Annotated in this window: 34 protein-coding genes, 2 tRNA genes and 1 riboswitch (1 of these 37 cut by a window edge); of the genes, 7 read left to right on the forward strand and 29 right to left on the reverse strand. The window is 59.5% G+C overall.

The window, feature by feature from the left end:
* The 5 genes in view from NMK_RS17060 to purL are tightly spaced (at most 54 nt apart) and all read right to left on the reverse strand, a layout consistent with a single transcriptional unit that may run on beyond the window.
* On the reverse strand, positions 1 to 724 hold the 5' portion of the coding sequence (locus tag NMK_RS17060; RefSeq protein WP_109016980.1) for a PQQ-dependent sugar dehydrogenase. Its footprint begins 500 nt before the window's first position; only the first 724 of its 1,224 coding nucleotides appear in the window; its start codon is at positions 722 to 724; its stop codon lies off the left edge, out of view.
* The gene (locus NMK_RS17065; protein WP_109016981.1) at positions 711 to 1,967 is read right to left on the reverse strand and encodes an NAD(P)/FAD-dependent oxidoreductase; all 1,257 of its coding nucleotides are present in this window, start codon (positions 1,965 to 1,967) and stop codon (positions 711 to 713) included. Before NMK_RS17065 ends, NMK_RS17060 begins: the two co-directional genes overlap by 14 nt.
* Positions 1,967 to 2,314 carry a c-type cytochrome gene (locus NMK_RS17070; RefSeq protein WP_109016982.1) on the reverse strand — a complete coding sequence of 116 codons (348 nt, stop codon included), beginning with the start codon at positions 2,312 to 2,314 and terminating at the stop codon, positions 1,967 to 1,969. The genes NMK_RS17065 and NMK_RS17070 overlap by 1 nt, the downstream gene beginning before the upstream one ends.
* Before the next feature lie 54 nt (positions 2,315 to 2,368).
* Entirely contained in the window at positions 2,369 to 2,851 is a 483-nt protein-coding gene (locus NMK_RS17075; protein WP_109016983.1) for an ankyrin repeat domain-containing protein, read from the reverse strand.
* 27 nt (positions 2,852 to 2,878) lie between these two features.
* Positions 2,879 to 6,763 (reverse strand): phosphoribosylformylglycinamidine synthase, encoded by a 3,885-nt coding sequence (purL, locus tag NMK_RS17080; protein WP_109016984.1) that lies wholly within the window; start codon positions 6,761 to 6,763, stop codon positions 2,879 to 2,881.
* Positions 6,764 to 7,172: 409 nt separating this feature from the next.
* On the opposite strand from purL, the gene NMK_RS17085 reads away from it, so the two are divergent.
* The gene (locus tag NMK_RS17085) at positions 7,173 to 7,946 is read left to right on the forward strand and encodes a Crp/Fnr family transcriptional regulator (protein ID WP_109016985.1); all 774 of its coding nucleotides are present in this window, start codon (positions 7,173 to 7,175) and stop codon (positions 7,944 to 7,946) included.
* A 12-nt stretch (positions 7,947 to 7,958) separates the two neighbouring features.
* On the opposite strand, the gene NMK_RS17090 is transcribed toward NMK_RS17085, so the two are convergent.
* From NMK_RS17090 to NMK_RS17100, 3 genes are all read right to left on the reverse strand, one after another.
* Positions 7,959 to 8,642 (reverse strand): DUF4197 domain-containing protein, encoded by a 684-nt coding sequence (locus NMK_RS17090; RefSeq protein ID WP_109016986.1) that lies wholly within the window; start codon positions 8,640 to 8,642, stop codon positions 7,959 to 7,961.
* Positions 8,643 to 8,723: 81 nt separating this feature from the next.
* On the reverse strand, positions 8,724 to 9,260 hold the full coding sequence (locus tag NMK_RS17095) for a class I SAM-dependent methyltransferase (protein ID WP_109016987.1): 537 nt from the start codon (positions 9,258 to 9,260) through the stop codon (positions 8,724 to 8,726).
* On the reverse strand, positions 9,260 to 10,534 hold the full coding sequence (locus NMK_RS17100; RefSeq protein WP_109016988.1) for a cyclic di-GMP phosphodiesterase: 1,275 nt from the start codon (positions 10,532 to 10,534) through the stop codon (positions 9,260 to 9,262). Before NMK_RS17100 ends, NMK_RS17095 begins: the two co-directional genes overlap by 1 nt.
* Before the next feature lie 182 nt (positions 10,535 to 10,716).
* Positions 10,717 to 10,801, reverse strand: a riboswitch (cyclic di-GMP riboswitch).
* A gap of 181 nt (positions 10,802 to 10,982) precedes the next feature.
* On the opposite strand from NMK_RS17100, the gene NMK_RS17105 reads away from it, so the two are divergent.
* Positions 10,983 to 11,067 (forward strand) — tRNA-Leu (locus NMK_RS17105).
* Between the two features lie 111 nt (positions 11,068 to 11,178).
* Here the strand turns inward: NMK_RS17105 and NMK_RS17110 are convergent.
* Together NMK_RS17110 and NMK_RS17115 are read right to left on the reverse strand one after the other, a co-directional pair.
* Positions 11,179 to 11,544, reverse strand: coding sequence for a c-type cytochrome (locus tag NMK_RS17110; RefSeq protein WP_109016989.1), 366 nt, complete (start codon positions 11,542 to 11,544; stop codon positions 11,179 to 11,181).
* 32 nt (positions 11,545 to 11,576) lie between these two features.
* Positions 11,577 to 13,400 (reverse strand): PQQ-dependent dehydrogenase, methanol/ethanol family, encoded by a 1,824-nt coding sequence (locus tag NMK_RS17115; RefSeq protein ID WP_109016990.1) that lies wholly within the window; start codon positions 13,398 to 13,400, stop codon positions 11,577 to 11,579.
* 483 nt (positions 13,401 to 13,883) lie between these two features.
* Here NMK_RS17115 and NMK_RS18595 point away from each other — a divergent pair, with 483 nt between their 5' ends.
* Positions 13,884 to 14,039, forward strand: a complete 156-nt coding sequence (locus tag NMK_RS18595) for a hypothetical protein (RefSeq protein WP_181376330.1) — start codon at positions 13,884 to 13,886, stop codon at positions 14,037 to 14,039.
* Positions 14,040 to 14,507: 468 nt separating this feature from the next.
* On the opposite strand, the gene fdhE is transcribed toward NMK_RS18595, so the two are convergent.
* The 5 genes from fdhE to NMK_RS19225 are packed head-to-tail and all read right to left on the reverse strand — an operon-like array spanning position 14,508 to position 20,116.
* A complete protein-coding gene (fdhE, locus tag NMK_RS17125; protein ID WP_146187234.1) occupies positions 14,508 to 15,407 on the reverse strand; it encodes a formate dehydrogenase accessory protein FdhE in 900 nt (299 codons plus the stop codon).
* A gap of 16 nt (positions 15,408 to 15,423) precedes the next feature.
* Positions 15,424 to 16,062 (reverse strand): formate dehydrogenase subunit gamma, encoded by a 639-nt coding sequence (locus NMK_RS17130; protein WP_109016993.1) that lies wholly within the window; start codon positions 16,060 to 16,062, stop codon positions 15,424 to 15,426.
* Positions 16,059 to 16,931 carry a formate dehydrogenase subunit beta gene (fdxH, locus tag NMK_RS17135; RefSeq protein WP_109016994.1) on the reverse strand — a complete coding sequence of 291 codons (873 nt, stop codon included), beginning with the start codon at positions 16,929 to 16,931 and terminating at the stop codon, positions 16,059 to 16,061. Before fdxH ends, NMK_RS17130 begins: the two co-directional genes overlap by 4 nt.
* A gap of 2 nt (positions 16,932 to 16,933) precedes the next feature.
* Positions 16,934 to 19,516 carry a formate dehydrogenase-N subunit alpha gene (gene fdnG, locus NMK_RS17140; RefSeq protein WP_109016995.1) on the reverse strand — a complete coding sequence of 861 codons (2,583 nt, stop codon included), beginning with the start codon at positions 19,514 to 19,516 and terminating at the stop codon, positions 16,934 to 16,936.
* A gap of 12 nt (positions 19,517 to 19,528) precedes the next feature.
* A complete protein-coding gene (locus NMK_RS19225; protein WP_109017017.1) occupies positions 19,529 to 20,116 on the reverse strand; it encodes a molybdopterin-binding domain-containing protein in 588 nt (195 codons plus the stop codon).
* Positions 20,117 to 20,284: 168 nt separating this feature from the next.
* Between NMK_RS19225 and NMK_RS17150 the strand changes: the two genes are divergently transcribed.
* The 3 genes from NMK_RS17150 (at position 20,285) to NMK_RS17160 (ending at position 23,572) form a co-directional block, all read left to right on the forward strand.
* Positions 20,285 to 21,427 (forward strand): acyl-CoA dehydrogenase family protein, encoded by a 1,143-nt coding sequence (locus NMK_RS17150; RefSeq protein ID WP_227871549.1) that lies wholly within the window; start codon positions 20,285 to 20,287, stop codon positions 21,425 to 21,427.
* 122 nt (positions 21,428 to 21,549) lie between these two features.
* The gene (locus NMK_RS17155; RefSeq protein WP_109016996.1) at positions 21,550 to 22,407 is read left to right on the forward strand and encodes a phosphate/phosphite/phosphonate ABC transporter substrate-binding protein; all 858 of its coding nucleotides are present in this window, start codon (positions 21,550 to 21,552) and stop codon (positions 22,405 to 22,407) included.
* Complete coding sequence (locus NMK_RS17160; protein ID WP_109016997.1) at positions 22,349 to 23,572, forward strand: diiron oxygenase; 1,224 nt, start codon at positions 22,349 to 22,351, stop codon at positions 23,570 to 23,572. Before NMK_RS17155 ends, NMK_RS17160 begins: the two co-directional genes overlap by 59 nt.
* Here the strand turns inward: NMK_RS17160 and NMK_RS17165 are convergent.
* From NMK_RS17165 to selA, 6 genes are all read right to left on the reverse strand, one after another.
* A complete protein-coding gene (locus NMK_RS17165; RefSeq protein WP_227871550.1) occupies positions 23,565 to 24,452 on the reverse strand; it encodes a transglutaminase-like domain-containing protein in 888 nt (295 codons plus the stop codon). The two genes, NMK_RS17160 and NMK_RS17165, sit on opposite strands and share 8 nt — an antisense overlap.
* Positions 24,453 to 24,742: 290 nt before the next feature.
* Positions 24,743 to 25,786 (reverse strand): selenide, water dikinase SelD, encoded by a 1,044-nt coding sequence (gene selD, locus NMK_RS17170; RefSeq protein ID WP_109016998.1) that lies wholly within the window; start codon positions 25,784 to 25,786, stop codon positions 24,743 to 24,745.
* Positions 25,779 to 26,864, reverse strand: a complete 1,086-nt coding sequence (mnmH, locus tag NMK_RS17175) for a tRNA 2-selenouridine(34) synthase MnmH (protein WP_109016999.1) — start codon at positions 26,862 to 26,864, stop codon at positions 25,779 to 25,781. Before mnmH ends, selD begins: the two co-directional genes overlap by 8 nt.
* Before the next feature lie 7 nt (positions 26,865 to 26,871).
* Positions 26,872 to 26,968: transfer RNA gene (locus tag NMK_RS18600), tRNA-Sec, on the reverse strand.
* Positions 26,969 to 26,989: 21 nt separating this feature from the next.
* Positions 26,990 to 28,894, reverse strand: coding sequence for a selenocysteine-specific translation elongation factor (selB, locus tag NMK_RS17180; protein ID WP_109017000.1), 1,905 nt, complete (start codon positions 28,892 to 28,894; stop codon positions 26,990 to 26,992).
* A 76-nt stretch (positions 28,895 to 28,970) separates the two neighbouring features.
* Entirely contained in the window at positions 28,971 to 30,401 is a 1,431-nt protein-coding gene (gene selA / locus NMK_RS17185) for an L-seryl-tRNA(Sec) selenium transferase (RefSeq protein ID WP_109017001.1), read from the reverse strand.
* Positions 30,402 to 30,602: 201 nt separating this feature from the next.
* On the opposite strand from selA, the gene NMK_RS17190 reads away from it, so the two are divergent.
* Positions 30,603 to 31,127, forward strand: coding sequence for a cytochrome b/b6 domain-containing protein (locus tag NMK_RS17190; protein WP_109017002.1), 525 nt, complete (start codon positions 30,603 to 30,605; stop codon positions 31,125 to 31,127).
* A 33-nt stretch (positions 31,128 to 31,160) separates the two neighbouring features.
* Here NMK_RS17190 and NMK_RS17195 read toward each other — a convergent pair whose 3' ends face one another.
* The 8 genes from NMK_RS17195 to nirB all read right to left on the reverse strand — a co-directional run bounded on the left by NMK_RS17195 (position 31,161) and on the right by nirB (position 43,672).
* Entirely contained in the window at positions 31,161 to 33,110 is a 1,950-nt protein-coding gene (locus NMK_RS17195; protein WP_109017003.1) for a putative bifunctional diguanylate cyclase/phosphodiesterase, read from the reverse strand.
* Between the two features lie 116 nt (positions 33,111 to 33,226).
* Positions 33,227 to 34,396, reverse strand: a complete 1,170-nt coding sequence (locus NMK_RS17200; protein ID WP_109017004.1) for a sensor domain-containing diguanylate cyclase — start codon at positions 34,394 to 34,396, stop codon at positions 33,227 to 33,229.
* 43 nt (positions 34,397 to 34,439) lie between these two features.
* Positions 34,440 to 34,922, reverse strand: coding sequence for a DUF3124 domain-containing protein (locus NMK_RS17205; RefSeq protein ID WP_109017005.1), 483 nt, complete (start codon positions 34,920 to 34,922; stop codon positions 34,440 to 34,442).
* Positions 34,923 to 35,091: 169 nt separating this feature from the next.
* Positions 35,092 to 37,776 (reverse strand): nitrate reductase, encoded by a 2,685-nt coding sequence (locus NMK_RS17210; RefSeq protein WP_109017006.1) that lies wholly within the window; start codon positions 37,774 to 37,776, stop codon positions 35,092 to 35,094.
* Positions 37,777 to 37,790: 14 nt separating this feature from the next.
* Positions 37,791 to 38,102: a nitrite reductase small subunit NirD gene (gene nirD / locus NMK_RS17215; RefSeq protein ID WP_109017007.1), complete on the reverse strand. Its 312-nt coding sequence runs from the start codon at positions 38,100 to 38,102 to the stop codon at positions 37,791 to 37,793.
* A gap of 119 nt (positions 38,103 to 38,221) precedes the next feature.
* Entirely contained in the window at positions 38,222 to 39,907 is a 1,686-nt protein-coding gene (locus NMK_RS17220; RefSeq protein WP_109017008.1) for a bifunctional protein-serine/threonine kinase/phosphatase, read from the reverse strand.
* A gap of 51 nt (positions 39,908 to 39,958) precedes the next feature.
* Positions 39,959 to 41,170, reverse strand: coding sequence for a nitrate/nitrite transporter (locus NMK_RS17225; RefSeq protein WP_109017009.1), 1,212 nt, complete (start codon positions 41,168 to 41,170; stop codon positions 39,959 to 39,961).
* 72 nt (positions 41,171 to 41,242) lie between these two features.
* Positions 41,243 to 43,672, reverse strand: coding sequence for a nitrite reductase large subunit NirB (nirB, locus tag NMK_RS17230; RefSeq protein WP_109017010.1), 2,430 nt, complete (start codon positions 43,670 to 43,672; stop codon positions 41,243 to 41,245).
* Positions 43,673 to 43,950 lie beyond the last annotated feature (278 nt).

Genomic DNA, 43,950 nt, shown 5'->3' on the forward strand with positions numbered 1-43,950 from the left:
TGCCGTTGTTGGTGGCAAACATGGCCTGCGTCCTGGGTTGCCAGTCGAAGCCCTCGGAATTGCGCAAGCCGGTGGCCCAGATGGGCGAGGTTGCATGCATACCTACCGTGGGAAGATATCCAGCAGGTTTTCCGTCGATGGTGTATCTAGCAATGGTTGCCCGCAACGGATTGTCTTCAACGCAAACATTGCAGCTCGAACCGATATTCAAATACAGGAGCCCATCCGGCCCCAGCTTGAGGGTTTTCATGGTGTGGCCACCGCTGGGCAGGCCGGTGATCAAAGGCGTGATTTTCGTAGCCGGCCATTGCCCATCCTTGCGTTCAAGGCGGATCACTTCATCCTGGTCGGCGACCAGCAATTGTCCATTAAGGAAGGCCAGGCCTTGAGGCATATTGAGACCATCTGCCACCAGTACTGTTTCGTCGGCTTTGCCATCATGGTTGGCATCCGGCAGCATGACCACCCGCTTATCGCCGCCCAGCGACACATAAAGATTGCCATCAGGCCCAAAGGCCATAAAGCGGGGTCCACGGAAATAATCGGCTCCGGCGCCGGGGAGCTTGGCGAATACGTTGAGCTTGAATCCCGGAGGAAGAATCAAGGCTTTGGCAGGGTCATCGGGAAGCGGTGTCACTTCCTGCAAACCGGCATCCGCTGGCAGGATTGCGAGCGCCATCAGCAAGGCCGCTACAGCCAAGTAGCGCCGACTAAGATAAGACATCGCTCCAGATATTCTTGGCCCACCACTGCGCATAGTTGCCCTCCATCTCGCTCGGCTTGTCGGAAACACCGCCGCCCTCGGCCGGCAGCATGACTTGTTTGACCGCATCATAGCGATAAACGTTGGCGACATGCATGGCGAGTTTGTCCGTGACGTAGCTATAACAGGTATTGGCGAACACCGGCTGCGGATCAGTCGCTTGGCCCGACAGCAATGCAGCAATGGCACTGGCGCAGACTTTCGCCTGGGAAGTGGCGATATGCGCCGATTTCGGCAACGCCGCGGATACGGAATCACCAAGGATGTGCACGTTAGGCACGCGCTTCGATTCATACGTGAGGAAATCCACCTCGCACCAACGTTCATTGACGTTAGCTGCGCCGATCGACTTGGCGATGCCCCCTGCAGATTGCGGCGGAATGACGTTGAGTACGTCCGCTTTCACGGCCTCAAACTCGGTCTTGGCAATGCGCCTCTGCACATCCACCTCGGTCACTGCACTGTTGGGGCGATATTCGATCATGCCCGGGTAAAGATCGGCCCAAGCCTTGGTGAACAAACCTTTCTTGGAGACAATTTCCGGATTGGCGTCCAGCACCAGCACCTTGGACTTAGGCTTGTGCTGCTTGAGGTAATACGCCACTTGGGAAGCACGCTCGTACGGCCCCGGCGGGCAGCGGTAAGGCGCCAAGGGAATGCTGATCGCGAATACGCCGCCGTCAGGCATGGCTTCGAGCTGCTTGCGTAAATTGACGGTCTGCGGCCCGGCTTTCCAGGCATGGGGAATACGCTCCTGCGCCTCTGGCAAAGCGAGCATGGGCAATTTATCCCAGAGGAAATCTACGCCAGGGGCAAGCACGAGACGGTCATAGGTGAGTTCGTCGCCGCTTTCCACCATGATTTTGCGCCGCTCGGGGTCGATACCCGTGACCATTTCGTGCAGTCGTTTGATGCCGTAAGCGTCGAGGCCGGAGTAGTTGAATGTCAGCTCGCCGATACGCTTGCTGCCGCCCAACACCAGGTTGCTCATGGGGCAGGAAACAAAGGTGGTGTTCTTCTCCACCAGGATGATTTCAAGCGCACTGCCGCCCCACAACCGGAGGTATTTTGCCGTCGTGGCACCCGCGTATCCGCCACCAACGATGACGACTCGGCCCTGTGCTTCGCCAGCCTTGGCAAGTTCGGGGAATAAGCCGAGGGCACTGCCCGCGGCCAAAAGCTTGAGGAAATCGCGCCGCTGCATCACATCAAGTCTCCCAATGGCATGGGTGTGGCCGGCGTCTTGCGCGGCTGGGCGGCAAAGTACTTAGCCAAAAGATCGGTTTCTTCCGGCGTTAGCCCTTTGGCATGATGCTGCATAACCGTCGCTCCCCGCGAGCCGTCGCGAAAAGCTTGCATCTGGGCAATGAAATAATTGGGATCGAGACCGGCCAGCACCGGCGTTCCGCCGACACTGTTGCCGTCGTGACCATGACAGGCGGCGCATGAGGCCGCCAGAATACGAATGTGGCTGCTAACGTTACCGTCGGCAGCCACAGCGAAATTGGCAACACCGAAAAGTGCTGCGACCCCCAGGAAAATGTTCTTCATTATTCTGCGCCGTGTTCCTAAAGTTGCAGCACTCCTTGGTGTAAAGACTTCAGATTAGAAGCACTTCTCTTCCTTGCAGCCGTCGTCCTTGGCGCCGTTTTGCATCAAGAGTTCGGCCATTGCAGTATTGCCTTCGTCACGTACCACGCGCACGACGGAAACGTTGCCACGCAGCTTGATGTTGGGGTCGGCACCCTTGGAAAGCAGATATTTGACGATGTCGGTGTGGCCATCAACGGCAGCCAGAGACAGCGCGGTCATCTTGGTGATCGGATGTTTGTAGTTAAGCTCCGCACCGCGCTCCACCAGCATCTTCACGATTGGCAATTGATTCTTGTTGGAAGCTACCTGAAGCCAGGACCAGGCGAAGACCTTCTCGTTGATATCCACGCCTTCATCCAGCACCTTGGCCACTGTCTTGGCATCGCCCTGTTCGATGGCTTCGGACAAAGCCACTTGCTGGTCGTCGGTCATTGCGTACGAAGCATACGGCAGCGCCAGCACTGCTGCCAAAATCCATGCCTTAAGAAATTTCAATTGCGCTCTCCTAACTTTCTAATTTAATTAACCCACATATTTTCGTGCATTACGGAAAATCCGCATCCACGGCCCATCCTCAGTCCAACCGTCCGGTCGCCATGAATGCTGCACCGCGCGGAAAACCCGCTCCGGGTGCGGCATTGCAATAGTGAACCGTCCGTCCGCCGTGGTCAAACCGGTCACGCCCAGCGGCGACCCGTTCGGGTTGAACGGATAGGTTTCGGTCGGCTTGCCGGTGTTGTCCACGTATCGCATGGCAACGAGTTGTTGCTGCAACGCCGATTCGACCGCGGACTGGTCAGAAAATTCCGCAAAACCCTCACCGTGCGCGACGGCAATCGGCATGCGGCTTCCGGCCATGCCCTGGAAGAAGATGGACGGCGACGGCAGCACTTCGACCATGGCGAAGCGTGCCTCGAACTGTTCCGATTTATTTCGGACAAAATGCGGCCAATGCTCGGCGCCCGGAATGATGCTGTGCAGGTTGCTCATCATCTGGCAGCCGTTACACACGCCCAAGGCAAACGAATCGCCACGCTGGAAGAACGCTGAAAACTCGTCGCGGGCACGGCCGTTGAACAGGATGGATTTGGCCCAGCCTTCGCCCGCACCCAGCACATCGCCGTAGGAGAAGCCGCCGCAGGCCACCAGCCCGGCAAAGTCCTTGAGGCTGACACGGCCAGAGATCACATCGCTCATGTGCACGTCGTGGGCTTCGAAACCGGCGCGGTCGAAGGCCGCTGCCATTTCTACTTGGCCATTGACGCCCTGCTCGCGCAGGACTGCCATCTTGGGACGCTTGCCTGTAGCGATGTAAGGTGCCGCCACGTCTTCATTAATATCGAAGGTCAGCGCGGCATGCATGCCGGGGTCGGCGGCATCGAGAATACGGTCGTATTCCTGCTGGGCACAAGCCGGGTTGTCGCGCAGGCTTTGCATGCGCCAGGTGGTTTCCGACCACCAGCGTTGCAGCGTCACGCGGCGCTCGCCGTAGATTTCCTTGCCGCCCAAGCTGAAGCGAACATGGTCATCGTCGGCAATTCCGCCGATGTCGTGCGTCATGCCTTTGAGACCGGCCTGCTCGAACGCTTGCACGACGGCAGCTGCATCGGTCGCCCGCACTTGCAGCACAGCGCCGAGTTCTTCGTTGAAAAGCGCTGCCGCAGCATTATTGCCGGCGAAACCATCGAGCACGACATTCACGCCACGATGGCCGGCGAACGCCATTTCTGCCAGCGTCGTAAACAGTCCGCCGTCGGAACGGTCGTGGTAGGCCAAAATCTTGCCGTCGCGGTTAAGCTGCTGGACCGCGCTGAAGAAACCCTTGAGTGCATCGGCGCTATCGACATCGGGCGCTGCATTGCCGGTATGCGCGTAAACCTGCGCCAGAGCCGAGCCACCCAAGCGATTTTTCCCGGCGCCCAGATCGACCAGGATCAAGCGCGTCTCGCCCTTGTCGCTACGCAGTTGCGGGGTCAATGTATTGCGGCCATCGGCCACGGGTGCGAATGCGGTCACCACCAGCGAAATCGGTGCCGTCACGGCCTTCTTCTCGCCGTTTTCGTCCCACACTGTCTTCATCGACATTGAATCCTTGCCGACGGGAATGCTGATGCCCAGTTGCGGGCACAACTCCATGCCGACGGCACGTACCGTGTCATACAAGGCGGCGTCTTCACCGGGATGCCCTGCCGGGGCCATCCAGTTGGCCGAGAGCTTCAATTCACTCAATTCGCCGATGTCGGCCGCAGCAATATTGGTGATGGATTCGCCGATCGCCATGCGACCGGAGGCCGGGCCGTCGATGAGTGCCAGCGGCGCTTTTTCGCCGATGGCAAAAGCTTCGCCGCGATAAGTTTGGTAGCTGGTCAGCGTCACCGCCACATCGGCCACGGGAATCTGCCACGGGCCGACCATCTGGTCGCGCGCCACCATGCCGGTCACGGTGCGGTCGCCGATGGTGATGAGGAAAGTCTTGTCGGCCACGCCCGGCAATTGCAGCACACGCTTGGCCGCATCGGCCAGGTCGATATTGGAGGCGTCGAAGGCAGGCAGTTGCTTGGCAACGTGAGCCACGTTGCGCGTCATCTTGGGCGGCTTGCCGAGCAGCACGGAAAGATCCATGTCTACCGGGTTGTTGCCGAAATGTGCGTCTTCCACTGTCAAATGGCGCTCTTCGGTCGCTTCACCAACGATGGCAAATGGGCAGCGCTCACGCTCGCAGATCGCCTTGAAGCGCTCGATGTTTTCTTTGGCCACCGCCAGCACGTAGCGCTCTTGCGCTTCGTTGCACCACAGTTCCTTGGGCGACATGCCCGGCGCTTCGTTATGCACGTCGCGCAGCTTGAACCGGGCACCGCGTTCGGCGTCGTTCACCAGTTCTGGGAAAGCGTTGGAAAGACCACCCGCGCCGACGTCATGGATCGCCAGGATGGGATTCGCCTCGCCAAGTTGCCAGCAGCGGTCGATGACTTCCTGCGCTCGACGTTCCAGCTCCGGGTTGCCGCGCTGCACGGAATCAAAGTCCAGATTCTCGGCATTGGCACCGGTATCCATGCTGGATGCTGCGCCGCCGCCCAGACCGATCAGCATGGCCGGGCCGCCCAGTTGCACCAGGTAAGCGCCAGCGGGAATCGGATGCTTCTTGGAATGCTGCGCGGAGATGTTGCCGATCCCGCCCGCCAGCATGACGGGCTTGTGATAGCCGCGCATTTCACCGGCAGATTCGACTTCCAGCGTGCGGAAGTAACCGGCGATGTTGGGACGGCCGAATTCGTTATTGTAGGCGGCGCCGCCCAGCGGGCCGTCGATCATGATCTGCAGCGCAGAAGCGATGCGGCCCGGCTTGCCGTAATCGCCTTCCCACGGTTGTTTGAAGCCGGGAATGGCAAGGTTGGAGACGGAGAAACCCGTCAAGCCCGCCTTGGGCTTGGAGCCGGAACCGGTCGCACCTTCGTCGCGAATTTCGCCGCCGGCGCCGGTCGCAGCGCCGGGGAAGGGCGAAATGGCGGTCGGGTGGTTATGCGTTTCCACCTTCATGAGGAAATGCATTTCTTCCTCGGTATAGGAGTACTTGCCGTCGCGCGGATAGAAGCGCTGCGTCACGTCGCCCTGCACGATGGAAGCATTATCGGAGTAAGCCACCACGGTCTTGCCCGGATTGAGCTTGTGCGTGTTGCGGATCATGCCGAACAGCGATTGCGCCTGCTCTACACCATCGATGATCCAATCGGCATTGAAAATCTTATGGCGGCAGTGCTCGGAGTTGGCCTGTGCAAACATCATGAGCTCAACATCGGTGGGGTTGCGACCGATGCGGATGAAGTTTTCCACCAGGTAATCGATTTCGTCGGGAGACAACGCCAACCCCATGTCGGCATTGGCCGCTACCAGCGCATTCTTGCCGCCGCCCAGGATATCCACGGTGGAGAGCGGCGCAGGCGCTGCGGTCTGGAACAGACGTGCTGCGTCATCCAGCGAAGGAAACACGGCTTCAGTCATGCGGTCGTGAATCAAGGGCAGCAATGCGCGCTTTTCCACGTCCGTAAGCGGCTGGCCGTCCGCTGCCTGCACGTAGAACGCCACGCCGCGCTCCAACCGGCTGACGGCTTCAAGGCCGCAATGGTTGGCGATATCGGTAGCGCGCGACGACCAGGGCGAAATCGTGCCGGGTCGCGGAATGACCACGAACAGCTCTCCTGCCGGCGCTTCGCCCGCCATCTTGGGGCCATAGGTCAGAATCTGGTGCAGCACGTCGCTTTCCGGCTGAGTGAGATCGCGCGACGTTTGGGCGAAATGCCAGAACTCTGCGTAGACGTGGCTGATACGGGGGGCGGCGCTTTTTAGCGCAGCGATGATTTTGTCGAGGCGAAAGGGAGAGAGAGCGGCGCTGCCACGAATTCGAAGCATGGGGAAAATTCAGTGTGTGTAAAAACCGGAATTTTATCAGAAAGCCGCCTCGCTAGCTTCCCGCCTCCAGCATAACTGTATGACTTCCAAAGACGTTCGCCCGCATTGATCGATGGCTCATCGAACCAATTTGTCCAGGGAATAAACAAGCTTTTCAAACAGTGTATTTATTTGACGACAGTGCCTTTCCTTTAAAAACAATAAGTTGAGCTACAGGACACATGATAAGTCGCTCACGGGCAACATTCGCCACCCCGCAATAAATATATAAGCACTTGAATTTAAATAGAAATTAAAGTTGGCAAGAGTATTGCTGTGTTAGTAACTCAACAGACTAGGTGTTCAACGAGTGATGTTGGGCAGGAGATTTCCTAGAACAAATCGAAACCACTGATCAGGAGTCATGACGATGCAAAACTTAGCTCGCGCTTACCAACCTCAATCTACCACGCAACCCTGGCGCCCGAGACCGGCGTTCATACATTCGCCGAAACAGAATTACCTGCTGTCCTGCCTGCCGGAAGCATTGCAGGATCGCATTTATCCGGAACTCGAACTGGTGGAGTTGCGCCACGGACAAGTACTGCAAGAGCCGGGGGATAAATGGCGTTACGCTTATTTCCCCACCACTTCCATCCTGTCCAAAATCTACCTGCTCGAATCGGGATCGACCGCCGAGATCGCCGTCGTGGGCAACGAAGGCATGGTGAGCATTTGCCTGTTCATGGGCGGCGAATCCATGCCCAACCAGACCGTGGTCAAGAGTGCCGGCCACGCTTATCGCCTCAAGGGCAAGCTGCTCAAGGATGAGTTCTACGGATCCAGCGACATGCAAAGCCTGTTCCTACGTTACACCCAGGCGCTGCTCACGCAAATGGCGCAAACCGCAGTCTGCAACCGGCATCATTCTGTGGAACAGCAGCTGTGCCGTTGGCTGCTGCTCAATCTGGACCGATTGTCGTCCAACGAGATGATCATGACTCAGGAGTTCATCGCCAACATGCTGGGCGTACGTCGCGAAGGCATTACCGAAGCTGCGGGTCATCTGCAATCGGCAGGGTTGATCCAGTATTGCCGGGGCCGCATCCGCGTGATCGATCGTTTGGGCCTGGAAGCTCGCGCTTGCGAGTGCTACGACGTCGTCAAGCGCGAGTTCGACCGCCTGTTGCCGGCGGCCATTTAAAGCAATGAAAAGTTACTGGCCGAGTGCGCCGAAGACCTTTTTAATCAGACTGGTTCCCGCAGAAACGGGATCCTTTCGGATAGCCTTCTCCTCCTCGGCCATCATCAGGTAGAGCCCATCTAAAGCCTTCTGGGTAACGTACTGCTCCAGGTTGGCCTGGTCATCCTTGATCAGGCCGAGCTTGGCGCCGCTCTTGGCGAACTTGTTGTATTGCTTAGCCAAAGAAACATCTTCGGTCGCCTTGGTGACGATAGGCAGGAATTTTTCCGTCAATTGTGCAGAAGTCGTTTTCTTGAAATATTGGGTAGCGGCATCGTCACCACCGGTCAGAATCCCCTTTGCGTCTTGCAAGGACATCTTTTTCACAGAGTCGATCAACAGCGTCTTGGCCTCGGGCACAGCGGCTTCGGCGGCGCGGTTCATGCGCAGCACCAATTCATCCGCCTGTTTGCCCATGCCGAACATGCGCATGGCCTTCTCGGCTTTTTGCAACGATTCCGGCAAGGGAATCTTCACCTTGGGATTACCGAAAAACCCATCGGTCACGCCCAGTTTGCCCACGGCTGCCGAAGCGCCCTGAATCAGGGCATCCTTCAAGCCGCCCGCCGCCTCTTGATTGCTGAGATCGGATACGTTGAGCGCCCATGCAGAAATGCTGAGTGAAAGTGCAGTCAAACCTAGAAGTAAACGACGCATGGTGGTGATCCTTGAGTATTGTTGGATAAGGAATGCTGTATGGCGGCATCATAGCGCCGCCCGCAATAAATCCCAACCAGTTCAGACGCGCACGGCACATATGCGCTGAATGACTGCGGGCTGCGGACGATTGACCACACCTTGTTCGAAAGCGACCACCTGAAGGCGGCCTGAAAAAGCATCAAGCAGTTCGTCGCGCTTCAACAGAAAATCGGGATTGCTGGGGCGGCCGAAACGCTCGTTACCTTCCATAAAGGTTTCATAGATCAGCACGCCTTGGGGACGGAGCACTTCGGGTAATAGCGGCAACAGGGGGCGGTGCAGGTATCGGCTAACGATAACGCCATCGAACAACTGACCCGCATAAGGCCAAGGCTCGGATTCGAGGTCAGCCGTAGTGGTACGGATGCCATGGATGCCGCTTAAGCGAGCCAAGGCCGTCGCATTCCGATCAGCCGCCTCGACGCGATAGCCGAGCCGAGCCAGCAAGAGGGCGTGCCGCCCTGCCCCGCATGCCACATCCAGCACCCGACCGCCCTCGACGATTCTTGGAACGAAGCGGCGTATCCAGAGAGAAGGTTCTTCTTCGTTTAGATCCTGGTTCGTATTTTCATGCATCAAGCGAGTGTTCCGGTCTTCGCCGGCTGTGTATCGTTGGCGGCTGGTGCCGATTCTGGCGCATCGCCTTCTGTCTTTTTAATGAAATAGTAACTGATGCGCTTACGCGGCTTCAGGTACTCGTAAACATCAGCGGGAAGCTCGATGGGGCTGAGACAACGCTTGATGGTGAGTCCAGGTTCCTCGCTCAGATCGACGATCACAGGCGTTTCGCGCGATACCTTGGGCTCGTGGATCAACACGTAGGGCAGCAAGGGCTTGGCCGGATTCACGGTCATGACGATACCATAGGTGCCGTTGGACAACTGCACGATGCTACCCGGTGGATAAACCCCAAGGGATTTGATGAGCAGGCGCAGGATCGTGCCGTCGTAGCGCTGGGACGTGGACACGTACATATACGACAACGCCTCGTAAGGAATCATCGCATCTGCCGGATTGGGCGGATTGCACAGGTTTTCGTAGTCGTTGACGATGACCAGCAGGCGCGCCAGCGGATCGATCTGGGATTCCTTAAGGTGCTTGGGTCGGCCTGAGCCGTCCACGTATTCGTGGTGCTGCAAAATGATCTTGCCGATGCGCTCGGAAAATCCGGCTTGCTGAGCCGCCCGTGCGCCGAGCTCGCAATGCATATCGATGAATGACTTGTTGGTCGGTCCTTCGGCCTTGCCGATATCGTGGAACAGCGCCGCCAGGCCCAGCTCACGCACATCTTCCACTGACATGTCCATGGTTTTCGCCAGCATCAGCGCGAGCACAGTGACATTAAGCGCATGGACGTAGTTTTCGTTCTGCGATTGCTGGCTCCCGATAGCGTGCAGCACGACTTCGCTCTCGGTAATCACCGAATTCAACATCCGATCGACCAGCAACTCAGCATCCTTACGCGTACTGGCCGGATGCGCCATCAGGTTGTGCGTCATGTTACGCACCTTATGGGCATCGCTTGCAAAGTCACGCTCGCAATTCTGCACCAGTTGGTTGAGCGCGAGCATCCGGCGAGAACGCGCTTCAGGATCGACCTGCTTGACCGGTTGCGGAGCAGCGGACTTGGGAACCGGCATCGTGCGCTCGAGCAAGGGCTCGGTGTCGCTACGCAAGGGGTCGTAGCGAATCTGCTTCAAATGCAGCGCACGAATCTTGCGGATCTGGTCTTCGTTCTTGATCTTGAAATTGCTGAAGGTGAATGGATGGTCCATCCACCCCAAATCGAGATGAACATAGAGCCCGACGCAAAGTTGGTCGGGATGAATGTACTGGGACTGGTCTTTCATGGCTGCCCTTCCAAAACGTTATCCGCTTTCTCTCCGAAGCGGAAGGTTCGGCAACGCAAGTCCCCCGGCAGGAGCGGGCTCCGTGAATGGCGGCGTCTAGCCATTGGAACACTGGCATGCGTGAAAATTCCATGCGTGCATTCCATGCACAACTCGGATTGACGGTGCTCGTGTTCGAGCTGGCCGGCGGTCCCGCTATCGTAGAAAAACTTCCTTAGACCGGAGACTTTGCGTCCCCATCTTTCGATGGGTTTGCCCTTATGATTCTTGGCCGGCCGCGAGCAAGGCGCGCAACCGGATTTATTCAACATTATTATCGACATAGCATCCCCAAAATACATTGCTTCCGTGACGAACGGCTGAATACGCCGACAAACGGCTTGCCCGCTCATTCCCATTCCGATGCTTACAGCCTGCGCCGACTCAGGTAGAATTACGCCTCTTTTCCGCCTGGGTGACGGAATTGGTAGACGTAGCGGACTTAAAATCCGCCGGCGAGAGCTGTACGGGTTCGAGTCCCGTCCCAGGCACCACCACCCTCATCTTCCGATGCCACAAGCTCGAAACTCTTTGAGCCGACACACCGCATCGAATACATCACAAAGCCCCGGACATTGCCGAGGCCGTTTCATCGACACCCCGCCTTATTGCGTAGGCACCAGCTCCCACCAGTGCAGGAACATCGGCTCCCCACTGCTGTTGATACTGCGCAAGTAAGTCGCCATGTTGGCGATTTCCGTGCCGTTCACTAAAGTGCCATAGGCCGGCATCCCCTCGCCCTTGCCGTAGGTCACCGCCTCATAGATTTCCTCGCCCTCCCCAGCAATCGCCGGCCCCATGCCACCTCCGGCACGCATGCCGTGACAGCCGTAACAGTTGTACTTGAGCCAGGCACGACGGCCTTCACCGGCAGCATCCAGCGCCAAGGCATTTTGGAAAGCTCCCGCCAACCCCGCCACCAGCAGCCCCAACATTGTCGCCAGCTTTAATTGATGTCTTAGTTGTTTCATGGTTTGCACTCCTGTATGCGTTCGATTCCGGCTCACATCAGCTTGAAGATATGCACAGCGCCGCTTTCATATCCCTTGTTGGCATCGTTCTCGCCCGGGCATGGGCCGCCAACGAAACCGCCAGGCAGCCAGCCGATCCCGGTGTAGACCGCCACGCGCTGCTTGCCGTCGTCCCCCATATATGTGATGGGGTTACCCATCACACCGCATTCCAGATCCTTGGTCCATAAAGGCGCCCCGGTGGTCGCGTCCACCACGTGGAACTTGCGGTCCAGCGTACCGTAGAACACCACATTGCCCGCCGTCGCCAGCGTTCCGCTGAACAAGGGCACGGTTTCCGGGACCGTCCAGGCGATACTGCCGTCCGGCTTCCAGGCGATCAGCTCGCCGAAGGGCCGCATGGTACCCGCTGCCGGATCAAGCCAATCCGGAGAGAATTGGGTATCGGCCCCCATGTACGGCGTACCGGCGATGTAGTTGGCCTTGATGGGATGGAGATTGCTGCAGAAATTGATGCCAGGCACGTAGAACATCCCCGTCTGAGGCGAATATGAAGCAGGCGCGAACTCCTTGCCGCCGAGCGGCGAAGGACAGATGTTGTTGGTCGTCACGCCTTCATGCGCGGCCATTTCCGGGATCACGTCCGGAGCGCCCTGCGCGACGTTGAATCCCGAAGCCCAGGTGATATGCACGAACGGTGTCGCTTGCACCACTTGGCCCGTCCACGCATCCAGCATGTAGGCGAACCCGTTCTTGTTGAAATGCACCAGCGCCTTGTTCTTGCCTGAGGGAACTGGCGTCGTGACGACGATGCTCTCGTTCATCGCATCGTAATCCCAGCCGTCGTGCGGAGTGAGCTGATTAGCCCACTTGGCGACGCCGGTATCGGGATTGCGGGCGAAAATCGAGGCACTCCACTTGTTGGGACCCGGCCGCATGTCCGGATTCCATACGCCAGGGTTAGCCGTGCCGTAGAACACCAGCTTCAGGTCAGGATCGTAGGTGAACCAGGCCCACGTGGTCGATCCGCCCTGCTTCCATGCCGTGCCCGGCCAAGTACTGCTACCGAGGTCAGGACCTTTGTCCTTTGCGTAGAAATTGTTGGCGGCGTTGATCTTCACCTCGGCATCAGGCCCCGTGTTATAGGCCTTCCATACTGGCTTGCCGGTAGTGAGATCGAGCGCTTGAACCCAGCCACGCACCCCCATCTCCCCCCCCGCATTGCCGACGATGACCTTGCTGCCTGCGATGATGGGCGCGCCAGTGAGCGTTTCGCCGGTTTTGAGGCTGCCGATGCGGGTTTGCCATACCAGAGTACCGGTGCTGGCATTGACCGCTATCACGACGCCATCCAATCGGCTATACACCACCTTGCCTGCCGCATACGAAGCTCCGCGGTTCACCACGTCGCAACAGGCCTGTCCTTGGGCATATTCAGAGGAATTAGGGGTATAAGTCCACAGCGTTTTCCCTGTCATGTCCAAAGCCATAAGCCGATTGGGCCAGGGTGTAACGACGAACATCCGCATCTTGCCTCCGACGTTGACCACCAATGGCTGACCTTCGTGACCGCCTTTGGTCTCAGTCTTGATCACTCGCTCCTCTACCAAATGGTTAGCATTGGAAGAAGTGATTTGGGCAAGATTACTGTACCGGGTACCTTGCAAGGTACCCAACGGAGTAGTCCACTCGTTGCCAGTTGCGGCCCCAAGAGGTGCAGCTTCTACAACGGGATAAAATGTGATGGAAAAAAGTGCCAGAAACAGCCCGGTAACCAGCGGCTGTTTATCTGCCCTAGAGATTCTATACAGCGCCCTGGATATCCAGTGCTGCAATGTTTGTATCAGACAATTCATATTGCCTCTCCCTTGATTAATCCTGGTGGAATCCCGACTAATTGTTGATTGGCTATTGCCGAGACGAGCCGCACAGGCTCAGCAGTTCCATTGCATGATGCATGCCAAATTTATTAGTCATTTAATTTCAAATGGTTACGGAATTAATAACTTTTAAAATATGGATAAATGTCGTCGTTTGAAGACAGGTTTTTTACCTATATCAGCAACTCATTGATTAGAAAGGACTGATGCTGTCTTTATAGAGAGACAACTCTCCTACAAAAATTGCAGGGGTGTTATGTGAGACATCCAACCGTGACAAGTGATTTTTATTCGTATATTGCGATTTCCTGCCAACGAATGAAAAAGGAGATAGCAATGCGAAAATTATCATTAATCGCATCTATGATATTGTTATGCATTGGTAATTACGCGTTTGCAGACAACAATACGCGTGATACGACCAACAGTTACAGCCCGGCCAACCAGGAGAGCGAAAAGATGCATCAGAAGCCTGATGCACAGGATGAGCATAACAGCTCCGCCAATACGACCTCCCACAGCCAGGACCGTAGCGGCAAGAAACATTTGTGGAGCCGCAAGAAAGATGAAACAAGCACTACCAGCGGCTCATCCTCGACGGAAACCAACCACTAAACCTTATTAAATTAGGATCGGCTATTGTCCGTTATTTAAATATGGCCGGAAGCCGATTCCTGACGGTACACCTAAATTTTTGCCAGGATCGTCACTCCTACCGGCTCAGCAGCCATCACCCCACTTTGGACAGGTCGTTAAGACACGCGATGCTCGATACACATTCGGCCCGGTTACCTAGCAGAACAGCTAGTTTCCCTGCCTTTTCACATCCCCTAGCATACGCACATTTGTCTTTGCGCCTGGGCCATGATTCCTGTCAAATGTCGCTCTAAACTAGAGGCGCACTGTCCCGTCCTGAACTGTCACGTCACGCTTAGTTACGTGCGAATGCTGACATATCGGACCGCGTCGATCTCGGATAAACAATGCTCTGCAATGTGCGAATGCCAAAAGGAAAGCGGTGACATCGCCCTCATTGAGCGATGTCTGCTAAATACGGTTGAATAGATACAGAAAGTGGCCGACCTAAGTCGACAATAAGAGACAGGAATTCAACCCGTAGCGCTGATAGCCCTCTTCTCCCATCAAGACATCGAGCGCAAGCGAAGCCACGTCATCTGCCACCAATTCCAATCCTGGCGATTTTTCTGCATGGCCGAGCTTGGTATAGGTATGGCAGGCATCGCAGGCCTCGGCCTGTATTGCGCCATTCTCGCCTTCAATGGAAAAATAACCGATCTTCGCACTGTCGCCGCATGCCACGCAATGAATGCGTTCCATATGCCACTGCGTTGCGCAGAGGGAGCACGCCAGGTAACGCAGCCCCTGGGATGCACCGCCGCTACGAACGATACCGCCTACCGGCATCGAACCGCATACCGGGCACGAATCCAGCGCAGCCTGCCCTCGTAAGGGCAAGGCTTGCACTTGCGCCAGTTGCTGCACCAGGACACTCCAATAAACCTGGAGCCCAGCCCCGACGATAGGCATGAGCGCGACGTTATCTTCTATGAATTCGCTGCTGAAATAGGCTCGAGCCAATCCAACCAACGTTGTATCGGATGCGTCTGCTAGCGGCTGAAATTGCGCTTGCAAGGCCGTAGGCGAGGCCGGCAGCACTTGCTCCACTACTGCACGCAAACTCCCTAGCCATGCATTGCTGTCGAATCCGATGGCATCAACCGAAAGCGGAGGCCGTCCATCCTGCAGCGTTGGCAACCAGGGGCGAGCCATTTGCGAGACAGCGGCATGCTGCCCCTTGGCAACGGTGGCCATGAAGCGCAAATAATCCTCGACAGCATGCCCTGGTGCCAGTTGCTCAAAACGCAGGGCACGGTCAAGAAAGAGCGTATTTGCATCGGCCACGTGCAGGAACGGGATTTCAAGCCCGCCCGGCACAAAGTTGATCGGCTGTTCCATAGACATCAGCGATCCAGCCACATTAGTGATCCTGGCCTTGCTCGATGCGCTTGTACCAACCGGGATGATGCTTCTTCACCCAGCCGCGAGTGACCGTACCGCGCACCATGGCACGCATGGTGCCCTTGACCCAGATCGCAGCGTAGATGTGCACGATGATGCCGGTGCCCATAACGAATGCACAGAAGGCGTGCAACAGCACGGCGAATCGGTCGAGATTCCGCGGGAAGAACGGCGTGAACCACGGTTGCCAGATCACGATGCCGGTGAGCAACAACAGGGGGATTGTCGTCACCATGGTCCAGAACAACAACTTCTGGCCCGCGTTGTAACGATCCACTTCCGGCAGCTTGTGCTCGTGGTTCTGCACCACGTCCTGCATCTGCTTCAGCCACTGGATATCGTTCTTACTCAAAATGTTGTGATGCCAGAAACGCAATGCCAGGCTGCTGAACGAGACGAACATCACCACGCCGATGTAGGGGTGGAGGATGCGCGTCCAGGTACCGCCGCCGAACAGGTTGGTCAGCCAGAACAGCGCCGGATGGAACAGCGCGAAGCCGGACAGCATCAACAGGATGAACGTAATGGCCGTCATCCAGTGGTTGAGCCGCTCGACCGCGTTGTAACGCTGGATGTACTTGTCGGAATGGGCGCTCATGCCTTTTCCTCCTCTTCGTCTTCCTCGACCTCATTCGGACCGATGCCGATGTAGTGGAAGAACCCGCCCAGGATCGCCCCGGCCATCGCCATCAAGGCCAGCGGCTTGGTGATGCCCTTCCAGATCGATACCATCGGGTTGATCTGCGGATCCTTGGCGAGACCGTTATACAACTCCGGCTTGTCGGCGTGATGCAGCACGTACATCACATGAGTGCCGCCCACACCTTGCGGGTCGTACAATCCGGCGTTCTCGAAGCCGCGTTCCTTCAGTTCCGCAATACGCTCGGCGGCGTGGTCCTTCATGTCATCCTTGCTGCCGAACACCAGCGCCTGCGTCGGGCAAGCCTTGATGCAGGCGGGCTCCAGGCCGACGGAAACGCGGTCCGAGCACAGGGTACACTTGTAGACCTTGTTGTCCTTCTCGGACAAGCGCGGGATGTTGAACGGGCAGCCCTTGATGCAATAGCCGCAGCCGATGCAGTTTTCCTCGGCGAAATCCACGATGCCGTTCTTGTACTGGATGATCGCGCCGGGCGACGGGCAAGCCTTCAAGCAGCCGGGATCGGCGCAGTGCATGCAGCCGTCTTTGCGGATCAGCCATTCCAGGTTGCCGTTTTCCTCGATCTCGGCAAAGCGCATCAGCGTCCAGCTGTTGGCCGTCAAGTCGTGCGGATTCTGGTAGGTGCCGACGTTAACGCCGATTTCCTCGCGCACGTCGTTCCATTCCTGGCACGCCGATTGGCAAGCCTTGCAGCCGATGCACTTGGTCACGTCGATCAGCTTGGCGACCTCGATGGGTTCGCGCTGCTGCGGCGAAGGCGTGGTCGTGGCGGAGCGACGCCAGATATCAAGCGATTGCAACGCCATGATTAAACTTCCTCCTTACGTTTGCGGCCGAACAGCCAGCCGCGACGGCCGAGATCGACGTCGCCGGCATCCGCCGTCTTCATGGTCGCAGATGCCGTTGCTTCGGGCACTGCCGGCACCTTGCCGTCCGTGTCCTTCTCGATGTTGACCAGGAAAGACTTGAACTCGGGCGTTTGCGTATTGGCGTCGCCCACGAACGGCGTCAGGGTGTTCGCCAGGAAGCCCTGCCTTGCCGCACCGGTAAAGCCCCAGTGAATCGGCACGCCGATCTGGTGCACGCGCTTGCCGGCCACGTCCAGCGCCTTGATACGCTTGGTCACCACGGCCACGGCCTTGATGTAACCGCGCTTGGATCGCACGATCACACGGTCGCCGTTAGCGATGCCCTTCTCTTGCGCCAGCGCCTCGCCCACTTCGACGAACTGCTCCGGCTGCAACGAAGCGTTGATCTTCGAGTGCTTGGTCCAGAAGTGGAAATGCTCGGTCAGGCGATAAGTCGTGCCCACATACGGGAACTCCGCATTGGTGCCGAAATGCTCGCGATCCTTGTCGAACACGCGTGCCGCCGGGTTGCTGACCACCTTGGGATGCAAGGGGTTGGTGCCGAGCGGATTTTCGAAAGGCTCGTAGTGCTCGGGGAACGGGCCTTCCGCCATCTTGTCCAGCGCGAACAAACGTCCCACGCCTTCGTTGGTCATGATGAACGGGTTCATGGCGTCGCCCGGCGGGATATCCGCCTTGAAGTCGGGCACGTCGTAACCGCCCCACTTGGTGCCGTCCCAGCCGATGAGCTTGCGCTTGGCGTCCCAAGGCTTGCCGCTCGGATCGCACGATGCACGGTTGTACAGGATGCGGCGGTTGGCCGGCCAAGCCCAGGCCCAGTTCGGCGCAATGCCCAGACCGGACGGATCGGCCGTATCCCGGCGTGCCATCTGGTTGCCGGCTTCGGTCCAGCTGCCGCAGAAAATCCAGGTACCGCAGGACGTGGTGCCGTCGTCGGCCAACTGGGCGAAGCTGGAAAGCTGCTGCCCGGCCTTGATAAGCACTTTGGTCTTGTCGTTGGGGTCCATGATGTCCGCCAGCGCCTTGCCGTTGTACTCTTTGGCGAGTTCTTCAGGCGTAGCCTCTTCGGCATCGTGATACGGCCAGTGCAGATTGAGGATGGGGTCGGGGAATGCGCCGCCTTCCTTCTTGTACATCTCGCGCAGCTTGAGGAACAGGTCGGACATGATGGCCACGTCGGTACGGCATTCGCCCGGCGCATCGGCGCCCTTCCAGTGCCATTGCAGCCAGCGCGAGCTGTTGACCAGCGAGCCTTCTTCCTCGGCGAACAGCGTCGTCGGCAGGCGGAAAACTTCGGTCTGGATCTTGGAGGCATCGACGTCGTTGGATTCGCCGTGGTTCTTCCAGAACTCGGACGTCTCGGTCGCCAGCGGGTCCATCACCACCAGGTATTTCAGCTTGGAAAGCGACTCCGACAGCTTGTTCTTGTTGGGGAACGAAGCGAGCGGGTTGAAGCCCTGGCAGAAATAGCCGTTGATCTTGCCTTCGTGCATCAAATCGAATACGCGCAGGCCGTCGTAGACCTTGTCCAGCTTGGGCATCCAGTCGTAGGCAAAATCGTTGTCCTTGGTCGCCGCGGGGCCGTACCAGGCCTTCATCAGACTGACGAAGAACTTCGGATAATTGGCGAAATAATTCATCTGGCCCGGGCGCAGCAACTTGGGCGTGCGCTTGTCCAGATAGGTCGCACGATCCAAGTCCTCGTCCTTGGGCATGGTCATGTAGCCCGGCAGCAAGTCCGACATCAGGCCGAGGTCGCTCAAGCCCTGGATGTTGGAGTGCCCGCGTAGCGCGTTGACGCCGCCGCCCGGCATACCGATATTGCCCAGCAGCAATTGCAGCATCGCCAAGGCGCGAATGTTCTGCGCGCCGATGGAGTGCTGGGTCCAGCCTAGGGCGTAGAGGCTCGTCAAGGTACGATCGGGCGCCGACGTCGCAGCCAGCATCTCGCAGATCTCGAGAAACTGCTTTTGCGGCGTGCCGGTGATGCTGCTCACCATTTCGGGCGTATAACGCTCGACGTGGTGCTTGAGCAGGTTGATCACGCAACGCGGGTTTTGCAAGGTCTCATCGACCTTGGCCATGCCCTTGTCGTCGAGCTCGTAGGCCCAGCTCGTCTTGTCGTACTTGTGTTCCTTCTCGTTGTAGCCGCTAAACAGGCCGTCCTCGAACTTGAAGTCCTCGCGCACGATGAAAGAGGCATTGGTATATGCCTTCACGTATTCGTGCTGGACCTGGCCTTTTTCGAGGATGTAGCGGATCACGCCGTTCAGGAAGGCGATGTCCGTGCCGGAGCGGATCGGGGCGTAATAGTCGGCCACCGACGCCGTGCGGGTAAAGCGCGGGTCGACGACAATGAGCTTGGCCTTGTTATGCGCCTTGGCTTCGACCACCCACTTGAAGCCCACCGGATGCGCCTCGGCGGCATTGCCGCCCATCACCAGAATGACATTCGCATTCTTGATGTCCATCCAGGTATTGGTCATGGCACCGCGACCGAATGATGGGGCAAGACTTGCCACCGTCGGTGCGTGTCAGACGCGTGCCTGGTTGTCGAGTGCGACGACTCCTAAACTGCGCAGAACCTTATGGGTGAGATACCCGGCTTCGTTGGAAGCTGCGGAAGCCGCCAGGAAGCCGACCGTATTCCAGCGGTTAACCGTCTGGCCCTTGTCATTCTTGGCGATGAAATGCTGGTCGCGGTCTTCCTTCATGAGCTTGGCGATCCGCTCGACCGCCCACTCCCAGGAAACGCGCTTCCACTCGTTGCTGCCCGGCGCGCGGTATTCCGGGAAGGTCACCCGCGTCTTGCTGTGCACGAATTCCAGCAGGCCCGCGCCCTTGGGGCAGAGGCTGCCGCGGCTCACCGGATGGTCCGGGTCGCCCTCGATGTGGATGATCTCGGACTTGGCGTTTTTCGCCTTGTCTCCGATGCTGTACATGATGATGCCGCAAGCCACGGAACAATACGGGCAGGTATTGCGGGTCTCGGTGGTGCGGGCAAGCTTGAACTGCCGCACTTCCGCCAGCGCCTGCGCGGGCATCAAGCCCATCGCAGCGATGCTGGAAGACCCCAGGGCTGCGGCGCTCAGTTTGAAGAACTGGCGCCTGGAGATTTGCATGGTATTTGACAAGAACCAATAGAAGAAAATCGGATGGCATTCATTATAGCGAAATAGACCCTTCAACAGAATCGGAAAATCCTGACGAAATCCTGATTTCATGCGCCATGACGAGGATTTAGATGAGATAATTTTGTCTTTTGTTCCGTCACTTTCCGGAGTCCCCAATTGCCCAGTTCCATCGCCCCTGCCCAAGCGCCTTATCTCGCCAAACTTTCCGCTGTCATCAATACGGTCGTCGCCCCTGCGGCAGACGAGATCGACCGACAGGCGCGCTTTCCCAAGGAAGCCATGAAAGTCTTGGGCGAGGCTGGCTTGCTCGGCCTGATTTCTGCCAAGGAAGTCGGCGGCATGGGCGAAGGTCACCGCGCAGCGACCGCCGTGGTGGAGCAGCTGGCCCGCGTGTGCATGTCCACCGCCATGGTTACCTGCATGCACTATTGCGCCACGGCCGTGATCGAGGCACATGGCCGCCGCGAATTGCGCGAAGCCATTGCCGCCGGCAAGCACGTTTCCACCCTGGCTTTTTCCGAAACCGGCTCGCGCAGCCATTTCTGGGCGCCGGTAGGTAATGCCGCTCGCCAGGACGGCAAAGTCGTGCTGAACGGCGCCAAGAGTTGGGTGACCTCCGCGGGCGAGGCGGATTCCTACGTCTGGTCCAGCCAACCGCTGGAAGCCATGGGTGCAAGCACGCTGTGGTTGGTCGATAGCCATCTGCCGGGCTTGCAAGTCGCCGGTGCCTTCGATGGGTTGGGCTTGCGCGGCAACGCTTCCTCCCCCATCACGGCCAAGGATGTCGTCATCGCAGAAGAGGATCGTCTGGGCGCCGATGGCGCGGGCTTCGACCTCATGATGGGCGTCATCGTGCCCTACTTCAACCTCATGACAGCCGCCGTGGGCCTCGGCAATATGCAATCGGCCGTGGACAAGGCTGTACGCCACGTCAGCGGCACGCGCTACGCCCATCTGGATCAATCCGTCGCCGACTTCCCCACCGTCCGCGCCTACCTCGCCCGCATGCGCGTCAAGGCCGATATGGTGCAAGCGCTGCTGCTGGACGGACTCAACGCGCTCGAACAAGGCCGCGAAGACACACTGCTGCGCCTGCTGGAAGTCAAAGCCGCCGCCGGCGAAACCGCCACCGAAGTCACCGATCTCGCCATGCGCGTCTGCGGCGGCGCGGCGTTCCGCAAGGAAGGCGGTGTGGAGCGCAATTTCCGCGACGCCCGCGCGGGCACAGTGATGGCTCCGACCACGGACGTGCTCTACGACTTTATCGGCAAAGCCATCTGCGGCATGCCCGTATTCTGATTTCGGTACGCAGCACTACCGATCACGGCGTTGCGTCGCCTTGCCGTACTCAATGTACTGTCTGCGGCGACGCGCCTGGTGCTCGGTAGCAAGTACATTGCAATAATTTTGGAGATTAGTGGATGAACAAACCCCTCATCATGGGCGCCGTAGCTTATGCACCCAAGGTCGTCACCATCTGGGAAGGCTTCAAGCAGTTTTTCGAGGACAACGGCCTGCCGTTCGACTTCGTGCTTTATTCCAACTACGAGCGCCAGGTCGAGGCGCTGTTCGACGGCAGCCTCGATATCGCCTGGAATTCGCCGCTGGCATGGCTGCGCGCGGAACGCATGGGGCGGGCGCTGGGCAAGCCAGTCACCTCCATCGCCATGCGCGATAGCGACCGCGACCTCACCTCGCTCATCGTCGTGCGTGCCGACGCCAAGATCGAGCAAGTCGCTGACCTGCGCGGCAAGACCGTCGCCGTGGGCGCCGTCGATTCGCCGCAAGCCACCTTGCTGCCGCTCTATCACCTATACCAGCAAGGCCTCAAGGCTGGTACCGATTTCACCGTGCAGCGCCACGATCTACTGGGCGGCAAGCATGGCGACCACATCGGCGGCGAGCGCGACGCTGCGCGCGCCCTGCTCGCCGGCCAGGCCGATGCCGCCTGCATGATCGCCGGCAATCATTTGCTGTTCACCAGCGAAGGCACGTTGCCAGCCGGATCCACTCGCATCCTGACGCAAACGCCGCTGTTCGATCACTGCAATTTCACCGTCGCCGCCGATGCTCCGGCGAAGCTCGTCGCCCGCATGCGCGAGCTGCTGCTCGGTATGTCGTGGGACGACCCGGCGCTGCGTCCGCTGCTGGAACTGGAAGGCCTGAAACAATGGATGCCGGAGCGGACCGAAGGTTACCGCGACCTAGATGCCGCGGTAGATGTATTCGGCTTTTACGACAAGGAAGGCCGCATTACCTGTGCCGACTATCGCTATTGATCAACTCGACGCCGGCAGCGCCCTGCTGCTGAAGCGCGCCCTGCGCCAGCTCCAGCCCGGCGAATCGGTCGCTGTCGTCGGTGCCGCACCGGAGTTGCGCGTGCATCTCGCCGAATGGTGCCGGGCACGCGGGCATACCTGGCTTGCCGGCGAAGTCGGCGCACAAGAAATCGGCCGTATCCTGCCCGGGCAACAGGAGCATCGCCGCTGGCAAAACGCCCTCCCGACCGGCGCACTCGAATCCAGTGCTGTGGCCGAGCATGCCGAGGTGCGGTGGGGGCTGGCCGCACGCGGCGCCAGCGTGGAATCGTCCACCCCGGCGTTTCACTTCCCCCTGTCGGACAAGGCCCTGGTCTGGGCCGACGAAGCGCCCAAGCTCTACGCCCAGGCGGTCGCCGCGCAATGGAACCCGGACGAGGCCATCGACTGGAACACGCCGTTCGAACTGCCGGAGGACATCGAAGCCGCCGTGGCGCAGGTGATGACCTACCTGATCGAAAACGAAAACGCCGCCCTGCTCGTTCCGGCACGCTTCCTGGCGCAGATGCACCCGCATTTCCGCGAAGTCATGCAGTTGCTCGCCATCCAGGTCGCGGACGAAGCCCGCCATATCGAAGTCTTCACCCGCCGCATCGGCCTCAAGGGCCGCCAACCGGCGCTTTCCACCGCGGGCGGTCAGGCCTCGCTCAAGACGCTGCTGGACACGCCGGATTTCGCCATCGCGCTGTTCCTGCTCTCGGTGCTGGGCGAAGGCACGTTCGTCAACCTGCTCAACTTTCTCAGCGCCCATGCGCCGGACCCGGTCACCCGCCAGATGTGCCGCCTCGCCGCACAGGACGAAGCTCGCCACGTCGCCTTCGGCATGGCGCATTTGCAGTATCAGCTGGCGCGCGATCCGGCCTTGCGCGATCGACTCGCCAACGCCATCGAACAACGCTTCGAAGCCCTGGCCACCACCGACGGTTTGAACGAGGAAGTGCTGGATGCCTTGCTACTGCTGGCAGCCGGTTCGTGGGACGAAGCCGCCATCCGGCAAGGCCAGCAAAAAGTACAGGAACTGCAACAGGACATGGCCGCAGGACGGCGCCTGCGGCTGTTGAAACTGGGATTCCCGGAAGCGCAGGCCGCGCGTCTCGCGGCGCTGCACACCCGGAACTTTATGTAGCAGCGATTTCGCGGCTGTTCAGGCTGAACTTGAATTCGGCCGGGTCGCGGCCATCCAGGCAGGTTTCACCGAACTCGGCATAGGGATACATCAGGTGAGGCAAGGGTTTGCTTGCCCTGGGCGCCAGTTCGAAATCCCGCGCGTGGTTGAAGCCCACCCAGTTCATCTCCCAATAGCCGAACAGGCGCTGGCGCAGTTCGACGATCTTGGGATCATTAAGCGGCAGCTTGGCTTCCAGCACCGCCTTGCGCACGTCGGCCGCATCCACCGGCACCCACCCGTGGCGCGGCGAGAAATATTCGGCGCGGCAGTGCTGCGCCTTGGAAACATCGCCCGCCTTGCCCAGGCACTTCAATTGATCGGATTCCGCCACGCGAACGCCATACATCTCCCGCGCCGGAACACCCGCCGCCCGGCACAGGCCGACGAACAGCGAATTGATGTCCGCGCACTTGCCGCCCAAGTTGCCGGTTTCCAGCATGGCCTTGATGTTGCCCGTGCCGCAGCCTTTCACCGCCGGATCGCGGAAGGTGTTGTCCACCACCCAGTCGTAGATGGCACGAGCCTTGTCGTCCGGCGATTCCTTGCCTTGCACGATCTTCGCCGCCGTCTCGGCCACCACTCCGTCCACCGGCATGTGCTCGGTGGGTTGCAGGTAAAAGGCGGCTTCGTTCGTATCGCGCAACGTCCGGTTTGGCGCTGCCATGCTGCGGTTCTGCACCGCGACACGGGTCACTACCGTCGCCTTGCGCGCAGCTTCATGGCTGTTCCATTCAGCCGCAAAAACAGGGGCCTGATAGCCGGGATCGCGATGCACGGCAGCATGAGCGCCGTCCGCCTGCCAACTGGTAGAGAGCACGCGCTGGTAATCCCCCGGCATTGTCCGGCAAGGGCAGCCACAGCTTGCCGGGGCCCGGTTGTGCCGACAGGTCGACCTCGTACGTCAGTTCGAAGGTGCGCCAGCCGGCCTCCGGTTTTCCAGTAGCCGCGAATAATCGCGGTGTCGCACCAAGCATAGGCACGGCGGCGGCGAGGCGCATGAATTCGCGTCTTTTCATTGATTGCGAAACTCCAAACTTAATTAGGGTGTGTTCACACTAAACCTTGCGGCGATCTTCACCTTGCAGGCGAGGCCGCCTGCGCTACACTTCGACCGCCTGCGGGAAACGGCTATTTGACTGAAACGCGCGGATCGCCAGAAGCCAGTCCGCCGATGACGGCGGCTTGTTCGAACCCGTCCGCGCGGAAAGCCGCGAGTACGTCTTCCACTGCATCGTCCGCGCAGCTCACCAGCAAGCCGCCGCTGGTTTGCGGATCGCACAGCAGCTTGCGCTGCCATTCGGCGATGGCCGGGTCGAGATCGACTTCCTGGCCGTAGCTGTTCCAATTGCGGGCGGCAGCGCCGGTCGCGTAGCCTTCTTCGGCAAGCTTTAGCGCGGTATCGATGACAGGGACGCGTGCGAATTCGATCTCCGCGTGCAGCTTGGAACCACGGCAGATTTCCAGCAGATGCCCGAGCAGCGCAAAGCCGGTCACGTCGGTCAATGCATGCACCCCATCCATCTCGGCCAGGCGAGTACCGGTCTTGTTGAGCTGCGTCGTCACGTCCACCATCTGCCGGTAGCCCTGTTCGTCCAACTGCCCTTTCTTGAGCGCCGCGCTCAGCACACCCACGCCAAGCGGCTTGCCGAGGATCAGCACGTCGCCGGCTTGTGCGCGGTCGTTGCGCTTGACCTTGTCCGGATGCACCAGCCCCAGCGCCACCAGGCCGTAGATCGGCTCGGGCGAATCGATGGAATGGCCGCCCGCGATGGGAATACCCGCCGCCTGGCACACAGAAGCACCGCCCGCCATGATCTGCTGGATGGTTTCCACCGGCAGCTTGTCGATGGGCATGCCGACTACAGCCAGCGCCAGAATCGGCTGGCCGCCCATGGCGTAGACGTCGGAAATCGCATTGGTCGCTGCGATCCGGCCGAAATCGAAGGGATCGTCGACTATGGGCATGAAAAAATCCGTCGTCGCGATGATGGCCTGGTGGTCGTTGAGCTTATACACAGCCGCGTCATCGCTGGAATCAAGCCCTACCAGCAATTGCGGAAACGCCGCCGCCTGCGGCAGCTTGGCCAGCAGTTGCGACAGCACGCCGGGGGCGATCTTGCAGCCGCAGCCGCCGCCGTGGGAATACTGGGTGAGGCGTATCGGTTCAGTCATGAGTCTGTGTTTCCTTCATCGAATCTTGTACGAGCGCCAGGCATTGCTGAGCCGCTTGGCGAATGTTGGTATTGTCCAGCCCGGCCAAGCTCAATCGTTGGGCCTTTTGCAGCCCCGAAAAATTGCCATCGGACGAGCGCTTGTAGGCCGGGTCGTAATGCCGCACCAGCAGTTGCTCGACCAGGGCCGGCCATTCGCCGTTCGCAGCCAGCGTGTTCCATTCGGTGATGGTCTGGCGCCCCTGCAACTCTGTGAGTTTGGCGAGCTGCTCCGCCAGCGACGCAGGATCGCCGAGGAAATGTTCGTAGTCTTCCAGCAGGAAGGCGACGCGTGCGGAGAGCGGCGCTTCGATGGCGATGCAAGGCGCGGCACGCATCTGATCCAACAGCAGCCCAGGCACACGCAACAGGCCGATGCGGCGGCTTTCCGCTTCGACGAATACCGGGCGCTGCGGGTCGAAGCGGCGCAACGCTTCCCAGATGCGGCTCTCGAACAGTTTTTGCGCGGGCTGGGGCTGGTCGGGAAGATTGCCCAGCAGCGAGCCCCGATGCAGCGCCAGTTGTTCCAGGTCAAGCACCTGCGCGCCTTCTGCGGCGAGCGCTTGCAGCAATCGGCTCTTGCCCGAGCCGGTGGGGCCGGAAATCACGCACCAGAGGAATTGCGGCGGCAAGGTATCCAGCGCTTGCAGCACATACCCGCGATAGGCCTTGTAGCCCCCATGCATCCGGGTCGTCCGCCAGCCGATCTCGGACAGGATATGCGCCAACGCCCCGCTCCGCATGCCGCCGCGCCAGCAATACACCAGCGGCTTCCAGGTACGCGGCTTGTCGGCCAGCGCCGTTTCCAGGTGCTGCGCGATATTGCGGGCGATCAGGGCGGCGCCGAGGCGCTGCGCCTCGAACGGCGACTGGGTGTACAGCGTGCCGACGCGAACGCGCTCCTCGTTGCTCAACACAGGCAGGTTGATAGCGCCGGGCAGATGGTCGTCGGCGAACTCGGCGGGCGTGCGCACGTCCAGCAAGTCGTCGTACTCGCCGGTCAGGACCTCGTCGATCGTCGCTGTCTTGAAAGTGGCCATAAAGAGGTGGCGGAAGAGAATGGGAGTCGAACCCACCTGAGACTGCCTGGCAGCCTCAACCGAATTTGAAGTCCGGCCGTCCCACCGGGGAACGTGTCTCTTCCAAAAGCGCGCAATTCTATCAGTTAAAAGCCTATCAACTCGTTACGGATGCGGTGGGCGTCGTTGACGCGCCGCGTGTACCCCACCCGGTCGAAAAATTCCAGGATGTGGATCGCCAGCTTGCGGCCCGTGTCGATGCGAGTGCGGAACTCGGCCGCATAGACCTCGGCCTTGGGATGGGCATCGGCCGTTTGCCGGACGATTTGCCCCAACGCAGTCACTGCCTCCGGCAAGTAGTAATGGTCGTGGGCCACCAGATACACCATGCCTTTGCGAGCGAGGCGGCGCATCAGGTTGCGGACGGTGACTTCGGGAACGCCCAGGGCGTTGCCGATATCGCGTACCCGCGGCGGCTGGAAAGGCGCAGGTTCCAGCAACGGCTTTACGTCCTGCCACAGCTTTTCGTCCTCGGCATTGAGCCGGATTTGATGATCGGGCAGGTGCAGCCAGGAGCCGTCCTTGGCAAACCGACCTTGCGACAGCAAGTCCGCAATCAGATCGGCAAACGCTGCGCGAGTCACTTGCGGCGCAGTGCGCATGCGGAGCTGTTCGGTATTGAGGCCCAGTGAATCCTCAGACTCGGCATGGGCGCGAGCCATGGCATCGAAGGCCGCATCGCCCAGGCGCTGCCAGTGGGCCGGGGAAAACGCCGTGACCGGCGCGCGGCTCGATGCCAGCACGCACGGCACTTGGCCGGTCAAGGCATCGTGCTGATCCGGCGGCAAGTTGGCGTTGACGGCGAATTCGTCGAGGTTGAGGCCGTTGACCGAGAGTTCGAGCAGCCGGGCGAAGCGCTGTTGCTCGTCCAGCAGGCTCCAGGCTTCCAGCACGGCCAGGCGTTGCGGCGAGCGGCGATGGCGCAGCGGCGCGTGGATATCCAGGACGCGGCCACCGGCCAAAGTCTTGGCGGCGGATGCGTCACGCAAAATAAAACGGTCGAAGTGCGCGGCGCAGATCGGGCGATCCGGCACCAATTGCGCGAGCATGGTTTGCCCCGGTTGCAGCACCTCGCCCTCCAGCAAGGCCACTCGGCCGGTGACGTGCGTGGCGGCGAGATGGATATGCACAGCGCTCCAATGCTTGAGCGGTGGCGCATCATCCAATAAGCGCAGCTCCACATCGATGCGGTTGCTGGGTGCGGCAAGAAACGGCGACAGCACCCAGGCGCCGCGCTCGATCTGCTGTTTTTCCACACCGGCGAGGTTGAGCGCGCACCGCTGGCCCGTCGCGCCTTGCTGCGCCGGCTGGTTCTGGGCGTGGATGCCACGCACCCTTACGTCGATATCGCCGGGCCAGACCCGCAGCGATTGATCGGTATGCACGCGGCCCGAAAACACGGTTCCGGTCACCACCGTGCCGATGCCCTTGAGTGTGAAGGAGCGGTCCACCGCCAGGCGAAAACCGCCCTTCGACGGCCTACTGCCCAACGTCTCGGCCTGCGTTTGCAGATATTCCCACAACTCAGCGATGCCTAGGCCGCTGAGCGAATCCACAGGGAAAATCAGGCTGCCGGCCAAGCCGGTTTGGGCTAACTGTGCGTTGATTTGTGCTTCGACTTCCCTTGCACGCTCTGGCGTGACGAGACCTGTTTTGGTCAAGGCCACCGCGCCGCGGTCGAGCCCCAGCAAATCGATGATCTGCAAATGCTCCAACGTTTGCGGCATGAGTCCGTCGTCGGCCGCCACGACGAGCAGCACGAAATCGATACCGGTCGCCCCAGCCAACATGTTGTGCACCAGCTTTTCGTGCCCAGGCACATCGATGAAACCCAGCACCTCGCCGTTGGGCAGCGGCGTGTAGGCGAAGCCCAGGTCCAGCGTGATGCCGCGCTCTTTTTCTTCCTTGAGGCGGTCGGCGTCGGTCCCCGTCAATGCTTTGACGAGGGAGGTCTTACCGTGGTCGATGTGGCCCGCCGTGCCGATGATCATAAATTGGCTCCTCGGGCGAATCGCGGCGTCGCGTGCTCGTTCGCGCCTCGTCTATCCAATGGATATGCCTCGTTGCTCACTGCGCGGCTCCTTGCGCTTCATCCCGCTCGCTCAATTTAAGGTGGCCTAGCTGCGAGAGAAAGCCCATCTCATCCTCCAGGCAGCGCAAATCCAGTACCAGCGCGCCATCCTCGATACGGCCGATAACGGGCTTAGGCAAGGCGCGCAGTGCGGCGGCAAGCTTGTTGAGCGCCGTACCGGCGCCCCTTCCCTGAATCGTCGGCGTCATCGCAAAACAGGCGCTGGGCAGCACGTCCACCGGCAAGGAACCGCTGCCGATCTGGCTGTGGCAGGGCCGGATTTCCACCAGCGCCTTGCCCTCGAAGGCTTGCTGCATCGGCCCCAACAAACGCTGCGCCACGGCTTGGATGTCTTCAAAAGGCCGCGTCAGCAGCCGCAGCGTGGGCAGTTCGCGCGTCAGCAAATCCGGCGAACGGTAAAGTCTAAGTGTGGCTTCCAGCGCGGCCATAGTCATCTTGTCCACGCGCAAAGCACGCTTCAGCGGATTGCGCTTGAGCTTGGCGACGAGGTCCTTTCGACCCACCACAATACCGGCCTGCGGCCCGCCCAGGAGTTTGTCGCCGCTGAAGGTCACGAGGTCGGCGCCTGCGGCAATGGCCTGGCGCACTGTCATTTCCCTGGGCAATCCATACTCGGTGAAATCCACCAGCGTGCCGCTGCCCAAGTCCACCACGAACGGCAAGCCGTGCTCGTGCGCCAAGGTGCCTACTTCGGCCTCGCTCACGCTCTTGGTGAAACCCTGGATCGCGTAGTTGCTGGGGTGGACTTTCATCAGCAGCGCGGTGCGCGGCGTAATGCCTTCGCGGTAGTCCTTGAGGTGGGTGCGGTTGGTGGTGCCCACTTCGACCAGCTTGGCCCCGGCGCGCGCCATGATGTCGGGAATGCGGAAAGCGCCGCCGATCTCGATCAATTCGCCGCGTGAGACGATGACCTGCTTGCGCATCGCCAGGGTATTCAGCAGCAGGAACACCGCTGCCGCGTTGTTGTTCACAACCGTCGCGGCTTCGGCGCCCGTGAGTTCGCAAATCAAATCGTCGATATGATCGTCGCGGTCGCCACGGGCGGCGCTGTCGAGGTCGTATTCGAGATTGCTGGCCGATTGCATGACGGCATTGACGGCACGGGCAGCTGATTCGGACAGTAACGCCCGGCCGAGGTTGGTGTGCAGCACCGTACCGGTGAGGTTGAATACGGATTTCTGCGAGGGCTGCTGGCGCTGTTGCAGGCGGTGGGCACACTCAGCAGCGATGCCCTCCGCGCTCCATGCATGGCCGGCATCGGCTTTGAGCAAGGCTCGCAACGCATCGAGGCTCTCACGCAGGGCTTGCGTGGTGGCGATGCGGCCATGGGTTTCAAGCAATACGCCGACTTCTGGACGGCCTAGCAAGAGATCGACGGAGGGTAAAGCGGATAGGACGTTTTGCATGGTCTCACCTGGCACGCAGGATGAATAATTGTTATGGCCTCAAAAAGCTTTCAGGGCCTGTAGGATGCGCGTAATATTAGCATCTTTCGCACTTTAGCCGTTGCAATACGCCAGGAAACGTTGTGAGCACCGCCGTACGCATCGATAACAATAACAAGCCCACCGATACGCTTGCCCGCTAGCCCATCCCCGAGAATAGAAATGATCAAAGTCTGGAGTCTTTTCGTCCGCCTGAGCCACTGGCTGCTGGTCGTGGCTTTTTTCACGGCGTTTTACCTGCGCGACTCGGAGTGGTATCGAGAAATCCATGCGTATGCCGGCTATGCAGCGGGCATCATCATCGTGCTGCGGATCATCTGGGGCTTCGTGGGATCGGGCTATGAGCGCTTTTCGGCGTTTCCGTTCGATATTCCTGCCGCGCTCCGTTTCGTCGCTACCTTCTTTAACGAGCATCCCAAGCGCTATATCGGCCACAACCCGGCCGGCAGCCTGGTGATCTACGCCATGCTGACCATCGGCTTGCTGACCGTCATTACGGGCATCCTGGTGTTCAACGACGGCTACCTGCCGTTCGACTCATCCGTGCTCGAATACATGCACGAATTCCCGGCCTGGGCCTGGGCCATTCTGGTCGCCATGCATATTTCCGGCGTGCTGCTGGAAAGCTGGCTGCATCGCGAAAACCTCGTGAAGGCCATGATCACGGGCGAGAAAAAGGCCGACTAATCCGGCCTTTTTTAGCGCTAGCCTTCCATCAGGCTAGACTTTGATCGCGGCGCTCCGGCGGTTCGCCTCGAGCAGCCGGTCGAAATCGTCGACCGCAAGCGGCTTGGAATAAAAATATCCCTGCCCGTAATCGCACCCGGCTTCTGCCAGCAGGTCATGCTGGAGCTGGGTTTCCACCCCTTCCGCAATCACCTTCATGCCAAGCTTGTGCGACATCACGATGATGGCTTCGCATAGTGCTAGATCGCTTGCGCCGGGCTTGAGTCCGCGAGTGAAGGACTGATCGATCTTGACGAAGTTGATGTCGAACTTATTGATGTAGGCGAGCGAAGAATAACCGGTACCGAAATCGTCGATGGCGATTTGCACGCCTGCATTACGCAGTTGTTCCAGCCGTGTAGTCACGCGGTTCTGGGCATCCAGCAGCACACCCTCGGTGATTTCGACAACGATAGCGTCCCCTGGCAACCCCAGCGCCCGCAAATGATCGATCCAGTCCACATGGTTGGTGCGGTTGGTTTTGAGCTGGATGGGCGATTTGTTGATGCTGATCTGGAAATCCGGCAGCAGCTGCCTCCAGCGCTGCACCTGGTCGGTCGCCTTGATAAATACCCGGTCGCCGATATCCACGATCAGTCCCTTGTCCTCCGCAATGCCGATGAACTCGACAGGCGATACCATGCCGCGCGTAGGATGATGCCACCGGATCAGCCCCTCGGCCTTGTGGATACGGCCGCTCGCCATATCGACAATGGGCTGGTAAAACAACTCGAATTGATCCTCCTCGATCGCTGTATGCAGGTCGGCCGCAATCCGCATGCGCTCGACCGAAGCCTGCTGCATCGATGAGGTAAAGAAATGGAAGCAGTTGCGCCCAAGTTCCTTGGCCGCATACATGGCCTGGTCGGCGTTTTTCAGCAGCATTTCCGCGTCCGTCGCATCCTCGGGATATACGGTAATACCGATGCTGGCGCTGATGTAGATCAACTCATCCCCCAGTTCGAACGGCAGCGACAGGTGATCCAGCACTTGCTGGGCGACGTGTTCTACGCTGCCGAGATTACTCTGGTGGGTCAGGATGATGGTGAATTCGTCGCCGCCCAACCGGGCTACCGTGTCGGAGGCCCGCACGCATTGCAAGAGACGCTTGGCCGCTTGCTTCAACAGCAAGTCTCCCATGTCGTGGCCCAGGGTATCGTTGATTTCCTTGAATCGGTCCAGGTCCAGGAACATCAGCGTCAAAGCTTGTTCAGAGCGGTTGGCCTTCTCAAGATCCTGCTGCAGCCGGTCCTGGAACAACACTCGGTTAGGCAGTCCGGTGACCTTGTCGTAGTGGGCCAACCGGAAAATCTCGGCCTCGTTGCTCTTACGCTCGCTGATGTCGGTATGGGTGCCGATCATGCGCGTGGGTTTGCCATTGACGTCACGTTGCACCACCATGCCGCGGCTCAAGGTCCATTTCCAATCGCCGTTCTTGCAGCGCAACCTGAATTCCGAAACAAAGAGCTCGCTGCGGCCTTCCAGGTAGTCCTGCATTTCCGCAATCGCTCGTTGTACGTCCTTGGGGTGCATCAGTCGGCGCCCTTCGGTCGCAGTCACTCCCACCTCATCCGGACTGTAACCATAAATGGTGTGCCATTGTCCGGAACGGAAGACTTCGTCCGTTTCCAGATTCCAGTCCCAGACGCCTTCTCCCGCGCCTTCCAGTGCGAACTTCCAACGTTCCTCGCTGATAGCGAGCGATTGTTCGAGCCGACTTTGCTGCGCCAGTGTTTGTCGCACCAGCAGATATAGCAACGAGGCCGTCACCACCATGAAGGCAAGGCCTTTGTAGAGGCTGAAATGCCCGAGCTCCTGCACATCGGACACCATGGCAGTCAGCAGCGTATCGCTGAATACGATCCACAAAATGCCGAGTACGAGATAGGCAAGGACGATTCGACCGGTTAGGACGTCGATCTTGGGTATGCGCTTTAACGCCATATTCAGAAGCACAAGGAATGCAGGAGTAAAAACGGCCGGGTAGTTTGTAGTAAAAGATTCATTTAAAAAACATCTTCATAAAATGGGGGGCAATGCGTTTGAACGCTACGCATCTTTCACGATGCCAGAAACTTAGCCAACGACTCTGTCTCCAGAACCTCCTTATCCTTGAAGCTACCAACCAAGGCATTGCCCCCCATTTCCTTGGCGTCTTCCCTCGCCTGGGTAGCCACTTTAAGAAGGCAATGCACATTGGCGCCATCATCCGGATATACGCTAACACCGATACTGGCGGTCAGTTTAAAGATTGCACCGTCCAATTCGTAAGGCTCGGCAAGTTTCTCGAGGAGCGACTGGGCGAGTTGTTCACGGCTTGCGGCATCCTTGAGCTCTCCCAGGATCAGGCCGTAGCCGTCTTCTCCCAGGCGAGCGACGGTATCGGTAGCTCCCACTGCCGCCACGAGGCGCTCTCCTACAGCCTTGAGCAGTTGGTCACCCACGGCAAGTCCATGCATTTCGTTAACATGGTGAAACTGGTCGATGTCTACCAATATCAGGGTGAGTGGCCGCTCAAGTTGCCTGGCCTGTTTGAGCGACCATTGCAGACGGTCCAGAAACATGAAGCGGTTAGGCAAGCCGGTGATATGGTCGAAATTGGCATGCCGCCATTTCAACTCCTGCGCCTTCTTGCCGGACGTAACATCGGACACGCGGATGAGGCGGCGATGCGCAGATCGATCGCTGTTGTAGAGCGAAGTCACGCTGACCCAGGCAGGGAAAATCGTTCCGCCGCGATGCGGCAACCACATTTCGCCTTGCCATTTTCCGGTGACCGAGACGGTATGCCACAGCGACTTATAGAAAGCTGCACTGTGGCTGCCCGTGTTGAACATGTGCTGTTTGCGCCGCACGATTTCGTCGGCAGTATAGCCCGTCAACCGGTTGAAACCCGTATTGATGGCAATGAGCGTTCCGTCGGGCGAAGCAACGGCCACTGCATCGCCGCCGTCGTCGATGACCAGAGAGGCCAGGCGGAGATTTTCCATTTCCGCGGTATAGCGCACCAAGTCGTCCTCGGCCTGGTCGCGCTCCTGGACATAAGGTCGGATCACCCATTGGCAAATCCAGTACGAACTCACCAGGGTCAGCAAAGCCGCATCGGCAAGTGCAGCGAGTCGAGCATTGCTGATGTCGATGGCGGCAAGCCCCGCCATAATGAGCCCTTCGACGACGAAAATCACGAACCCGATCTTGAGTACGATCGGTAATCTGCTCCCCTGCTGCATGATGCCCTCCTAACGGAAAAGCCTGCGTATTATTTGCTGCTTATCAACGATCCTCCCGCACCGCCCGCGCCTCGGTGATAAAAGTCAAAGTCCGATGCCCCTGGATGTCGGCGTGCAGGGCTTCCACCACGGGCGGATTGGTCGGCTGTTCGGCTTGCCACTGAATAACGAAATTCGCACCGGAGCCACCTGCGTACTCGCTCTTTTCCACGAACAGCTCCAGCGTACCCATCGGTTTGATGATGCGCGGCGTAGGAATATATTCCTTGAGCAATTGGCCGTCGGTCGCGTAATAGCGGGCGGATACCACTTGGATCGGCATCTTGAGGCTGGTGTTGCGGATGCTCACCAGCGCTGACACCTGGCTTTTCAACGGATAGCGGCCGTCTACCACGCGGTCGCCGTGCCAGATGTGGGAGTAAATGGGCAGATACAGCGTCTGTCCACCGGAAATCGGTGGTGTATCGTCTGCCGCCACCGGCAAGGCCAGGTTTAACAGCAGTGCGAATAACGTGAAATTTTTCATTCTTATCCCTGACAACAACACAAATCGGCCGCGCCTGACGCATGACTCAGCCATGACATATTACAACGTGTTGCGGATAAATGTAGGGAAAGGACTACTTCATCAGGATCATTCCTCCGGTCTTGAGGAAAGCACTATCACGGGCATGCCGTCGCATGCCCGTGATGGTTTAACCCAGCATTTTCTTGAGTTCTGGCACGCACGAACCGCATTGCGTGCCGCATTTGAGGCGGGATTGCAGTTGGGAGAGATCGGCACCCTCGGTAATCAAGGCCTTGATCTCGTTTTCCGACACGTCCATGCAACTGCACACGATGCGCCCACGGCCCTGCTTGCCGCTCGGTGGCGCGTTGACCGGGGCCAGCGCCCACAATCGCACGTCCTCGGGAAAACCGTCCTGCGTCATGACTTCCTTCAGCCAATCGGCTGCCAGCGTCTCGCCCACCAGGCGCACGCCGGTCACCTTGCCGTTTTCCACCACCACGCGTTTGGAAATCCCGCGCTTGGGGTCGCGGTAGGTCAGGCACGGCACGTCTTCGGTGAGTTCGAGCAAGGCATCGAGTTCGTCGATCAGTGCTTGCGACGCAGCTGTCGCACCGGCGGCACGCAGCACCACCATGCCGTCATCGCGGCCGTAGAGCCCGCAATTGGCATATTCGAAGCGCGCCAGCATCGGCTGCAAGGCTTCCATCAACTTGAGCGTGTCGCGTCCGCGCCGCATGACGATCAGCCGCCACGGCAGTTCGGCTTTCTCCACCTTGATGGCGGCATGCTTGAGTTCGGGCTGTTTGGAAACCGGGTCGAAATTGCTCAAGGTCAGCGCATTCACGCCCGCCCCATTCATGAACTGGCCACCCCAGTGCATGGGGATATAAGCCTGGGCCGGCATGACTTCATCCGACTCCTTCACACGGAGCATCAGGTTGCCGCGGCGGCTGCTGACTTTGACGAGATCGCCGTTCTGCAACTGGCGCCGCGCCATATCGTCGGCGTTCATCGCCAGCATTGGTTCCTCGACATGATTAAAGAGCTGAGGCACGGTGCCGGTGCGGCTCATGCCGTGCCATTGGTCGCGCATGCGGCCTGTGGTCAAGTGGAATGGAAAGCGCGCATCGGTTTTCTCCGCCACGGCACGATACTTGGCGCTGACGAACTTCGCCTTTCCGCCGGGTTGCGGGAATACGCCGTCGGCATACAACCGTGCCTGGCCTTGCATGGCGCCTTCAGGCAGCGGCCATTGCTGCGGCCCTTGGCTATCCAGCATGGCGTAGCTCAAGCCTGTAATGTCGAGATCGCGGCCGCGTGTGGTCTCGCGGTGCTCATTGAAAATGGCTTCCGGCGCCTCGTATGGAAACAGCTGCAAGGCCTCGTAGCCTTTTTCCAGCATGAAGCCCAAGCGCCGGGCGAAATCGACCATGATCTGCCAATCCGGGCGCGTTTCGCCCGGCGCGGCCACGGCGGGTACCACGTGGGTAATGCGCCGTTCGGAATTAGTGACGGTGCCTTCCTTTTCGCCCCAGGTCGTCGCCGGCAGCAGCACGTCAGCGTAACGGGCGGTGTCGATATTGCGATAAGCGTCCTGCACCACGAGGAAAGGCACGTTGGCTAGCGCTTCATGCACACTGCCGAGGTCCGGCATGGATTGCGCCGGGTTGGTACAGGCGATCCAGAGCGCCTTGATCTCGCCGTTCTTCACGGCATCGAACATTTCCACCGCACTCTTGCCCGGCTTGTCCGGCACCTGCTCGACACCCCAGAACGTTGCGATTTCTGCGCGATGTTGCGGATCGGCCAGGTTGCGGTGCGCCGACAGCAAGTTCGCCATGCCGCCCACTTCTCGGCCGCCCATGGCATTAGGCTGGCCGGTGAGCGAAAACGGCCCTGCACCGGGCTTGCCGATTTGGCCGGTGGCAAGGTGCAAGTTGATGAGCGCGGCGTTCTTGTCGGTGCCGCTACTCGATTGGTTCAAGCCCTGGCAATACATGGACAAGGTCGGCCCGGTGCCGAACCAGCGCGCTGCGGTGACGATATCCGCTTCGGGCACGCCGCAGATGTCGGCAACCAGCTTGGGCGTGTATTCGCGGACGGTCTCCTTGAGCGCGTCGAAACCTTCGGTATGGGCGCGGACGTAATCCATGTCCACCAGCCCTTCCCACAGCATGACATGCAGCATGCCGTTAAACAGCGCTACGTCGGTGCCGGGCTGGATGGGGAGGAACAGGTCGGCGCTCTGCGCGGTATCGGTACGGCGCGGATCGACCACGATGAGCTTGAGGTCGGGATTGTTCTTGCGAGCGTCCTCGATACGGCGGAACACAATGGGGTGCGCATACGCCGTGTTGGAACCGGCAATGAATAGGCACTGGGCGTGATCGATGTCTTCGTAGCAAGCAGGCGGAGCATCTGCGCCCAAGGTGGCCTTATAACCCGCTACCGCAGAAGACATGCAAAGACGCGAATTGGTGTCGATGTTGTTGGTGCCGATCAAGCCCTTGGCGAGCTTGTTGAAGACGTAATAATCTTCAGTCAGCAGCTGGCCCGAGATGTAGAAGCCTACGCTGTCAGGCCCGTGCTCGCGGATGGTCTGGGCAAAATGCTGCACGGCGTGGTCGAGTGCGTCGTCCCAGCTGACGCGCTGCCTTGGCTCGTGTTTCTCCAGCCGCATCTCCGGGTAGAGCGCCCGCAGGTCGTGCCGCGCCGTGAGGTGCAGCGTGGAGCCCTTGGTGCACAAGCGGCCGAAGTTGGCCGGGTGGTCGGGGTCGCCGCGCACGCCGACGATGCGGTCGCCCTCCGACTCGATAATGACCCCGCAGCCGACACCGCAATAGCAGCAGGTGGATTTGGTTTCTTGCATCGCTTTTGCGTTTCTTATACGTCCAGGAACACTTCGCCGTTTTCCAGCTTGACAGCGACGCACGGCGCATGGCCCTCGTCCGGCGCTATCGCGTTGCCGTCGGCGAGCTGAATGTTCCAGCCGTGCAACGGGCAGGTGACCTTGTGGCCGTGGACGATGCCTTGCGATAGCGGACCGTTCTTGTGCGGGCACTTGTCGTGCAGCGCAAACACCTGGTCGTCCTCAGTGCGGAACACGGCAATGTCCGCTTGGCCATTGCGCTTGACGACGCGCGAGCCCAGGCGGGGAATGTCTTCCAGGTTGGCGATCTTGGTCCAGTTACTCATGCTTGCTCCGATAGTTCCAATCAAAACTTCAAATCAAATAAAACGCGGAAAGCATTCCGCTCCCTCAAATGTTCTCAAACGTCTAGTGCGTCCTTAATTTTGTGCTTTTTTGTCATCGTTCACGACACAAACAACAGATACAGCAAAAACGCATTCATCAGCAGCGACAGCACCAGCACCCAGTGCCAACCGCGCATGCGCCCCGCCAGCGGCGTACGCGGCGGCGGCAGGATGGGACGGCGCTCGCCGACTTCCAGCGCCAGCAGCATTTCCTCGGCGGTCTCGAAGCGCGTCTTGGGGTCTGCTGCGACAGCCTTCAATACGATGTTTTCCAGCCATTGCGGGATATCCGGCCGATAGCGCGTGGGGGCCACTGGCGTGCCGAACCGCGGGTGCTGGAAAGGTTCGATCTCGCCATGCGGATAACGCCGCGTCAGCAAGTGATACAGCGTCACCCCGGCGCTGTAGAGGTCGCTTTGCGGCGTGGCGGCCTCGCCTTCGAATAATTCAGGCGCCATATAGCTCGGCGTGCCCGGCGTTCCTGGACGCAGATTGCCCACGGCCGGGCTCATCGCTACACCCAGGTCGAGAATTCGCAACTTGCCGTCGTCGCCCAGATGCAGGTTGGCGGGCTTGATATCGCGGTGCACGATGTTGAGCCGGTGCAGCGCGCCCAGCCCTTTCGCCAGCCGGATGCCGATTCCCGCCACATCCACGGCGGAAAAATGCTGGCCGCTATCGAGCTTTTGCTGCAAGTTGTCGCCCGCGTGCCAGCTCATCACGTAGTACAGCGCACTGCGGCGCTCGGTCGAAACCGGCAGAATCTGCGGGAAGTAATGCGCCACGACCCTTTTGCCCAGCCACTCTTCGTTCAACAGGCCGTTGCAGCTTTCCACGTCGTCCGCCATGAGCGGTTGCAGCGTTTTCAGCACGCACAGCTGACCGTTGGTGAGGTTCTTCACCTTGTAGAGCAACGTGGCGCGCGATTCGTGCAGGATTTCCTCCACTTCGAAGCAATCCAGTTGCTCGCCCGTCTTGAGCCGCGGCGGCACGCGCAGACGCTTGGCTTCGGCCACCAGATCGGAAAGATTTTCCTCACCCGTTTGTTCGACGCGGACCACCAGCGCCGAGGCATTATCCTGCCCGCCCTGTGCCAGCGCCTTGGCGACAAGATCGTCTGCTGCCATCTGCGGGCTTTGGTAAAGACTCAGGATGGCGTGGATATCTTTCTGCGGCAAGCGATCCCAGACCCCGTCCGTCATGAGCGCGAACACGTCGCCCGGCTCCAGCTCGCCCTCGGCGTAATCCACCAGCAGTTGCTGATCGAGGCCGACGGCGCGCTTCAGCACGTGCCTCATGTCGGGACGGTCCCACACGTGGTCGGTCGTCAGCAGTTGCAGCTCGCCGTTCCGCAAACGATAAACCCGGCTGTCGCCGACATGGGCCAACGTGAAATGCCGCCCGCGCAGCACGATCATGGACAGCGTCGTCGCCATGCCGGCCATGTCGCGATGGCTGGCGGCCTGCGACAAGATCCAGCGGTTGATGGCCGAGAGCACCTTGTCCAGCGCAGCCTTGGTTTCCCAGGTTTCGGGGGTAGCGTAGTAGTCGGAGAGCACGCCGCGCACGGTCATTTCCGCCGCTTCGCGCCCCCCGGCATTACCGCTCACGCCATCGGCCACGGCCAGTAGCGCCCCCTTGGTCGCCAACTGCTCGTCCTGCGGAGTTGCAGCGCCGCAATAATCCTCGTTGCGTTCGCGCGGACCTGCGTCGCTGGCCTGGCCGATAGTGAGCTGCAATGGCATTTACGAATTAAACCTTACTAACTTGAACCTTGCTGACTTAATTCGTGCTTATTAAACCTTGGCCGTGGTCGCCGTGACCGAGCCCCACGTGGTACGCCAACGGGTCTTCACACTGGAAAGCCCGATCATGGCGAGTACCGCAAGTGCCGAGAAAATCATCAGGCCGGTTTCGTAGCTGCCGGTCACCTGCTTGGAATAACCCAGGCTGCTGGCGAGGTAGAAACCGCCCACGCCGCCCGCCATGCCGACCAGGCCGGTCATGACACCGATTTCCTTGCGGAAGCGCTGCGGCACCAGTTGGAACACTGCGCCGTTACCCATGCCCAAGGACAGCATCGCTGCGACCACGACGGCGAGGCCGAGGAAAGGCTGTGAAATACCGAAGCTCAGGATGAACAGGAAAGTCGCTGCCAGTGCGTACATCAACAGCAGCGTGCGAATACCGCCGACGCGGTCGGCCACGTTGCCGCCAAGCGGGCGCACCAGGGAACCAGCAAACACACAGGCCGCGGTGAAATAGCCGGCGACGATGGGCGTCAAGCCGTACTGGTCGTGGAAGTAGATGGTGAGCGAGGATGCCATGCCGACGAAACCGCCGAAGGTCACGCTGTAGAAGAACATGAACCACCAGGCGTCCTTGTCCTTGAGTACGTTAAGGTACTGGTGCAGAGACTTGCTGGGCGGTGTTTCCGGGCTGTCCTTGGCGAGCAGCAAGTAGACCACGAAGGCGAAAGCCAGTGGGATCAGCGCGAGGCCGAACACGTTGTTCCAGCCGTAAGCGGCGGCCAGGCCCGGGGCGAACAATGCGGCCAACGCAGTACCGGAGTTACCGGCCCCGGCAATCCCCAGCGCCGTGCCCTGATGCTCGGGCGGATACCAGCGCGAAGCCAGCGGCAAGGCCACGGCAAAGGCCGCACCGGCCACGCCCAGCGCAATGCCCAGCAGCAAGGTTTGCTGGTAGGTATGGATGCCGTTGATCCAGGCGAACAGCAGTGCGGCCAGCACGACCACTTGGCCGATAATGCCCGCCTTCTTGGGCTTGAGGTGATCTACCAGCACGCCCATGACGATGCGCAGCAAGGCGCCGGATAAGACCGGCGTAGCGACCATCAGGCCTTTTTGCGCAGGCGTGAGGTGCAAGTCGGCGGAAATCTGCACGGCCAGGGGGCCGAGCAGCACCCAGACCATGAAGCTCAGGTCGAAATAGAGAAAGGCGGAAAACAAGGTAGGTTTGTGCCCGGCGTTCCAGAAGCTGCTTTTCATTGTAATGTCTCCTCGTGCGCCGCCCTTGGACCTGCACCGGCAGGTCCAATCGCAGCAACACGCAACGGGGTTTTAGAGGGTGATCGGTTCGAATTCGCGGCGCGCTTGAGCTTCCTCGACGCGCTTCTTCCAAGGGTCCGGTGTACCTTGCAGCGAGTACAGCAGGCGCTCGTACAGGGCGCGGCGGCCTTCGGCATCTTCGAGGATGTGCTTCTTCACATACTCCATGCCGACGCGCTCGATCCAGTGCACGGTACGGTCCAGATAGCGGGCCTGCTCGCGGTAGAGCTGGATGAAAGCGCCGGAGTATTCCAGCACTTCTTCATGCGTCGTGACCTTGCACAGGAACTGCGCCACCTCGGTCTTGATGCCGCCGTTACCGCCGACGTAAAGCTCCCAACCGGAGTCCACGCCGATGATGCCCACGTCCTTGATGCCGGATTCGGCACAGTTGCGCGGGCAGCCGGAGACGGCCAATTTCACCTTGTGCGGTGCCCACATGTGGTCGAAGGCGCGTTCCAGTTCGATACCCATGCGGGTGGAATCCTGCGTGCCGAAACGGCAGAACTCGGAACCGACGCAGGTTTTCACCGTACGGATAGATTTGCCGTAGGCGTAGCCGGAAGGCATGTCGAGATCGGCCCATACCTTGGGCAGGTCGTCCTTCTTGACACCGAGCAGGTCGATACGCTGACCACCGGTGACCTTGACCATCGGGATTTCATACTTGTCGGCCACGTCCGCGATCTTGCGCAACTGATCCGGCGTCGTCACGCCGCCGTACATACGCGGTACGACGGAATAAGTGCCGTCCTTCTGGATGTTGGCGTGGGCGCGCTCATTGATGAAACGCGATTGCGGGTCGTCCTGCGCCTCGTGCGGCCAGGTGGAAACCAGGTAGTAGTTGAGCGCCGGGCGACAGCTGGAGCAGCCGTTGGGCGTGCGCCAATCCATGAAGTTCATGGCTTCAGGGATATTGAGCAGCTTCTGGTCGCGGATGATCTGGCGCACTTCCTCGTGGGTCTTGTCGGTACAGCCGCACATCGGCTTGTTGGTCGACTGCGGGGAGTACCCGCCGCCGAGGGTGGACGCCAGAATCTGCTCGACCAGGCCGGTACAGGAGCCACAGGAAGCCGACGCCTTAGTGGTCTTGCGCACGTCTTCCAGCGTGAACAGGCCTTTTTCCTTGATGGCCTTGACCACGGTGCCCTTGCACACGCCGTTGCAGCCGCACACTTCCATGTCGTCGGTCATGGCCGCAGCCTTGTTCTGGCCGGCGTGACCGAGGTTGCCCAAGCTGGCCTCCTGGCCGAACATCAGGTGATCGCGGATTTCCGCGATGCTCTTGCCGTCGCGCAGCATCTGGAAATACCAGCTGCCGTCGACGGTATCGCCATAAAGCACGCTGCCGACGATTTTGTCGTCTTTAATCACCAGCTTCTTGTAGACGCCGCCGACCGCATCGTGCAAAACGATTTCTTCGGTATCTTCACCGCCGGTGAAGTTGCCTGCAGAGAACAGGTCGATGCCCGTGACCTTGAGCTTGGTCGAGGTCACGGAGCCGGTGTAGCGGCCGATACCGAAGTTGGCGAGGTGCGTGGCGCACACCTTGCCCATTTCAAACAGGGGAGCCACCAGGCCGTACGTGGTGTTGCGGTGCGCAACACACTCGCCCACGGCGTAAATACGCGGGTCGTAGGTCTGCATGGTGTCGTTGACCACGATGCCGCGGTTGCAATAAATGCCCGCAGCCTTGGCCAACTCGATGTTGGGACGGATACCGACGGCCATGACCACGAGGTCGGCCGGGACTTCCTGCCCATCCTTGAAGCGCACGGCCTTGACGCGGCCGTTTTCGCCGATGAGCTGCTCGGTGTGCTTTTCCAGCAGGAACTTGAGGCCTTTTTCTTCCAGCGAATTTTGCAGCATCTTGCCGGCCACTTCATCGAGCTGGCGTTCCATCAGCCATTTATGGATGTGCACAATGGTGACGTCCATGCCGCGGATCGCCAGACCGTTGGCGGCTTCCAGACCCAGCAGGCCGCCACCGATGACGATGGCGTGCTTGTATTGCTTGGAAGCGTCGATCATGGTGTCGACGTCCTTGATATCGCGGAAGCCGATCACGCCTTCCAGATCGTTGCCCGGTACCGGCAGGATAAAAGGATCGGAACCGGTCGCAAGCAGCAGGCGATCGTATTCAGCAGTGGTGCCGTCCTCGGCGATGACCAGGCGCTTTACGCGGTCGATCTGGGTGACCTTCTTGCCGGTATGCAGGGTAATGCCATGCTCGGCGTACCACTCACGGCTGTTAAGAATAATATCATTGATGGTTTGTTCGCCTGCCAATACCGGCGACAACAGAATACGGTTGTAGTTGGGGTGCGGCTCCGCGCCGAACACCGTAATGTCGTACATCTCCGGACTGATTTTCAGCAACTCTTCCAGGGTACGTACCCCGGCCATCCCGTTGCCGACCATCACTAGCTTCATCTTGCTCATTACCTGGCTCCTCGAATTCATCTAATCACTCAACTGCCTGCCCCGCTGCGCACCATATACGCACATTTTTTATAAGGATTTCGCGGAAGCTTGGTTGCCCTCTTCAAAGCAGCATCTATGCCACATCTTTTAAAAACAATTTAATCAGTCAGTTATAGAAAAACATTTGAACATCTGGCGTCATGCGGCGCCCTATTGCAGTGCCGTGCACCACGCCGACTTGGGCGAGGTGCACGGTTTGGTGCATCAAATCGCACGTTAGAACGTGTACATCAGCG

Origin of the sequence: Novimethylophilus kurashikiensis (assembly GCF_003112435.1) — a bacterium.
In the GTDB taxonomy this organism is placed as follows: domain Bacteria; phylum Pseudomonadota; class Gammaproteobacteria; order Burkholderiales; family Methylophilaceae; genus Novimethylophilus; species Novimethylophilus kurashikiensis.

Excerpts from the sequence above, each read along its gene's own strand:
- selB (WP_109017000.1), bottom strand. The coding sequence starts at position 28,894 with ATGATCATCGGCACGGCGGGCCACATCGACCACGGTAAGACCTCCCTC.
- NMK_RS17195 (WP_109017003.1), bottom strand. The coding sequence starts at position 33,110 with ATGGCGTTAAAGCGCATACCCAAGATCGACGTCCTAACCGGTCGAATC.
- NMK_RS17065 (WP_109016981.1), bottom strand. The coding sequence starts at position 1,967 with ATGCAGCGGCGCGATTTCCTCAAGCTTTTGGCCGCGGGCAGTGCCCTC.
- NMK_RS17100 (WP_109016988.1), bottom strand. The coding sequence starts at position 10,534 with ATGAAAGACCAGTCCCAGTACATTCATCCCGACCAACTTTGCGTCGGG.
- NMK_RS17115 (WP_109016990.1), bottom strand. The coding sequence starts at position 13,400 with ATGAATTGTCTGATACAAACATTGCAGCACTGGATATCCAGGGCGCTG.
- NMK_RS17160 (WP_109016997.1), top strand. The coding sequence starts at position 22,349 with ATGTATTCGGCTTTTACGACAAGGAAGGCCGCATTACCTGTGCCGACT.
- NMK_RS17130 (WP_109016993.1), bottom strand. The coding sequence starts at position 16,062 with ATGAGCGCCCATTCCGACAAGTACATCCAGCGTTACAACGCGGTCGAG.
- NMK_RS17200 (WP_109017004.1), bottom strand. The coding sequence starts at position 34,396 with ATGCAGCAGGGGAGCAGATTACCGATCGTACTCAAGATCGGGTTCGTG.
- NMK_RS19225 (WP_109017017.1), bottom strand. The coding sequence starts at position 20,116 with ATGCAAATCTCCAGGCGCCAGTTCTTCAAACTGAGCGCCGCAGCCCTG.
- nirB (WP_109017010.1), bottom strand. The coding sequence starts at position 43,672 with ATGAGCAAGATGAAGCTAGTGATGGTCGGCAACGGGATGGCCGGGGTA.
- mnmH (WP_109016999.1), bottom strand. The coding sequence starts at position 26,864 with ATGGCCACTTTCAAGACAGCGACGATCGACGAGGTCCTGACCGGCGAG.
- nirD (WP_109017007.1), bottom strand. The coding sequence starts at position 38,102 with ATGAGTAACTGGACCAAGATCGCCAACCTGGAAGACATTCCCCGCCTG.
- NMK_RS17085 (WP_109016985.1), top strand. The coding sequence starts at position 7,173 with ATGCAAAACTTAGCTCGCGCTTACCAACCTCAATCTACCACGCAACCC.
- purL (WP_109016984.1), bottom strand. The coding sequence starts at position 6,763 with ATGCTTCGAATTCGTGGCAGCGCCGCTCTCTCTCCCTTTCGCCTCGAC.
- fdhE (WP_146187234.1), bottom strand. The coding sequence starts at position 15,407 with ATGTCTATGGAACAGCCGATCAACTTTGTGCCGGGCGGGCTTGAAATC.
- NMK_RS17070 (WP_109016982.1), bottom strand. The coding sequence starts at position 2,314 with ATGAAGAACATTTTCCTGGGGGTCGCAGCACTTTTCGGTGTTGCCAAT.
- NMK_RS17220 (WP_109017008.1), bottom strand. The coding sequence starts at position 39,907 with ATGCCATTGCAGCTCACTATCGGCCAGGCCAGCGACGCAGGTCCGCGC.
- NMK_RS17165 (WP_227871550.1), bottom strand. The coding sequence starts at position 24,452 with ATGCCGGGGGATTACCAGCGCGTGCTCTCTACCAGTTGGCAGGCGGAC.
- NMK_RS17190 (WP_109017002.1), top strand. The coding sequence starts at position 30,603 with ATGATCAAAGTCTGGAGTCTTTTCGTCCGCCTGAGCCACTGGCTGCTG.
- NMK_RS17090 (WP_109016986.1), bottom strand. The coding sequence starts at position 8,642 with ATGCGTCGTTTACTTCTAGGTTTGACTGCACTTTCACTCAGCATTTCT.
- selA (WP_109017001.1), bottom strand. The coding sequence starts at position 30,401 with ATGCAAAACGTCCTATCCGCTTTACCCTCCGTCGATCTCTTGCTAGGC.
- NMK_RS17225 (WP_109017009.1), bottom strand. The coding sequence starts at position 41,170 with ATGAAAAGCAGCTTCTGGAACGCCGGGCACAAACCTACCTTGTTTTCC.
- NMK_RS18595 (WP_181376330.1), top strand. The coding sequence starts at position 13,884 with ATGCATCAGAAGCCTGATGCACAGGATGAGCATAACAGCTCCGCCAAT.
- NMK_RS17210 (WP_109017006.1), bottom strand. The coding sequence starts at position 37,776 with ATGCAAGAAACCAAATCCACCTGCTGCTATTGCGGTGTCGGCTGCGGG.
- selD (WP_109016998.1), bottom strand. The coding sequence starts at position 25,786 with ATGACTGAACCGATACGCCTCACCCAGTATTCCCACGGCGGCGGCTGC.
- fdxH (WP_109016994.1), bottom strand. The coding sequence starts at position 16,931 with ATGGCGTTGCAATCGCTTGATATCTGGCGTCGCTCCGCCACGACCACG.
- NMK_RS17095 (WP_109016987.1), bottom strand. The coding sequence starts at position 9,260 with ATGCATGAAAATACGAACCAGGATCTAAACGAAGAAGAACCTTCTCTC.
- NMK_RS17205 (WP_109017005.1), bottom strand. The coding sequence starts at position 34,922 with ATGAAAAATTTCACGTTATTCGCACTGCTGTTAAACCTGGCCTTGCCG.
- NMK_RS17110 (WP_109016989.1), bottom strand. The coding sequence starts at position 11,544 with ATGAAACAACTAAGACATCAATTAAAGCTGGCGACAATGTTGGGGCTG.
- NMK_RS17155 (WP_109016996.1), top strand. The coding sequence starts at position 21,550 with ATGAACAAACCCCTCATCATGGGCGCCGTAGCTTATGCACCCAAGGTC.